Source organism: Microbispora sp. H13382 (genome assembly GCF_014161445.1).
Classification (GTDB): domain Bacteria; phylum Actinomycetota; class Actinomycetes; order Streptosporangiales; family Streptosporangiaceae; genus Microbispora.
In genome coordinates, this window is the sequence record NZ_JABBXA010000019.1 from 114,294 (window position 1) to 171,964 (window position 57,671).

Sequence of the window (57,671 nt, forward strand, 5' to 3'; positions counted from 1 at the left end):
GAAGACGGGCATGACTGCCACCGGCATCTACGTCACCAGCGAGGGCGAGCGCGAGCTGCGCGAGCGACACCAGGAGCTCCTGACCCGCTGGCCGGTCCCGAGCGAGCGCCTGCGGATCCCGACCAGGGAGGGTGAGACCTTCGTGATCGCCTCCGGCCCTCCGCAGGCCCCGCCGCTGCTCCTGCTGCACGGATCCAGCACGACCTGCGTGATGTGGCTGGGCGACGTCGCCACCTGGGCGCCGCATTTCCGCGTCTACGCCGTCGACCTGATCGGCGAGCCGGGCCTGAGCGCTCCCTCACGTCCCCCGCTGGACTCCGAGGCGTACGCGCTGTGGCTGGACGACGTGCTGGAGGGGCTGGGACTGTCGCGGGTGTCACTGGTGGGAGCCTCGCTTGGCGGCTGGCTCGCCGTGGACTACGCCATCCGGCGCCCCGGCCGGGTCGAGCGGCTCGCACTACTGTCCCCGGGCGGTATCGGCCGGCAGAAGGCGGGCTTCGCGGTCAAGGCGATGTTCCTGCTCCCGTTCGGAGAGCGGGGACGGCGCCGCCTGCTCACCATGGTCATGGGGGGCGCGACGCCGGATGCGCGTCTTGCGACGTATCTCGACTACGCAACCCAGATCTCCCGGCACTTCAGACCACGCAGGCAGAGACTGCCGGTGTTCGGCGACGACGCCCTCGGCGGCCTGACGATGCCGGTGCTGGTGATCCTCGGCGGCCGGGACGTCATGCTCGACTCGCGCGACACCGAGCGCCGAATGCGTCACCTGGTGCGGCACGCCACGGTCCGCTACCTCCCCGACGCCCCGCACGGCCTGCGCGGGCACGCGGAACCCATCCTGGCCTTCCTCCGCGACAGTCCGGTCAGGGGCACCCGCTCGGCTCCTCACCCAGAGGGCACGGGCCGGCGCCAGAGCGATGTCGGCCCAGGCCGGGCGGCTCCTTGACGGGCACGGCCACCAGGCTCGGAGGCCCGCGCGAGCCGTGGTCCGGGTCATATCCGGGAAACCGGGTGTGTACCAGGTCCCCGGATCATGCAGAATTAGGCACGAGCGCCCTTAGCTCAGCTGGATAGAGCATCGGACTTCTAATCCGACGGTCGGGGGTTCGAATCCCTCAGGGCGCGCTCCCCCATCCAGCCCAGATGCCCTCTGAGCTGGGATTTCACATGATCGGGCTCTCGCCGAGGATGCAGCCGGACGCCACCAGATGCAGCCCCAGGCGGCCACTCCCGGAATATATCCGGAATGATCTTGGCGACGTTTCCGCAGGTCGCCCAGCGGATTCCGCCAACTTCCGGAACGATTCCGAGCCTCTCAGAACACGCCGAAGGGCCTCGGCGTGGACCGAGACCCTTCGTCGATGCGTGCTCGTGTCGCCTCACCCGGCGAGAGCTTCCATGATCCGCTGGTTGGCGACGTCGCGTTGTCCGTCGATGCACTTGGCGTAGACCCTGAGCATCACGTCCACCCCATGGCCGGCCCGTTCGGCGGCTTGCGGCGCGTGGACTCCTGCGTTGAGCCACAGTGAGACGGCCGCGTGGCGCAGGTCGTACGGCCGAGCCGCCAGGGGCGAGGCAACCTGATCGGTGCGAGCGCAAAGTTGCTGTCGCCTTCCGAGATCTTGACGCATGCCCGATCTGAACTCGTACCGTCGACTCTTGCAGAGGACCCGTCTGAACTCTCAACGCCGAGCACCTCCACAAATGAGTGATCTTGCAAGCCCGCCGCAATAAGCCCCTCTAATTTGACAGTGAGGGTGATCAGCTTACGGAGTCCGGCCCGAACAGAGACTCCTGCCGAAACACCTCGTGAGCGTATCTCCTTGCCTTTGAGCCACGGTCCCGAGTGCGGCTTTGCCGAGCACGGGCAGACTCCTGGCTGCGTTCGGCTGCTAGAACAATACTCTGGCCGGAATGAATGCGCTTTTCCACAAGGAGACGAAGCTCCTCGGCCGTAGTTCCGACCGTTCCAGCTAGCCCATGCTTAACCAACTCTATGAACTGCGCACCAACCAGATAGCGTTCCACCTGCCGATAGCCGAGCAGGCGTGCATTCTGACCCTGCCTTGGGCCGCGAGTACACTCATCGTGCAATAGGAGGCGCACATAGGATAGCGGAAGGTACATACCGGGAGCGAGTCCTTCTACTCGGCTACTTCTATCGTCCCGCGGCCAATAGGCAAGTTTAAGAAAGCACGAGTCATAGCCCATCCTCCACTCGCTGGGCTTCACAGGCACTCTGCTCATTTGTGCCACTTCTTCTAATCGGTCGAGCTGCCTCAAGAGGCGATCGTCTACGTACATCCACCTTCTCTCCGGATCGAGTCGCTTATACTGCACAAGGACGAAGCTTTCAGTGGGCTCATGATAATAAATCATATCGGTGCCAAGGCGGGACTCGATTGGGGTGGCATTGACGTTTGCCACTTCTAAGCGCCGCCCTTCTTTATCCCGCAGGACATGAATGTCGCACCTGACACCGCTCGCGTGCTGCCATTCACTGAACATGCCGAAGGCTTGCCCAGCGACGCGCACGTCATGGTCAATCATGCTGTGCTCTACAGGTTGAGGAATAAGTCCGGCCAGGTATGGTGCATCTTTTGACTGGGGCCGCTGCCACGCAGCGAGTGCAGCAAGTGGAAACTCGGCGATCCTCAAGAGACTCCGCGTGGCATCCTGCTGCTCTTGCCAGGCACGGTCAGCAGGGTCATTACTATTGAAGAAAACAGGCCTAGCTTGAGCCATTAACCAGTCGAGGAGACCTGCGAGCCCAGGATGGCGCTCTCGAAGCGCAGCTTCGAAGGCCTCCCACACGCGCCCACTACACCGACCAACGACGCCTACCCTACAACTATTGTCGAACTCTTCACCTAGCTCATAGGGAAGGCGGCCAAGTAAACCATCACGTCCATTAATGAGGACGTCCTCCATGCACTCCCGAAGAGGGTCGATGGTGATGCTCATATCGACGGCGCCCACAGTGTTGTAGCGAGCCACAACACCTATCCAGACAAGGCGTCGCTGCTTGTCACGGTGATCCTCGCCTAGGACCAAGACAATCGGCAGAGTGCCACCTGCCCGGCCTCCCTGACCTTTGGGGAGGCCCTTCGTCAGTCGCTGCTCCACTCTCAACTTCGGCCTGAGAGAGGTGAGTTCTACGGAATCCAGAGTAATGATGTAAACCACACCTGCAGCGTAACGTCACATGGCGCCATCTATCAGGTAACTGGTGGATCCGGCAGTCCGAAATTGTTGTTCTTGCAGTCCGTAAATAGGATCGCGACTGCCCAGCCGGGGGGAGCTAAGCGATCCAAGATCAGAGAGAGCAGGCCTGGCAGGCATAGCGATCACGCAATAAGAGCAGTCTCTATTCGCTGGTTGGCCGCCTCGCGTTGGCCATCAATGCACTTGGCATAGACCCTGAGCATCACGTCCACGCCATGGCCGGCCCTCTCGGCGGCTTCTGGTGCATGGACCCCTGCGTTGAGCCACAACGAGACGGCGGCGTGGCGCAGGTCGTACGGCCGGGCTGCCAAGGGAGAGGCGACTTGCTCGGGCGTGAAGGCGTAGCTCCGCGCCTCCTTCCAGACCTTCGAGTAGGCCGAGCCGGAGATGAGACCCCCCGTCCTCGTACGGAAGAGTCGTCCGTCGTCGCCGACGCCGTGCCGCTCGATGTGCTCGCGGAGGATGGCGACCAGTTCTGGCGGGATCGGTACCTGCCGCGTGTCCTTCTCGCCCCGGTGCTTGAGCCCGCGATCGTCGTGGGTCTTGCCCGAGTCGGTGAAGCGCTTGTTGCTCTGCGGCTTGGTCTTCTCCAGAGTGAGCAGGCCCCAGCCGGATTCGGGAAGGTGACAGTCCTTCTCACGCAGCCCAGCCGCCTCAGCCGGTCGCAGGCCGCCGAAGTACATGCAGGCGAACATCGCGGCCAGCATCGGCCCCCGCGTCCGGCCGCAGTAGGTCACAGCCGTCAGCAGCTCGCGCGCCTGGGCGGGATTCACCACCGCGCGCCGATCGATCTCATCCGTCGACTTGGGACGGCGTAGCTTCACCCGGTCGAGTGGATTTGCCGAAAGCTCTTCCAGCTCTACGGCGTAGTCCAGGGCGTGATGGAACACGGCCCGCTTACGCCGGTAGGTCGAGGCCGCCGCCGCGGAGCCGTCGAGGAGGAGCGCGAGCGCCTCCAGGGCCGCCCGTGCGTGCTTGGCGTCCTCCAAGGCAGTGAGAGGCAACGAAGCTGCCTCCAGCCAGCGCAGCGCGCCCGCGATCTCAGGCGCAGGAGCCGGACGACGGTCGGCCGGCACGAACGCGAACTCTCGGAGAGCGCGCCGCAAGGTTTCGTCATCGGGTCGGCCCGGCCGGTCGCTGGTGAGCACAGGCGTGACGTTGGACAGCGCATCTGTCATGCCCTCCCGGCTCTTTGCCGCCGAGTGAGGCCAGCGGGTCTCGACGTAGGCGACGGCGAAGGCGAACCACGTGCGAGCGTTCTTCGCCTTGACCATGGATTCGGGGAGCCCGGTCTCAAGGTCGAAAGCTTCCCCGCGCTTGGCGGCCTGCCGCAGATCCGACAGGTAGCTCTCGGCCAGGCCCTTCGTGCGGAACGTCGAGGACTTCTCGCGGGTGTCCACTGTCCACCGCACAGGCGTTGCGGTTTGAGCCGTGCTCGCCGACGTGTCCGAACTGGCTGCGGTACGGGGTGCAGCCCAAGGGCGCCAAGCGGGGGATGGCTCCGGGCCGGTGCAAGGGAAAGGCGCACAAGCCCGACCACCTCGGCTACGCGGGGCGGCGGGTCCTGGTCTCAAGGAAGTCGGTGTGCGAGACGACCCGCTTCGGCTTCCCCGGCCCCTGGGAAGTGTTGTTCGCGCGGATCTCCCAGAACTTCACGTTGTAGGTCGGGTTCACGCCGCCTCCCGGAGGCTTTCCAACCAGGCGGCGAACTCACTGCGGTAGATGCGGATCTCCCCGTTGGGGAGCTTGAAGCCCTGAGGTACCTTGCCGATCTCCCGCCAGCGGTAGAAGGTCCGGACGGACACGCCGAGTTCGTCGAGGATCTCGGGGACCGTCATCAGCTTGTCGTCCTTTCTCATGCCGCCCTCCCTTGAGTTGCCGAAAGAACTTGTCCGTCTGCCTCGGCCTGGAGCCGGTCGAGGTGGTTACGCCAGCGCTGGCGTTCGTGGACCGACCGCAGGAGCCGTACGCCGATGGGGGCCAAGTCCGGATCACCGGGCTTGACGGGTCGCCAGATGTAGCGGTGGGGGTCGACCGGTTCGTCTTCGATGCCGAGGGCTTCCAGGACCCACGTGCGGCGGTCCTGCTTGTGCTCCGTGAGGGTCTTGTTTGACCACGCAACTCGCCACGATGATCGGCTCTCGACGGCACGCCCGACGCATTGAAGAACTGACCCGGGCCGCTACCCGCGCGACCCGTTGAGGCGCTCCCGCGCGTACAGCAGCCCGATCAACACCCCGGAGTTCCAGACATCCCCACGGGCGATCATGTCCGGGATCTCCCTCATCGGGATCCACTCCAGCCGATCGGCCTCCACCTCGCCGACCGGCTCGCCGACGAGTTCGGCACCCCGGCCGAGGAACACTAGGTGCTCAGAGTCGACCATACCGACCATCGGCTGAAACGTGATCAGGTGCTCGATCTCCTTGGGCCGGTAACCGGTCTCCTCCTCCACCTCACGAACGGCGGTGTCCTTCGGGTCCTCACCAACCTCCACCAGGCCCCCGGGCAGCTCCCAGCCCCACCGGTCGAAGAGGAAGCGGTGGCGCCACATCATCAGCACACGTTGTTCGTCATCTACCAGCACCGTCATGGCCGCCCGGCCCAAATGCACCGCGTGATGCTCGAAGCGCTCCCCATCAGGGATCTCGACGTCTACCAGGCCCAGCCGGATCCACTCATTGTCGTAGATCAGCCGCTCACCATGCACAACCCACCGCGACCGCTCTTCATTGGTAGCCACACAGCGACGCTACCGCTCAACATCGCCGACGTACATCAGAAAGTAGACGAGCTGCCTACCCCACCGTAATCTTCCTCGCAAGATAAACATCTCTAACGCAGAGGCCAGCCACCCGAGAAGTTTAGTCACGTTTGCGAGGTTCGAGACTCGCCGAGACCTAAAGGTGCCAAACCAACACTATGTCCGATTTTGACTGCATACACTACAGAATGGGAACATGAGCACGCTTCGAGCTTACTTGAGCGGCCTCGAAAAGATTCGCGCTACCGGCGAGGCTGTCGAGGAGACGTCCTATTACGGTCAATTGGAACGACTCCTCAATGCAATCGGCCGCAAGCTAAGCCCGAAGGTACTATGCGTTCTAACAACACGTAATCGCGGTGTCGGCGTTCCCGACGGTGGCCTATTCATCGGCAATAAAGCGGTCGAACAGGCCGGACCCGCAGTTATGGTCGCTCGAGTTCCCGAGCGCGGTGTCATAGAGGCTAAAGGGCCAGGGAAGAATGTTCGGCGGATCGCCCGAAGCCAACAGGTCCGTAAATACCTTGATCGGTACGGCAAAGTGCTCGTCACCACCTACCGAGAGTTTCTCCTTGTAAAACTTGGGCCTGAAGGCCAGGTGGACGAAGGCGAGGTGTTCACGCTCGCCCGAGATGAGCAAAGCTTCTGGTCACTTGTGCGCAATTACAAGGACACTGATTCAGAGCTCGAAACGCAGTTCGAGGAATACCTGAAGCGAGTCCTGCTTGGAGATGCACCTCTATCACAACCTGCCGATCTCGCGTGGTTCCTTGCGGCCTATGCGCGCGAGGGCCTAAAGCGCCTCAACTCTGCTAACTCATCTAAGTCATTAGAGGCTCTACGTACCGCCCTGGAAGAGGGCCTGGGCCTACGCTTCCAGGGAGAAAAGGGTGAGAGCTTCTTCCGCTCGGCGCTAATACAAACACTGTTTTATGGGGTGTTTGCGGCATGGGTGGTATGGAGTGAATCGGAGCCACCAGGCAGCACAAACCGGTTCTCCTGGAAGTCCGCACAGTGGACACTGAACGTTCCTATGGTCCGCGTCCTATACCAGCAATTGGCAACACCGTCCACGTTGCCAGTCGGTCTAGACGAAGTTCTCGATTGGACCGAGGATGCTCTTGCACGCGTTGATCGAAATCTTTTCTTCCGAAAATTTGAGTCGGGCAGCGCGGTGCAATACTTCTATGAGCCATTCCTAGAAGCTTATGACCCCGAGCTCCGGCGTGAGCTTGGTGTGTGGTACACGCCGCCAGAAGTAGTGCGCTACATGGTCACACGAGTTCACCAGTCATTGCAACGCGATCTGGGAATTCCCCTTGGTCTCGCGGATGAGAACGTTCACGTACTGGACCCCTGCACCGGAACTGGTTCCTTCCTAGTCGAGACTATCGAGACTATCGCACGAGTGCTAAAAGACATGCATGGCGATGCTCTGGTCGCTCAGGATGCGAAAGCGGCTGCGTTAAAGCGTGTTCATGGATTTGAACTGCTACCAGCACCTTTCGTCGTAGCACACCTCAACATCGGGCTAGCCTTGGACCGCCTCGGCGCGCCGCTGACTTCAACCGAACGAGCCGGTGTGTACCTGACCAATGCGCTGACAGGGTGGGTGGAACAAGACGATCGCCCACCTCTACCGTTCCCTGAATTCGAGGCGGAACGTGATGCGGCGGCAGACGTAAAAAGAGACCACCCGATCCTCGTGATCCTAGGTAACCCTCCATATAACGGCTTCGCGGGAGTCAGCGGACGCGAGGAAGGCGGACTAGTAGAGCCGTACAAGAAAGGCCTGACCGAGAATTGGGATATCACTAAGAACAAGTTGGACGACCTGTATGTTCGATTCTTTCGAGTCGCCGAACGCCGCATTGCCGAACAGACTGGCAAAGGGATAGTCTGCTACATATCTAACTCGTCCTGGCTGACTGATCCCTCAGCAGTAGTTATGCGGCAGCGGCTTACCACCCAGTTCGACCGCCTCTACGTCGATAACCTCAACGGCGATGGAACTGTCACGGGTAAGAAAACTCCAGAGGGATTGCCCGACCCCAGTATATTTTCTACCCAACTCAATCCTGCCGGGATCAAAGTTGGTACCGCCGTTAGCCTGTTTGTCCGCCAGGACCCACATGACGAGAAGAAATTTCAGGGATTCTACCGCGACTTCTGGGGCGCTAATAAGCGAGCTTCCCTGCAAGCATCACTGAGCGAAGTAGCCGACGCGCCGAGTTATAACCCGCTGACACCGGTAGAGGACAACTGGTATCGCCTACGCCCCTGGGAGCCACGACAAGGATACGAAACATGGCCGGCTGTTCCTGACCTCGCCGCCGAGGAGGCTCTTCTCGGCCTCAACGAGAACCGCGGAGAAGCACTGATTTCCTCGGACCGGGAACAGTTGCTGGATCGCATAAAGCACTACCTGGATCCGGAAGTCGACTTCAGAGATCTTGATGACCGCGTCAAAGATCTACTACAGAACTGGTCCGGGTTCCAACCGGAAAAAGTTCGCCTAAAGCTTTTTAAAGAGAGCCCCTATGATCCCCAGAGAGTAGTGCGCTTCTGTGTCAAGCCCTTCGATTACCGATGGGCCTATGTGGACACTACGACCGGCCTCTGGAATCGATCTAGGGAGGAGCTGGTCCAGGCTGCTGCTCTAGGGAGCGACTTTCTCCTGCTTCGCCGCCGCGCGCCGAGAGCGCTGGACGGGGCAGCGTTCCTGCTCTCCCGATGCCTTATAGATCAACACGTGATGCATAAGGACACATATGCGATCCCCTTCTGGCTGAAGGCTGACAGCAGAAAAGAGCCCGAACCCGAGCCGAGTGGTACAGCTCCTATGTTCGAGTTGGAAGACATAGGGAGTAAAAACACCTGGCGACCAAATCTATCTTCTCGCGCCCTAGGCTATCTAGCTGGCGTGGGCGTAACTGACGCTCAGACTTCACAGCAGAACGCTCAACTGATATGGCAGCATGTTCTGTCCATCGGCTTTTCACCGCTCTATCTGGACGAGAACGGCGATGCTATACGTAACGACTGGCCGCGTGTGCCTCTGCCATCCACAGCCGATGCCTTGATGGCATCAGCTAAACTCGGGCAACGCATCGCCGAGCTACTAGATCTCGACAGGGCGATCAGCTCTGGCGAAGACTTTTCAACCCGCCGATACACGATCGGGCAGATAACCCGCACTGACGGCAAACCCGCCTCACCTCAAGAGGGTGATTTGGACGTCACGGGCTGGGCCGTGATCCAATACCGCACGCAAAGAAGCGGAGCAATATCACGTCTCGTATTTGCAAGAATCGGCCGCATCGAGATACGCACGCGAGACGCTCTCGAACGCCAAGGGTTCACAGACGAAGAGATCGACCTCTTGGGTGCAGAGGTCGTAGACGTTCACCTGAACGACAACGTATATTGGCGCGGCATTCCGCAAGCCGTATGGGATTACAAGATTGGCGGCTTCCCGGTACTCCGTAAATGGCTGTCGTACAGGGATAAGACCACGCTTGGGCGGGGACTAAGTACAGCGGAAGCCCGACAGTTCACCGACATTTGTATACGTCTCACAAAGCTAGTACTGCTCGGTCCCGCTCTCGATGCAAACTACATGAACACTACAAGCCAAAATACAACTCTGGACGCTGGTTCGGACTAGAAAGCAGAGCCGTCCAAGGCACGCCAAACGGAGGCACGCACACGCCAGAGCGCACCTCCGCTAGGACAACCAGCTCGTCCGAGGACGGGATCACGAACGAAGGCGTTGACGAATTACGCTTATGAAAATCAAGGCGGCGGCGCGCCGCGCCGCCGCACAGCGGCCCGTCGCCCGCCCGCCGTCCGGGCGTGCGGCCTGGGGGCCGGTCCCGGACGGCGGCAGCTCGGGCCGCCCGCCGCACACCGCCGCGTCGTACCCAAGCAACCGCGCCGCATCCAGCGTCAGGCCGCCGCCCAGAATCCTTCCAGTATCGACGTGAGCGCGGGGTTGCTGTAGATCCACCTGCCCCCGCTGATCGATTGTGCGCGGCCCTCGGAACCCGTCAAGTCCGCGAATTAAGATCTTTTCATAGAGCGAAAACATCTTAATTCGCTCCCTTGACTGAACCCGAGGGACAGTCGCGCGAAGGATCAGCTAGCGGGGGCAGGGGGAAATGGGAAGGGGAGCAAGCTAGTGCAGGGGACGTCTGACTTCGTCACATGCCGGAAGTTCACGCTGACCGCCTGCTTTGATGCCCCGCGGAAGGGTCCAAGGCCGCCCCTGGCGCCTAGTCAGCGAGTGTGACACCCCAGAGTGCCGATGTAGTAGAGGCCATCGCTGTGGTCACGACCCTCGTCATCGAGAAAGCCAACGCTGTAGGCGTTATCGCTGACGTAGACGTGCACCTTGTTGGTGTCTGTCTCGAACAAAATATCGCCACAAGAGTTCTGGGTGATGGTGTTGTAGCCGTCGTAGTAGTGCAGGTACTCCGCCGGCGCTTCGCCAATCACCACCAGCCCTGGATCCATCTGCTCTAGCCACGCGCATGGCACTTTGCCCGACGTGCGACCGTGATGCGGGGCGAACAGGACATCTACCTTGGGGACGACTACCTTTGTCTCGATCTTCTCCATGAAGTCCGTTTCAAGATCGCCCATCCACAGCATCAGCGGGCCGTCCTCGACGGCGTACTGCAGGACGCAGGAGATGTTGTTGGGTGACATGCCAGAGGCGGCGTCAGCCAAGGCGCTCTTGAAGTCGGGGTCGGAAGTTACTGGCCACAGCACGTTGATTCCGGCCGAGCCGCGCTCCTCGCTGCTCTGATTCATCCAGCGGCGCGTGCAGCCCTTGTAGATATAGAAGGCCTTTTTGGGGTCGTCGCGCAGCGAGCAGTAGCGATCGAAGTCCGCCGTTGGGTCTTCCTTGGTCGCAGCATTCTTGACGCAGTAGAAGTTCCTGATCCCGAGGTGGTCGTCCAAGTCGACGAGGCCTCCGATGTGGTCCTGATCAGGATGCGTCGAGATAAAACGAACAATCCCCTTATTGCTTGACTGCGTAGAGATCTCGGCCAGGATGCTGCCGACCCGCTCTGGTGGCAGCATGCAGTCGATAATAGTGAAGTTGTCGCTGCCGTGGCGAATGTAGTACATATCGCCATTGCCGATAGCGAAAGATTTGACGCTGGGCATCTCCTATGTATCCTCCTACGCTGGTTTTAGATGGTGTTCCGGTCTGGCCGGCCCTGCCGCTTGCCGATTCGGGACAGCGAATCTATGGCCCCCTGCCGGGTGCGCAGCATTACCCGTCTAAACGCACCAGGGAAATTTGGTAGTCACTGGTCTGCAGTCTCATCCTTAGATGCGAGTATTTCTGGATCCTCAAGTGTATCGAACAGCCGCTCTGCATAAGCTTCGCCCGCTTGATAAACCCATGAAGCCTTCACGACTGAAGCCCATGCAAGCAAGAACACGGTATGGATAGCAGCGGCAATAAGGACCTGTGAGGCCGTAGCGCGGCCAGTGCGCCATATAACGAAATCTATCACCAAGCAGAGGATGGTTATCGTAATTCCGATGGGACGCAAGGCAAGTAGATTGCGGCGGAAGCCGTAGTTCATGTTTTCTTCGTGTACGCGCTTGTAAGATCCATCTTTGTCGCGCACGCGTGCGATCAGTACCCGTACAGCTGTCACGTACAAGTCGTCTGCACCCTTGGGGTCCCGCTCCTCCCGTGCCGGCGAGGGGAAGCTTATCCCGGTGAGGCCATGTAGCGCGCGTTTTCTTCTGAGCGCCAATGGCGGATTGGGATTATTGCGGTGTCTTAAGAGCCTGGTAGTAGGGAGTCCATCCCATTCTCTAATGAGTCGGCTTTCAAGGCTCTTTCCGGCGCTGCGTACATAGTTGGCGGTGAAAAAGAGGCCGCCAAAGGTCACGAGTACGGGCATGAGCCGTCCTGTCAGCGACTGATTCCATACGGTGATGAGAACAGTGGCCAGGGGAGAAGCAGTAATTAGAGCAGGATATATTCGCGCATGACGCGAGTAACTGTCGAATTGCTCGAAGATCTTAGTCATCTTCGTTTTCCGATAGCGGCGGTATGGGTTGTAGCGTTGTCCATCCCCAACGGTAGGGAGCACCTTCGCCTGTTTGTATGCTGCGGCCCTCCGTTGCGCATACCTCGCAGCCGCGTCGACTTAGGGCATTAACGATCTTAGGGGATGGATGCTTCTTTGATGCCTTGGCGGAGCTAATAAAGGCGGTTACGGTTCGGTATTGCGTATTCGGCATACCTAGTATCTGATTAAGGATTGTTGGGCCAAGGTTGCGTTTGCTTCCGTGGTGAGGTGCTTGAAGGAAGTTGAGAGGATAGCTCCTGAATGAGCCATATAGGGATTCATAGTAGTCTGCTGCCTGCTGAAGGGCTGGAATCCCCGCATCACCCGTAAAAAGAAGTCGATGGCCATCGACTTGAAGCAGCGTGATGGCGGAGCTGTTGTTGCGTGGAGATGTCTCACCCTCGTCAGTGAGTGTTTCTTCTGGAAATCCCGAAAGTACGTATTCCAGAAGATCCTTAGTGTAAGCGACTAGCGAACGAGTCGATAGCACCCGCCCAAGTCCCATCTTCTCCTCGAACAGATGTTGCTCCAGGAGTTCTTGATAATATTCGACGGTAGGTCCCAGGATGGTTAATTGCCCACCGAACCGAGTTTCGCCTCTAAATGGCTCGCTTAACTTAGTGCCGCGCTGTCGTGCCACTTTGATGAGGTTATCTAGCGCTTCGAGATTGCTGAAGTCGGATACGTCTCTGGAATGGAGTCTTGGTTGATGCACCATCAACTCGGTAACTTGCATCCGTTCCAGCACGGTCGGCAGACCGTTCAAATGGTCGGCGTCAGGGTGCGTTGATATTACGAGATCGACGTTGTTCGTTTGATAAAAGTGGTTGATGTGATTGACCAGGTTCTCTCCGATTGCCTGGTACCCTGCATCAATTACAATCACTGCCTGTTGCTGGGTTTGCTGAACTGTGAACCGTATAGCTATTGCGTCCCCGCTCTTTGAACTGCTCCCGTTCTCACTTTCAACAGGTAGGAAGTCGATCTCGTACACTTGACGCGCCCCAGCTTTGACGATCTTTGATGCGGTGTCCTTTACGTTACCTTAAGATCGCGTCTGTACTACCTTGACGAGACTTGTGACGAGATTGGACACACCTCCATCAAGTACGGTGAGCGGGATTCCCCGGGAGTGGTGTTGAGGGCAGTCTCATCCTGGATATTTTTGGGACGTGCTGATATGTGGCAATATGGAGGACCGAAAGACCGGGCACGGTGGAGGCCTGCGGCGGGGTTCGGCTCCGGGATGGGGATGATGGAGCATGCGTAGCCGTAACGCGGTGAAACCCGAGCGCGTCGACGTCCCATGCCGTTCCAGAAGGACCGCCGAGCGGTTTTGGTCCAGGTGGAACGGATCGCGACGGCCGAGGGTCGAACTGCTCATGCGGTTTTGAGCCATAGATCAAGATCCGGAATATCCCCGGAATGACCCTGCTCCCTTCGAAAGCGCACGTGAGATCACTCACAGGTCAGCGCATCGACGGGTCTCCAAGGAGCGATCCACTTCTAATCCGACGGTCGGGGGTTCGAATCCCTCAGGGCGCGCTCCTCTCCCCCGCCTCTTTGGCCTCTGACCTGGGCTTCCGCTTGATCGTGCCGTGATCGCGCGTGCAGCCCTACGCCGCCGAGAGCCGCCGCTTGTCGCCAGTCACGGGATATACGCGCGATGATGTTGGTCGCGTTTCCCCAGGTCGCATGGTGTTTTCGGGGGCCTCTGCGGGATGAGACCCGCCCCGAGAACGCCGAAGGGTCCCGGAGGAGCGATCCGAGACCCTGAGGCGCACCCGATGCGGCGAGGTTCGTGACCTGTGATCTTTGGTCGGGATGATCGTTCACGTGCAGGTCACCGGTTGGCGGGATCAAAGCGAAGACCTCCGTCAGTCGGTATGAGGTACCCCATCCAGCGCTCTTCGGGTGCCGTGCCACCGAGCTGGCCTGAATCAACGCTGCCTGAGGTCTCGAAGCCGATCAAGCCGAGTTGAAACTGGACCTCGTCGAAGACGCTCGTGCCGATGGCGGCCAGCCAGTCGTCCAGGCCGCGCCGCCAACTCAACGAGGCCTCTCCGCTGTCCTCATCGAAGGGGAACCCGCCAATCCGCTCGTCAACACGCTCTAAAGCGCCCAAGGGCAGGTAGAAGTCGAGCCAGTCTGGCCCGTCTTCCTCACGGATGGCCACGCATCCGCACACGACTCGGCGACCGGTCGGCAGCGTGACCGTGCCCCGTAGGTGAAGAAATTCCGCTAGTGATGAAACGGTACAGGGGACCTCATCTTGCTCCTTGGGCTCACGATCACGACGGCCGAAGCAACCGTCGATGGCGGCAGCTCGCCAGAGGGCCGATAGCGCCAGTTGGAGGCGCTCATCGCTGGTATCACCAATCTCGATCGCCAGTTCGTAGTAGCCGCCAGACCAGTTCTCACTGTCGGTAAATGCCGTTGGGTCGTGCATATCAGCTCCCCAGTGAAGCGGTTGCTGTGACGCAACGACTTTGCCGTAAAAGATCACCGACTGACACCCCATTTCCGGGGAGCCAGACGAGAAGCAGATCGTCAGCTGAGGGCATCTTCTATCCGCCGATTGGCGATCTCGCGTTGCCCGTCGATGCACTTCGCGTAGACGCGCAACATGACGTCAATGCCGTGACCGGCCCGCTCGGCGGCTTCCGGAGCGTGCACACCCACGTTCAACCAGAGGGACACAGCCGCGTGGCGCAGGTCGGACGGCCGGGCCGCGAGGGGTGAGGCGACCTGCTCGGGAGTGAAGGCGTAGCTCCGGGCGTGCTCCCAGATCTTCGCGTACGCCGAGCCCGAGATCACGCCGTCCGTCCTCGTCCGGAACAGCCGGCCATCCTCCGCCGTCCCGTAGGTTTCCAGCTGCGTGCGCAGGATCTTCACCAGTTCCGGCGGGATGGGGACGTCTCGCTTTGTCGTGTCGTCCCCAATGCTTGAGGCCCCGTTCGTCGGGCCCTTCCCGAGTCAGTGAACCGCTTGTTGCTCTGGGGACGAGTCTTCTCCAGCGCGTCAGCAGGCCCCATCCGGATTCGGGAAGGTGGCAGTCCTTCTCACGCAGCCCGGCCGCCTCGGAAGGTCGCAGGCCGCCGAAGTACACGCAGGCGAACATCGCCACGAGCATCGGCCCGCGCTTACGGCCGCGGTGGGTGAGCGCGACGAGGAGTTCCCGCGCCTGGACCGGGTTGACGACGACGCGCCGGTCTATCTCTCACCCCGCCCACCATCGACCCGGGACAAGCCGAGCAGACCAAGGCCGCCGGGTCGACGGCACACAGGGTGATCAGTCAGGCGGACTGTGCGCGCCGCGCAGGGCCGGTACTCCCATCACTGCAGTGGCTGAGTTAGGGGCCTGATCATGACCCGGGCGGTCCTGGCTGCGCGATCGCGCGATGTAAGACGACGGTCCTCTCCTTCAATCTTCACCGCCGCCTGTTGCGAGAACAAGACTGTTTCTGGCTGATCAGACTTGTGAGACTGCCGGGCATGAGTTTCCTCGGCCAGCACGCGCCTGCTGATCTCGCTCGTCGACTCGCGCATGTCCGCTGGATTGCCGGCGGTACCGGCGCTGGCAAGAGCACCCTCACTCAGTCCTTGGCGGAACGGCACGACCTGCTCGTGTATGACGGCGACCGCGCCGAACAGGGCTACATCAACCGGTGCACCCCGCAGCAACAGCCCTACCTGTTCGCGTTGCTGCGAACGCCCCTGGAGCAAAGATGGACGGGACGCACCGCGGATGAGATCTTCCAGGCCATGCCCAGCCTGCACGGCGAGACATTCGGATTCGTCATCGAAGACCTGCTTACCCTGCCCGCCGACCGTCCCGTACTCGTTGACGACTTCCGTACCCTGCCCCGAGACGTCGCGCCACTACTGACGCGCCGTGAGCAAGCCGCCTTTCTGCTGCCAACACCCGAATTCCGCCGCAATGCATTGGGTACCCGATTCGCCGACCCAGCCAGAGCACGAGCCAACTGGGGAAGCAGTGACCATGCTGACGCGTTGGCCAAGCGACTGGCCCGCGACGAACTCTGGGATGAAGAAGTACGACACCAAGCCCTCGAACTCGACTTGCCTGTCCTGCAGGTCGACGGCTCTCGAAACGTTGCCGAACTTGCCGACGAACTGGCCGCAATGTTTCACCTGCGGGATATGCGCCGGATGGCTCCTACCTAGATTCACGACCGAGAGCACAACCTTGCAGGTCAACGACTATGGAGGCAGGTAAAGATCTGCTCCACTTCTCATCCGACGGTCGGGGGTTCGAATCCCTCAGGGCGCGCTCCTCTTCCCCTGCGTTCAGCCACAATGAGACGGCCGCGTGGCGCAGGTCGTGGTCGGCGGCCGTGACCTCCGCGGTAGGAGGATCAGCTTCTGGTCCGATGACGAGCCTGTCGGCCGACTCTATGCTGCCAATGGTGATCAGGTGGTGGCGTGGCCGGGCGGGGTGGCTGCGCGGGATCGATGTGCGGGTGATCGACACGGGGCTTGCCGTGATGCTCACGGTGGTGGCGCTGGTGTCGATAACGGAATTTCCGATACCCGGGTGGCCGCCGCTGGACGGCTGGACCCTGCTGTTCTTCTGCGCGGGCAACCTCCCGCTGATGTGGCGCAGCCGCGCGCCGGTGCTCGTGCTGGCGGTCGTGTGCGGAGTCTGGGCGATCTACCTGACTTTGGGACATCCGCCGATGGCCTCGTGGGCGTCGCTGGTAGCGCTGTACACGGTGTCGGCACAGCGCCCGATCAAGGTGTCGGCGCTCAGCATGGTGGCCGCCGGGGCATTGGTGCTGGCCGGGGGGCTGCTGCTGCTGTCGGTAACGACGGCCGTGGCACAGACCATAGCGGTGCCGATCGTGTGGGCGTTCGGCGTGGACAGGCGACGGCTGGCGGTGCTCAGCGCGCGGTTACGCGCCGAGCAGGACATCCATGCCCAGCAGGCGGTGACCGAGGAACGGGTGCGCATCGCTCGCGAACTGCACGACATCGTCGCCCACCACATGTCCGTGGTGTCAGTGCAGGCGGGCCTGGCCCGATACGTGTTCGCCTCCGACCCCGCCGTGTCGCGGACGGCCCTGGATACCATCGCCACCAGCAGCTTCGAGGCCCAGGAGGAGATGCGCAGGCTCCTGGCGGTCCTGCGCACCAACGGCGAGGACTTCAGCTACGCCCCCGCTCCCGGGCTGGCCGGGCTGAACGAACTGGCCGACCGTGTGCGCGCCGCCGGCGTGCCGGTGGAGGTCACCGTACACGGTGGGCCCAGACCTGTGGGACCGGGCGTCGACCAGTGTGTTTACCGCGTCGTACAGGAGTCGCTGACCAACGTGCTCAAACACGCGGGTCCCGCCCGCGCCGTCGTCGTGCTGGACTACACGGCGACCGGCCTGATCGTACGGGTCAGCGACGACGGCGCCACCCGGCCACCTCCCGAGCGACTCCAGGGCGCCGGCACTCATGGGTTGCTGGGCATGCGTGAACGCGCCAGGCTGTATGGCGGAACGGTGATCGCGGGGCCACGTGCCCACGGCGGCTTCGAAGTCGTGCTCACCCTGCCGCTGCCCCTGCCATCGATCGGCGGGCAGAGCGGCGATGGTGAGCAGGTGGAAGGGACGGACCCGTCATGACCAGCGTGCTCGTTGCCGACGACCAGATCCTGATCCGCGCCGGCCTGGCCGCCCTGCTGCGTGCCGCACCCGGCATCGACGTGGTGGGTGAGGCGGCCGACGGCGACGAGGCGGCGACGCTGGCGGCGCACGCCCGCCCGGACATCGTCCTGATGGACATCCGCATGCCGCGCCTCGACGGGATCGAGGCCACCCGCCGCATTCTTGCCCAAGCCGGTCAAAGCCCGCCGAAGGTGGTGATGCTCACCACCTTCGATCTGGACGAATATGTCTTCGCCGCGTTGTCCGCAGGGGCGTGCGGATTCCTGCTGAAGAACAGCCCGCCCGAGCGGCTTCTGGCTGCCATCGACACGGTCGCCGCGGGCGACATGCTCTTCGCCCCGAGCGTCACCCGCCGCCTGATCGAGGCCTACACACAACGGAGCGCACCCGGCTGCCCGTCGTCCGCCGTGCCGGAGCTCGACCTGCTCACCAGCCGCGAGCTGCAGGTGCTGCGGCTGGTGGGCACCGGTTTGGCGAACGCCGACATCGCGGCGCAGCTGGTCGTCAGCGAGGCGACCGTCAAGACCCACCTCAACCGAGCCATGGCCAAGCTCAACGTGACCAGCCGAGCCCAGGCCGTGGTGCTGGCCTACGAGACGGGCCTGGTCACGATCCGCGTCAACCGGACGCTCGACGAGTAGGCGAAGGCGTAGAACTACCGCCTAGGTTTACAACCGGATCCGCGCTACCGCCACTGTTGCAGTCAAGAATCAATCCAGCGCCGAATGTTCCCCTGACCCTTCGCCGCCTACTTTCTGATCATTAGACAGATATGTGGGGAGCGAGGTCGCGATGCTGATGGCGCTGGGTATCAAGGGCCGATTAAGGTGCGCGTTGGCACAGGGCACGGCGGTGCTCGCCGTGCTGACCTGCCTGTACGCCGCCGGGCCGGAGGCGGCGGCCGCCAACCCCGACTCGCCCGCGCAGCCGTCCCTCGGCACCCCGGCGACCGAGGCCGACGCCTCGGCGCTGGCACGTTCGTCGGGACGACCCGTGGAGGTGCTGTCGCAGCGGGGTGAGCACCGCACGGTGAACGCCCTGCCCAACGGCTCGTTCGAGGTGACCGAGCATCTGCGGCCGGTGCGTACACGCCGGGACGGGCAATGGGTCGGCATCGACACCACGCTGCGGCGGAACGGCTCCGGCCTCGTCCCTGCCGCGACCACCGTCGACCTGCGGCTGTCAGGCGGCGGACAGGAGCCGCTGGTACGGATGTCGCGGGCGGGCCGGGAGCTGGCGCTGTCATGGCCGGGCCCGCTGCCCGAACCGGTGCTGGACGGCGACACCGCCGTCTACCAGGGCGTGCTCGGCAACGACGTCGACCTGCGCGTACGAGCGCTGCCGGACGGCTTCGCGCACACCCTGGTGATCAAGACCGCCGCGGCGGCCAGGGATCCGCGGCTGGCCCGGCTGGCCTTCGGCCTGGACTCCGCCCGGCTGTCGCTGGACCGGGACGCCACCGGCGTGCTGCGGGCCAAGGACGCCGGCACCGGCGAGGCCGTGTTCGAGGCGCCGTCCCCGGTCATGTGGGACTCCTCGCCCGCCGCGGGCGCGCTGACCACCGCGCGCGAGCGGGACCTCAGCAAGGGGCCCGCCGAGGGTTCCCGCACCGCCAAGGTGCAGGTCGGCCTCGGGGGGCGGCAACTGGCGCTGATCCCGGACCAAGGGCTGCTGACCTCACCGGCCACCACCTTCCCCGTCTACGTCGACCCGGTGTGGCAGACCAGTGCGGCCTACTACTGGGGGATGGTCTCCTCGGGCTATCCCAGCGAGAACTACCCGAAGTTCAACGGCAACGCCACCGAGGGCATGGGCCGCTGTGAGGTCGCCAAGGACGGCCGGTGTGTGAAGAACCAGACCAAGCGGCTCTTCTACCGGATGAAGCTGCCCTCCATCAAGGGCAAGTACATCGAGTCGGCCGAGTTCGTGGCCTACGAGACCGCGGCCTATGACTGCGACAACGCCACCTCGGTGCAGTTGTGGCGGGCCGGCACGCTGACCTCGGGGGCGACCTGGAACAACACCAGCGACGCCTGGCTTGAGCATCTGGCCTCGCGCGACGTGGCCTACTGCTCGCGGGCGCCGGTCGAGTTCGGCGGGTCCAAGCTCCGCGCCAGCGTGCAGGGCGCGGTGAACAAGGGGTACTCGACCATCACCTTCGGGTTGAAGGCCTACAGCGAGAGTTCGATGACGTGGTGGAAGCGCTTCGCCGATGACGCCTACCTGCGCATCCAGTACAACCGGCCGCCGAACCAGCCGAGCACCGGCTCGATGTTCGCCAGCCCCGGAACCAAGTGCGTGGCCTCCAGTGAGGCCCAGTGGGTCAACGACCTGTCCATCCTGTACGCCTACCTCTCCGACCCCGATTCCGAGGACGCCAAGAAGGTCCAGGGCCAGTTCACGCTGCACTGGGCCGACAAGGCCGACGGCTCGGACTGGGGCGCCAAGTGGACCTCGGCCCTGACACCGGCGCTGACCACGGGCAGCAGGCACCAGATCAAGCTTCCCGCGTCCATCCCGCAGAAGAAGCGCATCGGCTGGGGGGTACGGGCCTGGGACGGCGTCCAGTGGGGCCCGTGGAGCTACGACGGCGCGCAGACCGGCTGCTACTTCTACTACGACCCGTCGGTGCCCGCCGCGCCATCGGTGTCGTCGGCCGAGTACCCAGGTGACCAGAGCTGGCACGGCGGCGTCGGCGACGCCGGCATCTTCACCATCAGCGACCCGGCCAAGGCCGCGGCCCGCTACGAGCTGAAGCTCAACGGCACCGCGCTGAGCACGGTGACCACGGCCAGCGGCGCGGCGCGTCAGGTCGCGGTGGCGCCCAGCCGCTCGGGCCCCAACCTACTGACCGTCCAGGCGTTCACCCAGGCCAACCAGAACAGCGCCCCGACCACCTACGAGTTCTGGGCCAGGGCGGGCGCGGACGCCGCGGCCCGGTTCACGCTGGACGAGGCCGCGGGCGCGACGACCGTGACGAGCACCGGCCCGGGCACGGCGGCCTACGTGCGTGGCGGGGCCACGCTGGGCGGTGCGGGCCAGGCGGGCACCGCGCTCACCCTCGACGGCGCGAGCGGCTACGCCGAGACGAACCTGCCGGTGCTGCGCACGCAGGAAAGCTTCACCGTCTCCGCATGGGTCAAACCGGCGGCTTTCGGGATGGTCAACGCGCTGGCCCAGGACGGAACCCACCAAAGTGGATTCCAGCTCGGCATCAACCCGTCCGGGCAACCGGAGTTCAAGATGCCCAGCACCGACACCGCCAGGGACGGTGGCGGCGTCTGGTATTCCGCGATGGCGAGCGGCGGCCTTCCGCTGAACACGTGGACGCACCTCACCGGCGTCTACGACCAGCCCGCCGGCGAGCTGCGCCTCTACGTGGGCGGGCAGCTCGCGGGCACGGCCGGCGGGGTGAGGGCGTGGCAGGCCGCGGGCGCGCTGCAGATCGGCCGCAGCAAGTACAACGACGCCCAGGTCAATCAGTGGCCCGGCGGCATCGACGAGATCAAGCTGTACCAGCGGGCGGTGTCGGACCAGGAGGCCCAGCAGCTCGCGGCAGGCGCGAGCCCGTCCGGTCCGGCCGCGTACTGGCCGCTGGACGAGGAGGCCGGGACCGGCCGCGTCTACAGTCCCGCCGCCGCCGTCCAGGCCGCGCTGAAGGGCGGCGCGACGCTCGGGCAGGACGGGCAGGACGGCACGGCGCTGCGGCTGGACGGCTCCACCGGCCACGCCGCCACCACCGGCCCGGTCGTGGACACCACCAAGAGCTTCTCGGTGTCGGCATGGGTGCGCCTGGAGACCGGCGCGCTGGACAAGAACTACACGGCGCTCTCCCAGGACGGCCTGCGCAAGAGCGGCTTCTACCTCAAGTACGACGGCGGCCTCAAGAAGTGGGTGTTCGCCAAAGCCAAGACCGACACCGACGAGAGCGGCTGGTACCAGGCGGTCTCCAAAGCGACACCGGCCGTGAACTCCTGGACGCACCTGGTCGGCGTCTACGACGCCGTCACCCGAAAGTTGCGCATCTACGTCAACGGCGACCAGGGCACCGACAGCGGCCAGCTCGACGCGGTGTGGCACGCCGGCGGCGGGCTGCAGATCGGCCGCAGCAAGTGGCTGGGCACCTACGTGGACCAATTGCCCGGCGTGCTCGACGACGTCCGCATCTACGACCGGGCGCTGGGCCCGATCGAGGCCGAGGAACTCGTCACCCAGCACCCCGTGGTCAAGGGACGCTGGAAGCTCAACACCGGCGGCGCGGGCGAGCCCGCGGGAGCCCAGAACCTCACGCTCCAGGGCGGCGCCGTCATCGACCGCGCCGCGGGCTTCCGCTACATCTCCAGCGCGGGACTGCTGCTGAACGGCACCACGGCCTACGCCGAGACGGCCACCCCGCCGCTGCAGACCGGCGAGAGCTTCACGGTGGCGGGGTGGATACGCAACATGGGCCGCCCGCAGACCGCCAGGACCGTGTTCTCGCAGGCAGGAGCGAACGCCAACGCCTTCGCCCTGCGCTACGTCCCGAACCCGGCCGACCCCGACGCCGGTGGCTGGCAGTTCCAGATGCGTAACGCCGACTCCACCGCGGCCTCCGAGCTGCGCCAGGCCGAGCACTCGGGGTTCTCCGAGTCGGACTGGGACCACCTCGCCATCGTCTACGACGCGCTCCGCGATCGGATGAGCCTGTATGTCAACGGCCAGCTTGAGGAGACCTCACTCGGTGTCTCCCAGGAGGACCAGGTGTTCGGGTTCACCGCGACCGGCGGCGGGCTGCAGGTCGGCCGCAACAGGTTCGGCGGCGAGTTCTGGCCGGACGCCATCGACGACGTGTGGGCCTACCAGGGCGCGCTCACCAAGGAACAGGTCGAGGTGCTGGCCACCGGCGGCGAACTCGACACCGCCTCCGGCCTCTGACCGTAGGTAATCCCCTGCTTGTGGAGGTCGTGATGAAGGTGAACCTCGAGCCCGCGCTCCCGTGCGCTGTCACGCGGGGGTGTGCCGGATGAAGACGAGCATGGCCCAACGGCGCGGTGAAGCCAGGAGCGGCCGTCCGCAACGGACCCTGCGGCCCGGCCGCTTGTCCCGGGCGGTCGCCGCGGGGATGGCCGCCGCGCTGACGGTGACGCTGACGGTGACGCTGTCACCACCCGTGACCGCCGCGGCCGCGGGACCCGGCCGCCCAAAGGTGGATCAGCCCGAACGGACGGTCGCAGGCCGTGATCTCCCGGCCAGGCCGCGTCGATCCGAGCCCGTCGGCGCGCCGCCGCCGCCCGCGCTGATCGACTGGCCGGCGGCCGACGTCGCGGAAGCCGATGTGCCCGGGCGGGGTGCCGCCCGGGCCGGGACCCTGCCGATCTCGCTGCTGCCCGCCGCCGGCGCCGGGACCCAAGCGGGACGGGTACGCGTGCGGCTGCTGGACCGTACGGCCGGGCACCCCGCGGGAGCCGACGGGATCGCCTTCACCGTGGCCTCCAGCGACGCGCAGACCACCGGCCGGGTCGGCGTCCGCCTGGACTACGGGAGGTTCGCACAGGCCTACGGCGGCTCATACGGCTCCCGGCTGCGCCTGTGGCGGCTGCCGTCGTGCGCGCTGACCAGCCCGGGACTGCCGCAGTGCGCCAAGGCGGCGCCGCTGCACGCACGCAACGACGCGGCGGCGGGCACGCTGACCACAGAGGTGGACGCCGAGCCCGGCGGCACGCTGCTGGTGGCCGCCGCAGGCGAGTCGGGCTCCCAGGGCGACTACAGCGCGACGTCGTTGTCGGCCTCGGCCACCTGGGAGATGGGCGGCAACTCCGGCGAGTTCACCTGGTCCTACCCGATGCGGGTGCCGCCTGTACCCGGCGAGTTACAGCCCGAACTGGCCATCACATACTCCTCCGGCAGCGTGGACGGGCGGACGGGCAACACCAACGCGCAGCCGTCCTGGGTCGGCGAGGGATTCGACCTGTGGCCCGGCTACATCGAGCGCCGCTACAAGTCGTGCGAGGACGACGGTGCCGCGAAGGACGAGTTCGGCAACTACCCGGGCGACCAGTGCTGGGGCTACGACAACGCGACGGTCACGTGGAACGGCAGGGGCGGAGAGCTGATCAAGGCCGCTGACGGCACCTGGCGGACCAAGTTCGACGACGGCACGGTGTTCGAGAAGCTCACCGGCGCGACCAACGGGGACGACGACGGAGAGTACTGGAAGGCCACCACGGTCGACGGCATCCAGTATTACTTCGGGCTCAACCGCGTGCCCGGCTGGGCGTCCGGCGATCCGGAGAGCGACTCGGCGTGGACGGCACCGGTGTTCGGTGACGACTCCGGCGAACCATGTCACAAATCCAGCGGGTTCTCCTCCTCCTGGTGCCAGCAGGCCCATCGGTGGAACCTGGACTACGTCGTGGGCCCCGACGGCAACGCCATGACCTACACCTACGGCAAGGAGATCAACCACTACGGCCGCGACCTGAAGTCCGGCGACGAGACCCCGTACACGCGCGGTGGCTACCTCAAGTCGATCTCCTACGGGCTGCGCAAGGACGACTTGTTCGCCACCGCTCCCGCTCGGGTGCTGTTCACCACGTCCGAGCGGTGCCTGCCCGACGCGTCGTTCGCCTGCGACCCCGACAAGATCGGCGACAAGCCGCAGTACTGGTGGGACGTGCCCTGGGACCTGCACTGTGACGCCGGGCAGGAGTGTAAGGGCACCCACGGCGCGGTCACTCCCACCTTCTGGTCGCGTAAACGCCTGACCAAGGTGACCACCCAGGTCATCAAGGCCGACGGCACCGGATACCGTGACGTGGACTCCTGGTCGCTCGGCCACACCTGGGGTCTGGCCGACGTGGAGCGCGACCTGCTGCTGTCCCAGATCCAGCACACGGGGCACGTCGGCGGCACGCCGGTGACGCTGCCGAAGGTCTCCTTCACCCATGTGCAGCTGCCCAACCGGCTCGACCGGACCGGCGACGACATCCTCGCCTACATCCGCTACCGCCTCGGCGCGATCTACGACGAGTCCGGCGGGCAACTCGACATCGCCTACTCGGGCGCCGACTGCTCGCTGTCCGACCTGCCCACCCCCGAGACCAACACCAGGCGGTGCTTCCCCGTCATCTGGAAGCCGCCAGGCCACGAGGACGAGATCACCGACTGGTTCCACAAGTACGTGGTGACCTCGGTGACCAGCATCGATCGCACCGGTCTGGCGCCCGACATGAGAACCAGCTACGACTACCTCGGCGGCGCGGCCTGGCACTTCGACGACGATGACGGCCTGACCAGGGAGAAGCACAAAACCTGGTCGCAATGGCGCGGCTACGGTCAGGTCCGAACGCTGACCGGCACGGCGGCCCAGTCCGACACGTTCTACCTGCGCGGCATGGACGGCGACCGCAAGAGCAGGAGCGGCGGCAGCAAGTCGGTGACGGTGTCGGACGGCGAGGGCGGCACGTACACCGACCACGACGCGCTGTCGGGGTTCGAGCTGAAGACCGTCGAGTACACGGGGCGGGGAGGGACGGTTCACGCCAAGACCGTCCGGACCCCCTGGCGGGTCACGACCGCGACCCGCACCCGATCGTGGGGCACCACCACGGCCGAGATGACCGCCCCCGCCACTGAGCGCACGTGGACGGTCAAGGACGGAGGCGGCTGGACCGAGACCAGGACCGAGACCGAGCACGAGGGATCCGGGCCCGGCATCGGGCGGGCGATCCGCGTCAACGACCTCGGCGACGTCACCACCTCCGCCGACGACCGGTGCACCCGTGCCACCTATGCCGACAACGTCGCCGCGCACCTGGTGTCCCTGCCCGCGCGGGTGGAGACCGTCGCGGTCGCCTGCACGGCAACCGTCGACCGCGCCAAGGACGTCATCTCCGACATCAGAACGTATTACGACAACGGCGCTCTCGGGGCCGCGCCGAGCCGGGGCGATCCCACCAAGGTCGAGGAGATCGCCTCCCATGACGGGACGAAGGCCACGTACGCCACCGAGAAGCAGGTGACGTACGACGTCTACGGCCGTCCCCTCAAGGCGACCAACGCGCTCGGGCAGACCAGCACCACCGCCTACACCGACGCGCGCGGCCTGACCACGAAGGTGACGACCACCAGCCCGCCCGCCAAGCCGGGCGACGCCTCGACGGCGCTGGTCACCGTCCAGGAGCTCGAACCCGCCTGGGGGCAGCAGACCGCGGAGATCGACGCCAACGGGCTGCGTACCGAACTCGTCTACGACGGCCTCGGCCGGCTGCGCCAGGTGTGGCTGCCGAACCGCTCCAAAGGCAGCAACCCCTACCCCAACTACGAGTTCGACTACCGGGTCGCCGACGACAAGATCGTCGCGGTCACCACCAAGACGCTCACCGCCACCGGTGGCCAGCGGATCGCCGGGATCGAACTGCTCGACGGCTGGCTCCGCACCCGGCAGACCCAGGCGCCGGGGCCCACCGGCCGCCTGATCACCGACACCATCTACGACGACCGCGGCCTCGTCGTCAGGACCCACGACGCCTACCCCGCGTCGGGAGCCCCCGAGCCGGTGCTGTTCGGCGTGCTCACCCCCGGCAACATCGAGTCCCAGACGCGGACCGAGTACGACGGACTGGGCCGCAAGACCCTCGAACGGCTGATGGCCGGCAACGGCTCCCAGCCGGAACAGGAGAAATGGCGCACCACGTACAGCTACGGCGGCGGCAACCGTACCTCCGTCACGCCGCCGCAGGGCGGCACCCCCACCGCGGAGATCACCGATGCGCGCGGTCAGGTGATCGAGCGCCGCCAGTACAAGGCCGCCGGACAGTACGACGCCATCCGCTACACCTACACCCCGACCGGCGAACCGGCCTCGGTGACCGACCCTTCGGGCAACACCTGGACCAACACCTACGACCTGCGCGGTCGCAAGATCAAGACAGTTGATCCCGACAAGGGCCCGACCTCCTACACCTACGACGACCTCGACAGGGAGACCTCGGTCACGGACGCCCGCGGCAAGAAGACCGTCACCACCTACGACGGGCTCGGCCGCAAGACCGACACCCGCGAAGGTTCGGCCACCGGCACCAGGCTCACCTCGTTCACCTATGACTCCGTCCCCCTGGGCAAGGGCAAGCCGGCGACCGCCACCCGCCACCACGCGGGCGCGGACTACACCAGCGAGATCCGCCACTACGACCGGCTCGGGCGCGCCGACGTGAACGCCGTCACGATCCCCTCGGCCCAGGGCGCCTTGGCGGGGACCTACGTCTTCTCCACCTCCTACAACCTGGACGGCACCGTCCAAGGGCAGGGACTGCCCGCGGCCGGCGGCCTGGCGGCGGAGAACCTCGTCTCCACCTACGACGACTTCCTGCGGCCCGTCCGCCTGACCGGCAACCTCGGCACCTACGTGGGCGCCACCGACTACACGCCCACCGGCAAGCTCATGATGCTCGAGTTCGGCGCGACCACGGGCAAACGCGCCTGGCAGACCTTCACCTACGAGTGGGCGACCCAGCGGCCCGCGACCACCCGTACGCTGCGGGAGAACGTCAGCGGCAGCGATCGGGACGCCACCTACCGCTATGACGACGCCGGGAACATCCGCTCCATCGCCGACGCCTCGCGGGACGGAGCCGACACCCAGTGCTTCTCCTATGACCCGTTGCGCCGGCTCACCGAGGCATGGACCCAGACCACGGCCACCTGCGACGCGGCTCCTCCCGCCACGGTCGCCGGTGGCCCCGCCCCCTACTGGCAGACCTTCGGCTACGACACCGCGGGCAACCGCGTCTCCGAGACGCGTCACGGCGTCGCCGGACAGCCCGACACCGTCCGCACCTACACCTACAGCCCCGCGGGCCAGGGCAACCGCCTGACCAAGATCGTCCAAAGCGGTGGGGGCGGTAGCCGCACCGACACCTACGCCTACGACGACACCGGCAACACCATCACGCGCACCGTCGGCGGTACGACCCGGACCTTCGACTGGGACGTCCAGGGCCAGCTCTCGAACATCGCCGAGAGCGGCGCGGCGGTCGAGTTCGTCTATGACGCCGACGGCAACCGCCTGATCAGAAAGGACGCGACCGCGGCCACCCTCTACCTACCGGGCACCGAGGTCCGCCTGAGCGCCGGGACGACGACCGCCACGCGCTACTACACCCACGCGGGCCGGACCGTTGCTCTCCGCACCACGACCGGCGTCACCTACCTGACGGAGGACCACCAGGGCACCGCCCAGATCGCGATCGACGCCCAGACCCAGCAGAGCCGGGCTCGCAGGCTGGCCCCCTTCGGCGCCGAGCGGAGCACCCCGCCCGTCTGGCCGGGGGAGAAGGGCTTCGTCGGCGGCACGAAGGACCCCGCCGGTCTCATGCAACTCGGAGCGCGCGAATACGACCCGGACACCGGCAGGTTCATCTCCGTGGACCCGGTGCTGGACCTGACCGACGCGCAGCAGATGAACGGCTACACCTACGCCAACAGCAGCCCGGTCACCAACTCCGACCCCGACGGCAAGCTGTGCCGGCGGGTCAACGGGGACATGGAGTGCTCGAACGGCGATGGAGTCGTCCGCGTTCCCACCAAGCGCGGCTACAAGGTCATCGGGCCGTCCAAGCCACCGTGCTATCTCGTTCCCCGGGCCTGCGGCTGGTCACCGAGCGTCCCCCACTACAGGACGGCCCCACCCCCCCGTACGAGCATGACGCCCCCCATCCCGGCGCTGCAGCCCTACGTCACTCCGCCCCCTCCCAGCTTCTGGGGCGACCTCCGGGACGTGAACCAACCCTTGTTCGCCGCCTCGTTGGGCAGCGCCACGCTCGGCGAACTGATCAAGCTGCTCGGGCTGGGCAGCGTCAAGCTGGAGGACAAGCTCCTGGCCGGGCTCGGGCTGACCAAGCAGCAGGTGGAGACCCTGAGAAGGACGTTCGCGCTGGTCCCCAGGGCGGAGCCCAAGCACAATCTGAGGTGGAAGGCGGCCAAGCGCGCGGGTGGCCTCAGCAGGTTCGGGGAGAAGGCCGCGACCTTCGGGAAGTGGGCGGGCCGCGCGAGCGTCGCGGTCTCGGTGGTCGACGGTGGCTACGCGCAGTTCAAAGCCGACAGAAACCGCGACGATCTGTCCGGGAAGGACAAGACGGCCCGGGTGCTGACCCGAGGCTTTGTAGCGGGAGCGGGAGCCCATTTGGGATCCATGGCGGGGTACAAGGCCGGAGCGGGGTGCTTTGCGCTCGCAGTGATCTGCGCCCCTATCGGCTCGATCGCCGGTGGCGCCGCGGGCGGAGCGGTCGGCAGCGCCGCGGGCGGCTCGGCGGCGCGTTATTTGTTCGGCGGCTGACGCCGAAGCCCCGGTGCCGTCGGGCACGGCACCGGGGCCTCGCGGCGTTCGGCGCAGCGGAAGTCGGCTACCGGCTGAACGGAGGCGCGCTGAGCGGCCGGGTCGTGGCCCACGGTGCGGCGGGGTGTTCCGCACCGCGGGCCGCGGGTGCGGGCTACCTGTTCCAGGTCCACTTCTGGTTGGTGCCGCCGTGGCAGGAGTACAGCTGGATCCTGGTGCCGTTGCCGGTGCCGGCTCCGGTGGCGTCCAGGCAGAGCCCGGACTGGACGCCCTGGATGCTGCCGTCGGAGTTCACCCGCCACTTCTGGTTGTCGCCGCCCCAGCAGGAGTAGATCTGCACCCTGGCGCCGTTGCCGCTGCCGGCCGCGTCCAGGCACTTGTTGCCGTACACGCGGATCTCACCGGCAGAGGTGGAGCTCCAGCTCTGGTTGGTCTGGCCGTTGCAGTCCCACAGCTGCACCTGGGTGCCGTCGGCGGTGCTCGCGCCGGTCACGTCCAGGCACCGCCCGGAGGCCACCCCCCTGATCGGCCCGCTGCCGCCGCCGGAGGTCGGGGTCGCGGTCGGGCTCGGAGACGGGTTGCCGCCGGATGACGGGCTCGGCGACGGAGACTGGGTGCCGCCGTCGAGCGTGAGGTTCTTCTGCTGGACCTGCCACTGGGTGTTGCAGAGGCCGCAGTTGGGGCCGACGAAATTGGTGCCGGCCGTCGTGTCGCCCTTCAGCCGCCACTTGAGGTACAGCACCGCCACGCGGCCGAACTCGCCGCCGTTGGTCTGGTCGTAGGTGCCGCCGTGTCCGACGTTCAGATTGCCCATGAACGCGGGCAGCCCCGCCGGCAACTTGCCCCAGTCGTCGATGGCGTTGGGATAGGCGATGTCACTCGGCCCGCCGATGAAGTAGGCGATCGGCTTGGTCAGCCGGCGGAGCTGGTAGTCGTCGGAGTCGTTCAGCAAGCCGCTGCTGAAGATGGTGGTCGTGGTGATACGCGAGTCGTTGGAGACGGCGTAGGCCTCCAGCCCGCCACAGGAGAAGCCCCCTACAGCGATCTTGCCCGTGTCGAGCTTGCCGAAGTACTTGCTGCCCTGGCGGCTGTTCTCCGCGACCGCCCAGTCGATGGACTGGGTGAGCATCTGGGACGTCGTCGAGCCCGAGCCGTTCGGGCTGCCGTTGGCGATGGCCAGGAACCCGTGCGAGGCGATCTCGCGGAGGAAGTTCTGCTGCGACAACCCGTTGGCGGAGCACCCTCCGTTACCCCAGACGAAAATGGGGAGTTTCTCGGACGGGAGGTTTCCGGGCCGATAGATGGTGTGGTTGGGCAGGCCGGTCGAGGTCTCGTAATCAGCCGGGTAGGGGCCCGAACCGCCGACCGCCGCGGCGGCCGGTGTCGTGGTTAGCGCCACTATTCCGGCGCAGAGTGGGGCGACCGCGGCCGCCAGTACTGCGCTGATGATCGAGCGTTTTCTCATCTCGCCCTCCGAAGGTGTCACGACGGCGCTCTGTGTCAGGTGTGGCATACGCGGCGCACGCCGACGAAACCCGGAAACGGCACATGACTGCCACCGTGGCCAGGCTGGTCGACGCCGACCGAATCTGGAGATCGATATGGCGGACTATCGACTGCGAGTTGCGCCCGCGCCAGGCGAAACGAGCCGATGAGAGAAGCGTGCAGTTAATATCACTGCGGTCATCAAAAGTGTCAACCGACCGCGTTCGGCACGTTGAGCGGTGCCCGCGCGGACCGGACGCGCCCCTGACGCACTCGAGTCCGGGCGTGGCGGGCAGCCTTCGGGACGGTGCCACCGCTCCCCTGCCCGGCGCCGAGAAAACGGACCGGCACAGGCGACTCCGGCGCAGGTCACAGCGCCTGGCCGGCTTGACGCTCCGGTGGGATCCCGGCGGGCGGCCGCCAGCCGGAAGCGGACGCGCCGCGGCGGTCGCGAAAGCGCCCCGGCGGCCGGGCAGCCGTTCGAGTGCGTGAAAGTTTCTTCAGCCGTCCCCGCCACCCGGGGCCGGAACGGAGTTCTCCGATGCCTGGAAGTGGGTGATCCAGGACGCGGCGTCCGGCCAGTACGGTGTCGCGACCTGGATGAGCCGCGCCTCGGCGAGCGAGCCGAGAGCGGAGTGGATCTCCAGCATGAGATTCCTGGCGGCCTCGCGGGGCCACGGTGCCGGCAGGAGGTGCTCGGGAAGGTTCGGGTCGATGTCGGGGAACTTCCGCCAGGAATCCATGACAGAGGTCCGCGCCACCAGCGCCCGCGTCGCGTCGATCTGCCCATTGCGGACGGCCACCCGCAGGTCCGCGTACCGCGCGATGAAGGCCTCGTAGGCCGAGGCGAGGCCGGCCAGGTCGTAGGCGGCGGCCGGACCGTGCGGGCCGGCCTCCTCGTCGAACCGGGTGTGCATCACCGACCATCGACCACCGTCGACGTCGTCCAGGATGTCGTGCAGCGCCTGGGTCGCCGGACCGGAGTCGGATCCGGGCCGGATCCACACGCTGTCGTACAGCCGCGCGAAACCCAGCGCTCCCAGAGCCTTGCGAACCGCGTGCCGTGGGGCCTGGCCGGACTGTGCCTGACCGGATTGGGGGATCGAGAAGGAGACGGTCACCCAGTCGCCGGTCCACCGCGGCGGGCGTGCGCCGAAGCTCAGGAAATGATCCATCCGGGACCGATGCCTGGCGATCGCCTGAGGCGTGAGGTGGTACACGGGTGGCCGTCCAGATCCCCGTACGGCGATCAGGCCACGCTTGGTCAGCCGGGACAACGCGGCCCGCGCGCTGGACTCGCTGATGCCGAACTCCTTGAGCATCGCGACCACCGCCATCGACGGAAGGCCGGCGTCCGAGGAGTCGAGGTACTCACCGAGCAAGGTCGTCAGCAGGTGCTGTGGGTTGGGGCCGGCCTGCGCCCGTGGGATTCCGGCGTCGTCCGGAGGCACATGGACACTCACGTCATCAGCTTGCCCCACGACAACGCCCTCACCGAACGACTCCGGTCGCGCACCGCCGCCCTGGAGTGCCTCCCGGGCCCGGATCACCCCGGCGAACCCGAAGCCCGCCCGGCGCGCGCATCAGGCGGCCGTGGGCCCGTCCGCGTCATACGGCTGCGCTCTGTCACACGGCTGCGCTCTGTCATACGGCTGCGCTCTGTCATACGGCTGCGCTCTGTCATACGGCTGCGCCGGGGCCGGGCAGCAGGTCGACGTCGCCGGCGTGCATCGGCTCGCCGCAGTGGGCGCAGCGCAGGTCGACACCGCTGATCTCACCGCACGCGTGGTGGCGGTAGAGCACCGGCGGACCGGCCTCACCCGCGAGCCACCTGTCGCCCCAGCCGGCCATGACCATGAGCAGGTCGACGAGTTCGGTGCCCTTCTGCGTCAGGTGGTACTCGTGCCGCGGCCGCTGGTCGTAGGGACGGCGTTCCAGCACACCCTGGCCGACGAGGTGGTTCAGCCGCTCGGTCAGCACCTTACGTGAGATCCCGAGGTCGGCCTGGATCTGTTCGAACCGGGTGAGCCCGACCCACACGTCACGCAGGATCAGCGGCGACCAGGGCTCCCCGATGACGTCGAGCGTGCGCGCGATGGAGCACGCCATCTCGCCGAAGTTCGTGCGCTGCATGAATCCAGTCTACCAATTGGGGTTCCCTTAGGGAACTTCGGAGTGCTACATTTATCGAGTCTCTTAAGGGAACTCAAATGGAGGAGGGTGCATCGAGATGAGCAAGGTCATCGGCGCCCATGCCGTGTCGGTCGACGGATACATCACCGGTCGCGACCCCCGTGCCGGGCGCGGGCTCGGCGACGGGGCGATGCTCTTCGACTGGTACTTCGACGGCGACACGCCCAGCCGGGTGTTCGACGGGTTCCGGCTGAGCGAGCCCAGTGCCCGGGTCTTCGACGCTCTCGCCGCACGGGTGGGCGCCGTCGTGGCGGGACGCAACACCTATGAGGACTCCGACGGCTTCGGCGGCGGCGGCCCCCACCCGGCGGCCCGGCTGTTCGTCCTGAGCCACCGGCCGATGCCGAAGATGAGCGAGCGGCAGACCCTCGTCGGCACCGGCATCCAGGACGCGATCGCGGCGGCCCGTGCGGCGGCCGGCGGCAAGGACGTCGGCCTCATGGGCGGCGGCGTCGTGACCGAGGCGCTGAAGGCGGGTCTGGTCGACGAGGTGATCCTCCATCAGGTGCCGATCCTGCTCGGCCACGGCCGGCCCTTCTTCCAGCCGCTCCCCGGGCATGTGCGCCTCCGCCTCGTCGAGGCCGTCCCGGCGCCCGGTGTCACCCACCTTCGTTACGAGGTCGAACGATGACCTCGTCGCCCGCGGACGATCACCACCAGAAGCCCGCCCACAACCCACGCCAGGAGATGACCATGACGCTCGACCCCGCTGTGCGCCGCGTGCTCGACGGCACCCCGCTCGCCCACCTCGCCAGCGTCCTGCCCGATGGCGCCCCCCACACCGTCCCGGTCTGGATCGGGACGCACGGCGACCACATCGTGTTCCTCACCGGTCCGGACTCGCGCAAAGCCCGCAACCTGCGCCGCGACCCGCGGGTCGCGCTCTCCCTGACCCCGCCCGGCGACCCGTTCCAGCCGGTCGTCGTCCGCGGCCGCGTCGTCGAGTGGCTCGAAGGCGACGCCGCCTGGACGATCGTCGACCAGCTGGCCGTCAAGTACATCGGCCGGCCGTACTCGCGAGACGAGGAGCGCGTCGTCGCGGTCATCGAGCCCGAGCGGCAGACGGTGGGCCTCACGTGAACGGCGACCGCCTGGCCGGCGTGCGGCGAGTCGGTCCCCTCGGCTCGGGCATCTCACGAGCCAGGACATGACGCGGGGGTCCCGGTGTGAGCCGAGACCCCTGCTTTCGGCGCCCCTTACCTTCTCCTCATCCGTACGGCCGGGCCGCGAGGGGCCGTTTTCCAGGGGAGGCCGTTCGCTCTTCCAGGATCAGTAGAACACCTGGTTTGGGGAGCTCGTGCATGACCAGAGTTGAAGCGGTGTCCCCGCTGCGGTCTGTCCGTCCCGGACGTCCAGACAGTAATTCGAGTCGTCCATACGGATCGCCTGCCCCGTCTTGATCCCGTCAGGTGTGTTCACGAGACCCAGGCCCATCAGCACCCAGCGCTGCCTGTAACCATCGGAGCTGCAGGTGTATTGCCGCACGGCGACGTAGTTGCCTAACTCGGGTACGCCGAGACATTTGCCGGTGTAATAGTTCTTCATCTGGAACGCGTACGAGCCGTCGGCGAAAGTTATCTTGTGCAGGCACCAGTACTGGCTTTCTCCGTTGTACCAGTCCCAGATGTGGGCCTGGACGCCGTCGTCCTTCCACGGCCCCTGAATATCGATGGGCATTCGGTGTTGTTGCGCCCTGCCGGCCGTCGCCGCCGCCCACCAGTGCGCCTTGTCCTGGTGATTCCAGTAGGAACCGTACCTGGAGGAGCAGATGCTGGTGGCGGCCTGCGCCGGTTGGGCGGCGGCCATCGGCAGGGAGAGACCTGCGATCGTGACGACGAGCGTCGTCAGTACGCGGAGGAACTTGCTCACGCCTGAATCCTTCCGTCGAGGTGTTTCGCTCAGGTGTGGTGCGACGACGATCGGGACGGAACAAGCACGCGGAGTAGCTCCCTGAATCGTGGGTTGTTTCGCCGTCTGCCTGTTCTGTGTCGATGGTGAGCCGTGGCGGTTGTATGGCGGTAGCGCGGCGGTTGCGCGCCGGTTGTCTCCTTCCTTGACGATTTGACTCATCGCAGTCAGATTCGGGGATGTCATCCGATGGAGGGCGGGCTGTTGATCGAGTTCGGCGTTCTTGGACCGCTGGAGGTGCGCCGCGACGGAGTGGCCGTGGCGGTGGAGCCGGCGAAGTGGCGTCGTCTGCTGGCATTGCTGCTGTGCAAGGCGGGGGAACCGGTGGAGGTGCCGGCCTTGATCGAGGCGCTGTGGGACGGCCGCCCGCCCGCCAGCGCGCGTAAGAACCTCCAGAGCTATGTGCATCGGCTGCGGCATTCGATCGCCGGGCGGGAGCACATCGTGCGCAGCGCGGCCGGGTACGCGATCGTCGTCGGAGTGGACCAGATGGACGCGCTGCGTTTCGCGGATCTGGTGGACTGCGGACAAGGCGCCTATGACCGCGGGGACCTCGAATCGGCCAGCGCCGCACTGCGGCAGGCGTTGAAACTCTGGCGGGGCACGCCGTACGCGGATGTCAGCGATGTCGCACTCGTGACGCAGGAGGTCCGGCGGCTGGAGGAGGCGCAACTGCGCGCCCAGGAACTCAGCGTCTCCGTGGATTTGGACCTGGGCCGGCACAGTGCGCTGGTCGGAGAGCTGGGCCGGCTCGCCACGGCTCACCCGTATCGGGAGCGGCTGCGTTGCTACTGGATGCTGGCGTTATACCGCTCTGGTCGCCAAGCCGAGGCCCTGGAGGTCTTCCGAGACACGCGTGCCCTTCTGATCGGGGAACTCGGCATCGAGCCGGGGCCGGAGCTGCGTGCCCTCAACGAGCGGATCCTGCGCTCCGACCCCGCCCTCGGCCCGCCGCCGGCCGGAGGGCCGGTGGAGGTGCGCCCAGGCTTACCCGTGCCGCGGCAGCTGCCGAGCGATGTACCCGCTTTCACCGGCCGGGCGAGTGTCCTCCAAGCGCTGGACCGGCTGCTGCCCGCCGGCGGGACGGCTCCGGCGGGCGCGGTCGCGATCCCCCTCCTGTCGGGCACCGCGGGTGTGGGCAAGACGACGCTGGCGGTGCACTGGGCCCATCGGGTCGCCGCCGGGTTCCCGGATGGGCAGTTGTACGTCAATCTGCGCGGGTTCGACCCGAACGGGCCGGTGATGACGCCAGGCGAGGCGGTTCGGGGTTTCCTGCACGCCCTTGGCGTGTCGGCGGACGACATCCCGCCCGCCCTCGACGCGCAGGTGGCGTTGTACCGCAGCCTGCTGGCCGATCGACGGGTGCTGGTGGTGCTGGACAACGCACGCGACGCCGAGCAGGTGCGGCCGCTGTTGCCCGGCTCGTCCGGCTGCACGGCAGTGGTGACCAGTCGCGAGCAACTGGCCGGTCTGGTCGCGATGGAAGGTGCCTGTCCGCTCACCGTGGACCTGCTCACGGCCGCCGAATCCCGTCAACTGCTCGCCGGCCGCCTCGGGGCCGACCGGGTGAAGGCCGAAGCTCAAGCGGTGGAGGAGATCGTCGCCGCGTGCGCGGGGCTGCCCCTGGCACTGGCGATCGTGGCGGCGCGGGCCGCCACCCGGCCCGCGTTCCCGCTCGCGGCCGTGGCCGACGCGTTGAGCGACAGCGGTGATCTGTGGGCCGTGTTCTCCTGGAGCTACCGGACCCTCGGCGTCCGGGTGGCAGAGCTGTTCCGGCTGCTGAGCCTGCATCCCGGTCCCGATGTCACGGTGCCCGCCGCGGCCAGCCTGGCCGGCGTGCCGGCGGCTCAGACCCGGCGGCTGCTGGCCGAGCTGACCCGCGCCCACCTGCTCACCGAACAGGCCCCGGGCCGCTACGGCATGCATGACCTGCTGCGCGCGTACGCCGCCGAGCTGACACGGCGGTGGGACGGCGGCACCGATCGGCACGCGGCGCTGCACCGGATGTTCGACCACTACCTGCACACCGCTCACAGCGCGGCGCTGCTGCTGGACCCGTCTCGCGATCCGCTTTCGCTCGCCCCGGCACAGCCGGGGGTGACCGCCCGGCCCCTCATCGATCACCATGAGGCGCTGGCCTGGTTCGCCGCCGAGCACACGGTTCTCATCGGTGCCGTCCATCACGCGGCCGAGGCCGGGTTCGACACCCACGCCTGGCAATTGGTGTGGACACTGGCCGACTTCCTGACCCAGCGCGGGCGCCACGACCCGAACGCCTCAGGGCTCGGCGACGACACCCTGACCCACTACCGGCACGCCCTGTCGCAGTGGGAGAAGCTGACCGAATCCTCCGGCAGAGGCCGGACTCATCTCAGCCTCGCCCTGGCGTTCGCCCGGCAAGCCGGCTACCCCGACACGCTCCGCCACGCCGAGCAGGCGCTTCACCTGTTCCGCGCAGCCGGCCATCAGATCGGACAGGCCTTCGCCCTGGTGGGGATCTGGTGGGCCCACAGTCAGCTCGGCGATCACGGTCGAGCACTGCCCGCCTGTCAGGAGGTTCTGGCCCTGTACCAGCAGAGCGGCGACCGCTACGGCCAGGCGGCCGCCTGGGACAGCCTGGGTCAGACCCTGCACCACCTCGGCCGGCACGCCCAAGCCGTCGCGAGCTATCAGGAGGCTCTCGCACTCTTCCAGCAGCTCAGCGAACCGTACGGAGAGGCCTACACCCTCACCCGCCTCGGTGAGACGCAGCACGCCGCGGGCGATCGCGACGCCGCCTACCGAGCCTGGCTGCGCGCCCTTTCCATCCTCACAGAGCTCGGGCATCCCGACGCCGACACCCTGCGGACCAAACTGCGCGTTCTCGACCTCGCCTCGAGGACTCATGAGGCCGCGGGACACGGGTGTCACCGGCGTTCGGACGACGACGCCCAAGCCGGGTTTCCGCGCCGCGTCTCCAGCCCGGACGAGGCGCCGCTCCGGAGGGTGCCTACCGCGTACCGGGAAGCCGGACCGTGACGAGGAGACCGCCGTTGGGGCGGGGAACGAGGCCGAGGGTCCCGTCGTGGGCGCGGACGATGCTGTGCACGATGGCCAGGCCGAGGCCGACGCCTGCGTGTTCGTCGGTGCGTACGCGTTCTGTTCCGCGCCGGAAGGGTTCGGTGAGGGTCGGCACCAGTTCCGGTGGGAGCCGAGGGCCCGTGTTCGCGACCCGCAGCACGCTCGTGTCGTCGTACGCCTCGGTGTGGACCGTAACGGTGCCACCGGCGGGGAGGTTGTGGACGATGGCGTTCTGGACGAGGTTCGTCACCATCCGCAGCAGGAGCTCGGCGGAGCCGCTGGTCCGGGCCGCCCCGCCGGTGACGTCCAGCGTGATCCGGCGCTGTTCGGCGAGGGGCAGCAGTGTCTCTGTGGCCTCTTCGGCGACGAGGGAGAGGTCGACGCTCTCGCGGGTGAAGTTCCCGCGGTCGCCGCGGCTGAGCAGCAGGAGGGCCTCGGTGAGCTCGATCGCCCGCTGGTTGACGGTGTGCAGGCGTTCGATGAGCTCGTCCCGGTCCCGCGTGGGGTCCTTGCGGGCGACGTCGAGGAGCGTCCGCGAGATCGCCAGCGGGGTGCGCAGTTCGTGGGAGGCGTTCGCGGCGAACCTCCGTTGCTCGGCGACGTGGGATTCGATTTGTTCGAGCATGGTGTCGAACGCGTCGGCGAGTTCACGGAACTCGTCCTGGCGGCCCTTCATGCGGATCCGATGGGACAGGAGTCCGTTCGCGGTCTTCCGGGTGGCATCGGTGATCTGTGTGAGCGGTGCGAGCATCCGGCCGGCGAGGATCCATCCACCTATCAGGCCGAACGCCAGCAGAATGGCCAGCGCCTGGGCCGCGCGGGGGACGAAGGCGCGCTGGAGGTCGGTGCGGTTGGGGATGAACGGCGGGGCCGGCGCCCAGGGCCCGCCGCCCCTCAGCCCGGTAATCCACACACCGTCGGGTACGTAGCGCAGCAGGAACACCCAGACCACGGCCAGCAGGAGAGCGCCGGCGAGCATGAGGAACCCGGCGTAGCTGATGGTGAGTTTCCACCGGGCGCTGAGCCCTGGACGCCTGTTCATGGGTGCCCGGTGTCCGTGCCGGTGTCGATCCGGTAGCCGACGCCGGGCACCGTGGCGATGAGCCATGGTTCGCCGAGTCGTTTGCGCAGCGCGGAGACGGTGATGCGGACGGCGTTGGTGAAAGGGTCGGCGTTCTGGTCCCAGGCCCGCTCCAGGAGCTCTTCGGCGCTGACGACACCGCCTCCGGCGGCGGCGAGGACTTCGAGCACGGCGAACTGCTTGCGGGTGAGCGCGACGTAGCGTCCGTCGCGGAAGACCTCCCGGCGGAAGGGGTCCAGCCGGAGGCCCGCTATCTCGACGACCGGGGGCCGGGCGTGCGCGCGTCTGCGGTCGAGCGCCCGCAATCGCATCACGAGCTCTCGGAGGTCGAACGGTTTGGTGAGGTAGTCGTCGGCGCCGAGCTCGAACCCGGAAGCCTTGTCGTCGATGCGGTCGGCAGCGGTGAGCATGAGGATCGGCATACCGCTGCCTGAGGCGACGATGCGCCGGGCGACCTCGTCACCGGAGGGGCCGGGGATGTCGCGGTCGAGGACCACGAGGTCGTAGGAGTTGACGCTGAGCAGTTCCAGGGCGGCGTCGCCGTCGCCGGCGATGTCGGCGGCGATCGCCTCCAGCCGCAGACCGTCACGGACGGCTTCGGCCAGGTAGGGCTCGTCCTCCACGATCAGCACGCGCATGTCTGAAGCCTACGCAGCTCGACATATCGCCGAGGTATGCGAAGACGTGCGCCCGCCGGACACGCGACTCAGCCTGCCGACGCCGACGCCGGCGCGGGGCGCGGCCGGTCCGACGGCGCTTCCGCCGCCGTGGTGCGCCACCAGCGGCGCGACGCCAGCGCGGCCAGCACGGCGCCGGCGGCGTTGACCAGTACGTCGTCCACCGAGGACACCCGGTCAAGCTGCAGGACGTACTGGGCGATTTCGACCGCCATCGAGCAGCCTGCCCCGAGCGCCAGGATCCGCGGCACGGACGCCAGCGCCGCGAACCGCATCGGGGCGAAGAACCCCAGCGCCGCGAAGATCAGCAGGTTGCCGCCGATGCCGATCGGCCCCATCGTGAGCAGGTCCCGGAGCGGGATCAGACTTACCCGGCCGGGGACGATGCCGGCCCCCGGGCCCGGCATCATGGTGAGCCATACGAACGGCACCGTCCCGTAGACCATGCCCACCTCGGCCAGCGACGTCCGCCACTCCGATGTGGCGCCGGCGGCACGCCGGCTGCGCGCCAGAGCCCACACCGCCAGAGCGGCCAGCGGCAGCGCGACCAGCATCATCAGCAGCACGCCGTTCTCCGTGTCGTAGCAGCCGTGCCACCGCCCGGCGAAGCACTTCGGAGCGGACATCAGGAGCGGCCGCCGCACGACGAACGCCACGCCCGCCAGGCCGAGGATCGCCAGGCCGACGAGCACGATCCTGCGCGTGCGGCGGGGCGGTGGAGACAGGGATGCACTCCGGTTCATCAGCCGCCCGACCCCCCATCGGGCGAGGCCCCGGTGATGGCCTGCGTCTCCCGCCCGATCATGTCCTGCAGCGACACGCCCTCGGAGTCGCTGTTGCCGAGGATGACGCCGACCCAGCCGGTGTCCGGGTAGATGCTCCAGTTGGCGCCGACACCGGGGTTGCCGCCGGCGCGCTGGAACATCCACTGACCGTTGACGATGTCGATCGAGATCCCGTACGCCCCGAACGACGTCGGTCCGTGGGGAATCTTGGCCGCGGTGAGCACGTCGGACCAGGGACGGTCCAGCACCGTGCCGTCGCCCAGCGCCTGCGCGAACCGGACCAGATCCGGCGCGGTGGCGAAGCCGCCGTCCCCGGGGGCGTCGATGAAGCAGCGCCCCGGATTCTTGCCCAGTACGTACGGGGCCGGGCTGCCCTTGTCCAGGTTGCGGACGGCGTCCACCTGGCTGCCGTCGGCCAGCGTCATGTACGGGTGCGCGATGCGCCCGTCGGTGAGCCACTGCGGCCTGGTGTAGAACCCCGCGCCGGTCATGCCGCAGCGCTTGAAGATGTTCTCCTGGACGTAGTCCCAGTACGTCGAGCCGGTCACGGCCTCCACGATCAGCGCGGGAATGGTGACCTCGGCCTCCTGGTGGGTGGTGGAGGGAGTGCCCGGGACACCCACCAGCCTCGCCTGCCGGGCGCGCCGCACGTAGTGGTCGTGCACCTCCGCCCGGCTCTGGAAGACACGCCGCACGTCCTCGTCCGGGCTGTCCAGCCCGGAGGTGCCGGACAGCAGGTGGTGGACGGTCACCCGCTCGGCGACCTCCGGGTCGAAGCCCGTCAGGTATTTGCCCACCGTGTCGGACAGCCGCAACCTGCCTCGCTGGGCCAGTTGCAGAATGGCCACCGCGTGGAACGGCTTGCCTGCCGAACTGAGGCTGAACGCGGTGCCCTCGTGGTTGGGGATCCCCTTCTCCCTGTCCGCCATGCCGTAGCTGCGGGACAGCACCGTGCGGCCCCGGTGCGACAGCAACACCACACCGGAGAACTTGCCCTCGGCGGCCAGCCGCGCGATGTACCGGTCGTAGGCCCCGCCGGGCAGGGTGTCCCGCGGGACCCGGTCGCGCCGGGACGAGTCGGTGGGAGACGAGGCGGCGTGGCCGGCCCCGGCGCTCACCAGCGGCCCGCCGGCCGCCACCACGCCGGCGGCCGCCAGCCCGCCCCATCTGACCAGCCGCCGCCGGTCGATGCCCCGTGCCGAATCCGAGTCCATGATCACGGTCCTTCCTGGATCGACGAATCCGGCGCTGATAGTGATTCGCGGTGGTTCATGCCTCCACTGAAGACGCGAGGCTGTTGCGGCGGCGTATGCGGTTTTCGATACGTCCGCGATACACCGGGACGGCCGGCACCGCCCCGATGAGCGCCACGGCACACTTGCGGGCATGACAACCACCCCCCAGGCGGCCACACGGACAACCGCCGCCCGGCGTCACCGTTTCGCCGCCTTCCTGGTCGACAATGTGATCCTTCTCGCAGCCAACACTGCGACCGGGCTGGTGCTGGGGATCGCCGGTCAGCCCGAGGCCGACGAGGCGGATTACCTCACCACGCTGCTCAACCCCTACGCGGAGGCCGACTGGCCCCTGCAGATCGCGATCATCGCCGCGGGCGCTGCCTACTTCTGGGTGCAGCACGCCCTGTGGGGCCAGACGCTCGGTAAGCGGCTGTACCGCCTGAAGGTGGTGCCCGCCGGGACCGGAGCGACGCTCACCCATCGCCAGGTGGGGATCCGGACGCTCGTCCACCCCCTCCTGAGTTCGGCGGCCCCGTATCTCGGGCCGGTGCTCTATCTCGTCGACGCCCTGTGGATCTTCGGCGACCCCGGGCGGCGCTGCCTGCACGACGTCATCGCCGGGACCGTCGTGGTGGACGTGCCCGCCCCCGGCACGAAGGCGTCGAGGAGGTCCGGTTTCCTGATCGGGCTCGTCGTCCTCGTTTCCGTCTTCGCCGCCTTCGTGCTGGTCACCACGCTGCTGGCGGCGTAGTCGCCGTTCACCGCTCATCGGCCGGGACGCCGTACCCGGACGCCCGGAACAGGAAGGAGGCCCAGGAGCGGTAGGGCCGCCACGCCTCGGCCACTTTCCGGTACGCAGCGGGCGGAGCGTCCTCCGGCAGGCCGTACGCCTCGCGCAGGATCGCGAACAGGCGGGGTTCGTCGCCCGGGAACGCGTCCGGCGCGCCCGCGCCGCGGATCAGGATCAGGCCGGCCGAGAACGGCCCCACGCCGGGCAGGGCCCGCAGCTCGGCCAGCGCCTCCTGGGGGTCGAGCGCGCGCAGATGCTCGGCGGTGAGCACGCCGTCGAGCGCCGCGCGGGCCAGCCCGCGCAGCCACTCCTCCTTCTGCGCGGGCAGGCCGAGGCCGCCCGCCTCCAGCAACGTCATGGGCGGGGGGAAGGCGGCGTACGGCTCCCGGTCCACGGTCACCTGCGCGCCGTACCGCTCCGCGATGCGCTGTTTGAGCCGGGCGGCGACGAGCATCGACGAGCGCTGCACGATGACCGCCCAGCAGGCCGCCTCCCAGGGGCTCCAGAAGCACAACGGCCGCAGTCCGGGGCTCTTCCGTTGCAGGTCGCCGAGCACCGGGTCGGCGTCACCCGCCTCGGCGAAGCCGGAGCCGTCCACGTCGAGGGACAGGATGCGCGCCACCTCGCCCCGGATCCCCGGCCCGGCGGCCCGCGTCGTGGCGACGGCGACCCCGTCCGGCGCGGCGGTCACGGTCACGCCGATCGGCAGCCAGTCGGACTCGGCGCAGTAGGCGAAGCACAGCGCCCGCCCGTCGGAGGGGAGCCCGCTGGTGGCCGGCCAGTCCTCGACGAAGCGCAACGTGGCGCCGAAGTCGAACGGGCCCTGTGCCGTGAGCGTGAAACCGTGCCTGGTCATGGGCCTCATCGTACGAGCCCGGACAGACAAAGGATCTTGCCGCACGGTTCGGCCGCCGCCCGGCCCCGCCCTGCCGGGGCGCCACGAGACCCCGCCACCCTGCCCGAAAGATTTCGGGTAGCTAGTTGCAAGTTTCACTGTTGCCATACCACTCTTGTTGCCTATTCTTCCGTTGCACCGGATTTCCGGAGCAACACAAACCGGACTAACCAGCACTTATATCCCCATCGCAAAGCAGGGCATCGTGGCGAAAATTTCGGTGACGTGTGGTGAGTGCAGGCGGGATCACCCTGCCCGACCTGCCTGCCCCGTCGTGCGAGAGGAAGGTGCGGCGTGACGGCGGAGGAGTACACGCGCCGGCTGGCGCAGTTGATCTCAGAGGTGTCGGACGGCGAGATCACCGTCGAGGAGGTGCTCGCCGCCGGTCACTCGCTGTCGGCGCTCGGCCTCACCTCGTTCGCGCGGATCCGGCTCATCGACGCGATCGAGCACGCTTTCGGCGTCGAGATGGACCTGAGCGACGAGCTCGCCTCCTTCGAGGACGTCGGCACCCTGTCCGCCCTGGTGGCCCGGGCCCCGGCAGTCGGAGGGACGGCAGTCGGAGGGACGGCACGCGCATGGTGACGGTGGCGTTCAGCGGCGCGCGGGACGGCGAGGCGCCGCTGACCTGGGGACAGCGACTGATATGGCGGGCGGTCCACCTGATGGGCGACAGCCAGACGTTCCTGAGCTGCCCGTGGGTGCTCCCGGTGTACGGCAGACGTGACGTCGGCAGCGTTCTGGACGCGCTGCGCGTACTGCTCGAACGCCACGAGAGCCTGCGTACGACCTTCGCCCTCACTCCGGAGGGGCCGGTGCAGCGGGTCGCACGCGGTGGCGAGCTGACCGTGGACGTCGTGGAGGCGGGACAGGACCGGGCGCTGCGGGTCGCCGAGCGGGTCGCGGGTGAGCTGGGCCGGACGGCCTTCGTCCACGATCGGGACCTGCCGCTGCGCTGCGCCCTCGTCGTCAAGAACGACCGCCCGATGGCGCTGGCGATCGCCTTCTCCCATCTGGCGGTGGACTTCCAGGCGCTGAACACGCTCTCGGAGGAGTGGAAGGTCCTGCTGCGCGGCGAGAAACCGCCGCCCGCCGAGTGGCAGCCGATGGACCAGGCGGCCGCGGAGCTCGAGGAGCCGTACCCCGCCCGCTCGGCCAAGTCCATCCGATACTGGCACTCCGTGCTGGCGGACGGGCCGCTCGACGTGTTCGACCATCCGCCGCGCGAGGCGGACGACCCGCGGTTCATCGAGGTCGGCATGGAGTCGACGGCGCTCGCCGTGGCGGCGCAACGGCTGGCGGAGCGCTGGACGATCAGCACGACCAGTGTGCTGCTCGCCGCCTGCGCCACCGTGCTGGCCACGGTGAGCGGCCGCCCGCGCGCGGTCATGCAGCTCGTGCACAGCAACCGCCGCGACCCGCGCACCCACGCGATGGTCGGCACCGTGGAACAGGACGGCCTGTTCGTGCTCGACCTGCCCGCCACGGACTTCGCCGCCGCCTGCCGGGCCGCGCAGCGGGGGGCGCTCAGGGCGTACCGCAACGCGCACTACGACCCGTTCGAGATGCAGGCCATGCGGGAGGAGATCGGCCGCCGCCGCGGCCGGGAGCCGGACCTCGACGCCTTCTTCAACGACAGGCGGACCGTCGGCACCTGGCCGGGCCTGCCTCCCGTCGGCCCTGACGAGGACGTGGCCCGCCTCACCAGTCAGACCCGGACGTACGTCACGAACGCCTGGCCCGGCGTCCGGTTCAAGGCGTTCTTCACGGTCGTCTCGGCCCCCGACACCGGGCAGCTCAGCCTCATCGTTGACACCGCCTACCTGCCCCGGGAGGTCGCCGAGGCCATGCTGCGCGGAGTCGAGGCCCTGCTGGTCCGCGCCCTCACCGAGGACGTCCCGATGACCGCCGTCCCCAAGGTGTGCGGGATCGGCCCGTACGCCGGGAGCCCGACCTAAAGATCCCACCGCAGTTCCTCCCCGAGCAATCCGCCGCCGGCGACCTCGTCGATCGCGGCGGCGATCGGTGGATCGTCCAGTGCGAACCGTTCGGCGAGATGCCGGGCCAGCAGGAGCAGGGCGGCACGCCGGGCGGCCTCCGGGGCACGTCGCAGCCGGGCGTCGAGGTCCGGGTCCGCATGTCCGAACCGGAGCCGTTCGAACGGCGCGCCGAGCGGAGGATCGACGAGGATCGCCTGCCGCGTGCCGTCGCCCCACTCACCGTCCAGGCAGGCGCCGGTGGACAACCAGCCCGGGAACCTCCGCCAGGATCTCGCCACCGGCCGCGAAGGTCAGCCGTTCGCCACGCACGAACCTCGTCGGCCGTCATCGGCGTCCTTTGATTCGAGGGTGGGCGTCAGGACTGCTGGACCGCCAGGCGCAGACCGAAGCCGATGACGATGAGGCCGGTGAGCCGGTCCAGGGCGCGCTTGACCACGGGCCTGCGCAGCCAGCCCCGCATCATGCCGGTGAACCCGATGAGCACGGCGCTCCACACGAGCGCCTCGCACACGTGGACGCCCGCCAGGAGCACGCCCATCACCGCGTGCGGCACGCCCTCGGGCATGAACTGGGGCAGGACCGCGACGTAGAAGGCGCCCACCTTCGGGTTGAGCAGGTTGGTCAGCAGGCCCCGCCGGAACGCCTGTCCCCACCCGGCGTCCGCCGGGCCGGGCGGCGCCACGTCGTCCGCCCGGCTGTCGCGGCTGTGCCAGAGCATCCTGGCGCCCATCCAGATCAGGTACGCGACGCCCGCCCACCGCAGCACCTCGTACGCCACCTGCGAGGCGGTGAGGAGCGCGGACAGGCCGGCGGCCGTGAGCAGGCCCCACAGCAGGGTGCCGGCCTGGATGCCGAGCACCACGGCCCAGGCCGGCCTCCGGCCGGCGAGCAGCGACGTACGCAGGATCAGGGCGGTGTCCAGACCGGGCGTGAGCGTGAGGAATGCCACGATGACCGCGAACGAGGCGAGCGCACCATTAATGTCCACGATCGGTCACCGTAGCCCACGCCCACATCTGCGCATGGCGGGATTCCGGGCGCAGGGGATGTTCGGATTTTCACGGCAGACCACAGAAAGGAACCGCGGTTTAGCATCGAAAGCATGGACGAACCAATGCCGGTCAGGCTTGCGGACGGCCGCGATCTGAAATGCGACACGTGTGAGAACGAGCTGTTCGAGCAGCACCGGTGGAAGCTGCAGACCACGGGCATGACGTTCATGAATCTCGACTGGGCCAACCGCGACGCCACCTGCTTCGTGTGCAGCAGTTGCCGTCGCATCCACTGGTTCCACTGGTGATCTCGCCGCCGGATCGGGCGGCATCGGCGACGCGTCACGCCGTGCGGGACACGATTACGACGGCGCCAGGACCAGGACCGCGTGGTCGGGCGCCACGCTCGCCAGCCGGAGACGGATGTCGCCGATCCTGCCGGGCCGTCCCATGGCCAGCGTCAGCCCGCCTTCGGTGCGGCAGCGGCCGTTGACGCAGTCCTGACTGACGTCGGTGTTCATGCCCTCGACGCGGAAGGTCCCCCCGCCCGCTTCGAAACGCAGCCGCACCTCGCCCCGGTCGACAGAGACGACCGTGATCACGTCGAGGCCGGTCTTCCGGTCGAGCCGCAGCCGGTCCCCCGGGCGGACCTCCACCTCGCAGTCCGCGCGTCGGCACGCCTGCGGGTCGTCCGCGGCCCTGACGACCGAAGGGGCGGGCGAGGGCGAGGCCGCTGCGGGGACCGTGGCCGTCGCCGGGCCACCCGGGGCAGCGGGCCGCGACCGCACCTCAGGCTGCGGCGTCCCGCACGCCGTGAGCAGCACGGCCATCGGTACGGCGACGAGGCCGGCCCGGCCGATCAGGCGGGACGCGTACGGCCTTGGACACATGACTCTCCCCCGCGACGGCTGTGCCGTTCCATGGCACCGGCGACCGGCCGTCTCCGCCGCGGCGGGCAGGCCCGGGCCCGATGCTCAACGTGGTCGAGCCTTCCCCGAGCCCGGCGGCCCCAATCCGAAGATCGGGAGTCACAGGCTGAGGGCGCCGGTGATCTGGCGGGCGGTCCTGCGCACGGCCGCGCCCAGGCGCGGCAGCGCCGCCGTCCCCACCGCTCCCGCCGGGGCCGCGACCGCGACAGCCATGCACACCCCGCCGTCCGGGCCGAAGACCGGCGCGGCCGCGCAGCACACGCCCTCGGCGAACTCCTCCCGCGCGTAACCCACGCCCTCCCCTCGGACGGCGGCGAGTTCACGTTCCAGCGCGGCCGGGCCGGTCACCGTGCGGCCCGTCACCGTGCGGCCGGTCACCCGCCGCAGGGCCGGGGCGGCGAGGAACGCCGTACGCAGGCCCGCGTCGTGGGCGAGGAGCACCTTGCCCGCGGCCGTGCAGTACAGCGGCGCCCGGTCCAGGCCGTCGGAGGGTGATTTGACCCGGTTGTGCCCGTACAGCCGCTCGACGTACGCGACCTCGAACCCGTCCGGCACGGCCAGGTTGACCGTCTGCCGGGTCGCCTCGTACAGCTGGAGCAGGTGCGGCAGGACCGCCTTGCGGGAGCCGGGCAGGCGGCGCCCCTGGACCGCCCAGCCGCGCGGCGCCACGAGGTCGGCGACGCGGCCGCCGACCGTGTAGTCGCCGCCCGTGCGCGTGACCAGGCCCCGCCGCTGCAGGGTCCCGAGCAGGCGGTGGGTGGTGGTTTTGGAGAACCCGGTGGACCGGTGCACCTGGGTGAGGTTCATCGGCCGCATGCCGGCGGCCAGGCACAGGAGAATCTCGATCCCGCGTTCCAGGCTGCCCAGGGCGGAGGCCGCCTCCGCCCGGCGATCCGACGCTACGAACAAGCCCACCCCACCACGCTCGTGATCCGGATCATGACCGGCCAGCGGTCACCCTAGTCGCGCCTCGCCACGCATGCGGGGAGAACGCGGTTACTCCGCGGGAGCCGCCGGCCCGGCCCGGCGGCCGGCTTCGTCGCACCGGCTCACCGGCCGGGTCCTCACCCTCGGCGGCGGTCTGGGGCTCCCCCGAAGCGCCGGCCGGAGAGCTTCATCGGGCCCCCGGCCGGCGCCGGGCCTCAGTTCACCTCGACGCTCTCCAGTACGCCGAGGGCGTCGGGGACCAGGACGGCCGCCGAATAGTAGGTGGTCACCAGGTAGGAGATGATCGCCTTGTCGTCGATGTCCATGAAGCGCACCGACAGGCCGGGCTCGTACTCGTCCACCAGCCCGGTGCGGCGCAGGCCGACCACGCCCTGCTTCTCGGCGCCGGTGCGCATCACCACGATCGAGCTGAGCCCGCCCTCGGTGATGGGGATCTTGTCGCAGGGCAGGATCGGCACCCCCCGCCACGCCATGACCGTCGCCCCGTTCACCTCGGTGACGTCCGGATACACCCCGCGCCGGGTGCACTGCCGTCCGAAGGCGGCGATGGCCCGGGGATGGGCGAGGAAGTAGTGCGAGCTGCGCCGCCGGGCGAGCAGCTCGTCGAGGTCGTCGGGGGTGGGCGGGCCGGAGCGGGTGTGCACGCGCTGCTTGAGATCGGCGTTGTGCAGCAACCCGAAGTCGCGGTTGTTGACCAGCTCGTGCTCCTGACGCTCCCGCAACGCCTCGATCGTCAGCCGCAACTGCTGCTCGGTCTGGTTCATCGGCTCGTTGTACAGATCCGCCACCCGCGAATGCACCCGCAGAATCGTCTGCGCCACACTCAACTCGTACTCACGCGGCCCCAGCTCGTAATCCACGAACGTCCCCGGCAGCGTCGCCTCACCCTCATGCCCCGCCGCCAGCGCGATCTCCGCCTCGCCGTACCGGTTCACCGGCCGCGCCACGGGGGGACGGCCGAGATGCTCGCGCAGGCCGCCGGACAACGCGGTCAGGTTGTCCAGCGCCGACCGCTCGAGGACGAGAACGATGCAGGAGGTGAGGGCCTTGGCGGGCGCGGCGCCCGGGCCGGTGAGGTCTCCCAGGTGGTCTCCGTCGGCCAGGACCTGGAGCAGGGCCTCGCCGCCGTACGCGCCGGCGCCGACGCGTGCGATCTTGCCGTGGGCGACGAGCACCACCTGTCCCGGCGGCACCGGCTCGCCCGGGCGCAGGTCGTGCTGGACGAACCGGTCCGCCAGCGCTCCAAGGGTGTCCAGGTCGCCGTAGTCGTGCAGGGACGGCAGTTCACACAGCTCGGGCGGGACGACCCGCACCCGCGCCCCGGTGGAGACGAAGCTCACCCGCCCGTCCCCCACCGTGCAGGTGAGCCGGCGGTTGACCCGGTAGACGCCGCCCTGGACCTCCGTCCACGGCAGCACCCGGAGCAGGTGCCGCGGAGTGATCTCCCGCATCTGCGGCGGCGTCTTGGCGGTGGTCGCCAGGTTCCGCGCGGCGGCCGTGCTCAGGGTCAGACGTGGCGCGGTCATGGCGCCCCCACCGGGAGCGGATCAGCCGGCGCCGCGAGATCGGACGACGCGAGAGTGGGCGCCGTCACGGACGACGCCGTGAGCGCCGGCGACCGGTGAGCGGGCGGCGCCAGGGAGAGGATGCGTGCGGTGGCCGTGCCGAGGCCCGTCGGACCCTGGGACCACCGGGCCGCCGGACCCCTGCGCAGTTCCTCCTCGAAGTAGCGCCGGGACCGCTCGTGCCAGCGCAGGATCGCCGCCATCCAGTTGCGCAGGTCGGACACGTATCCCTCGACCGACCTCCGCACGTCCTCCCGCGCCTCGATGCGGTCGAGCAGGGCGGGCAGGTCGACGGTGGTGATGTGCTCGAACTGCCTCATCCTGCTGGTCATGAGCGCGTCCACCACGGTCACCGCCTCGTCGGGCGCGCAGCCGAGGAAGGTGCCCAGCACCACGACGGCGTTGTGCAGCTCCCCCTCGAACTGGATCTCCTTCTGGTAGGAGAACAGGTCGTTCAGCAGGCACGCGTAGTCCTGCGCGGCATCGGTCATGCCCAGGAACTCGCGGGTGCGGTGGATCTCCATGGGGATGACCCGGCCCGGCGCCAGCCTGGCCAGGCTCATCGTCATCTGCGAGCCGAACGTCCTGCGCCGCATCTCGATGTAGTCGATCGGCTCGGGCACGCGGTGCTGGGCCTGGTTGGCCAGCTCCCACACCCAGCTGTCGATCATCTCCTCGACGGCGGCGCGGAAGGCCCGGCGGGAGCCCTCGGGCAGCGGCCCGGCGGTGCGCGGCCACAGGTCGGCCAGCCCGCGTTCCAGCCCGGTCATCGGGGTCAGGCGCGGAACGAGGTCCAGCGGCATGAACTCCTTGAGCCGCCGGTTGCCGAGCTTCGCGCCGACCAGGTCGCGGGCCGGCCCGTAGACCCGCGGATAGTAGTCGTCGCCGTACGTCCCCCAGGCCAGCCAGTTGGTGGCCAGGATCAGTTCGCCGGCCGTGGCGTCCGGGTTGATGCCGGACGCGCACAGGGCGAGGTCGAAACCGACGAGTTGCGGTTCGGTCCACACGGCGGTCGCCGGAATCCCGGGGACCCCGTCGAAGAAACCCATGGCGGCACACCATTCGACGTCCGCCGTTCGCGCCGCGTCCAGGTGCGGGTTGTCGCGCACCTCGAACGGCATGTACGGCTTCGGCCGCCGTACCGAGACCTGCTGGTACGGCGTGTGCGTGTGGTTGCGCAGGCCGCCCGCGCCCGTGAGGTGGGCGCGGGAGACGTTGACGCCGAGCGGCCCGGGGAGGCTCCCGGACTTGGTGTAGCGACTGGAGGCGGTGTGCCACGCGTGTCCTCCCGCCTGCCAGTCCTGCAGTCCTTTCACGTAGCTCAGGACCGGCGCCTGCTCGGGCGGCAGGACCCCTTCGTCGGCGAAGAGGGCCGCAAGCTCGGTCAGCGCGGTGTGCTCGAACTGGTGCAGCCGGGAGGTGAGCAGATCGTTGGTGATCTCCACGGCCCGCGCGGTGTCGCAGCCGAAGAAGCGCTCGCAGACCAGCACGCAGTTGGACAGCTCGCCCTCCTTCAGCACCTCCCGCTCGTAGGAGAACAGGTCGTTGCGCAGGTGCACGGCGTCGGCGAACGACTCCGTCAGCACCCGGACCGGCCGGGAGCCCGCCAGCCGGGCCGGCAGTTCCGCGCCGGCCGCGTGCTCCACCAGCGCGGCCGACCACGGGGCGCCGCCGACCTTCCTGCGTTCCTCGATGTACTCGATCGGGTTGGAGACGGCCTCCCGCTCGATGTGGAACAGCTCCCACATCGACTCCTGCAGGAGGTCACGGGTGACCCGGACGAACCGGCGCCGCCACGCCTCCGACATGGCGGGCACCGTCCTGGGCCACAGGTCGGCCAGTCCCCGCTCCACCGGGTTCGTCGGCTCGGGCGGGTCGTCCGACATGAACGCGTCGAGCCGGTCCAGGTAGTCCTGGGCGCCGTCCAGGTCCCTGCTGCGCTTGAACGTCTCCAGGAAGTGGTCGTCGAAGTAGAAGACCCACACGTACCAGTCCGTGACCAGGTCCAGTTCGGGGGCGGAGCAGTCGGGATGGGTGTAGGCGCACATCAGGCCGTAGTCCATCGCCTCGAGCGACTCCTCGGTCCAGATGTCCGGGTCGTCGAGCATGCCCATGTCCGCCGCCCACCTCCGGGTGTGCGCCCGGGCGGTCTCCACGTGCGGGTTCAGCCGGGGCGGATAGGGGAGGTAGAAGTCCGGCAGCCGGTAGGAGGACATCAGAGGACCTCGACACTCTCCAGGATGGCGAGGGCGTCGGGGACCAGGACGGCCGCCGAATAGTAGGTGGTCACCAGGTAGGAGATGATCGCCTTGTCGTCGATGCCCATGAAGCGCACCGACAGGCCGGGCTCGTACTCGTCCACCAGCCCGGTGCGGCGCAGGCCGACCACGCCCTGGTCCTTCTCCCCCAGGCGCATGACCATGATCGAGCTGATGCCCTTGTCGTTGACCGGGATCTTGTTGCACGGCAGCATCGGCACGCCGCGCCAGGCCGGCGCCTTCTGGCCGCTGAACTCCACCGTCTGCGGGTAGATGCCCCTGCTGTTGCACTGGCGGGCGAAGGCCGCGATCGCCTTGGGGTGGGCGAACATGACGCTCGGGTTCTTCCACACCATGGTGAGCAGCTCGTCGAGGTCGTCGGGGGTGGGCGGGCCGGAGCGGGTGTGCACGCGCTGCTTGAGATCGGCGTTGTGCAGCAACCCGAAGTCGCGGTTGTTGACCAGCTCGTGCTCCTGACGCTCCCGCAACGCCTCGATCGTCAGCCGCAACTGCTGCTCGGTCTGGTTCATCGGCTCGTTGTACAGATCCGCCACCCGCGAATGCACCCGCAGAATCGTCTGCGCCACACTCAGCTCGTACTCACGCGGCCCCAGCTCGTAATCCACGAACGTCCCCGGCAACGTCGCCTCACCCTCATGCCCCGCCGCCAGCGCGATCTCCGCCTCGCCGTACCGGTTCACCGGCCGGTCCGGGTCCCCGTGGTAGGCCTGCACGTGCTCACGCAGGCTGTCCGACAGGGTGAGCAGCCGTTCGAACTCGTCCCTGCCGAGGGTGAGCACGGTGCACGGCGTCACGGCCTTGACCGTCCACTCCCATCGCGCGTCCGCGTTCACCAGCATCTGCTCGCCGACGTACTCGCCGTCGGCCAGCACGCCGAGCAGCGTCTCGTTGCCGTACGCCCCCTGGCCGTGCTTGTCCACCTTGCCGTGAGCCAGGAGCACGACCTCGTCCATCGGGGTGCCGGCCTCGGCGATGACCTGGCCGGCCTCGTACTCCCTCTGGGTGAACAGGTCCGCCATCGCGGCGAGCACGTCGGGGTCGCCGAAGCCGCGCAGGGCGGGAAGCTCGCACAACTCGGCGGAGATGACCCGCACGTCCGCCCCGGTCGAGACGAACGTCACCCGCCCGTCGGCCATCTGGTAGGTCAGCCGCCGGTTGACGCGGTAGGCGCCGCCCACCGCCTCGATCCACGGCAGCACGCGCAGCAGATGACGGGAGGTGATCTCCTGCATCTGCGGCGGGGTCTTGGTCGTCGTGGCCAGGTTGCGCGCGGCCCTGGTGCTCAGGCTGAGCCGGTTGTCGTTCGGCATGGTGGTTTCGGTCACAGCACTTCACCCCATCTGTTGTCGGCACGGCGGCCGGTGTTTCGGTGACTGGTCACGCTCGTCGCCGAGCGGCGGAGGGGGAGAAAAGGTCAGAGTCGTTCCGGCCGGGGACGGCCCCGGCCCGCGTACGGCCCCGCGCGGGCGCACCAGACGCACCGGGCGCGGCGGGTGGCCGTACGACCGGGCGTGGAGCAGGCCGGAGTGGTCGCGGCGGCGGAAGTCGTGGGAGAGGCGGGCGTACCGGTCGCACGCCTCACCGGACGCGGCGGGTGAGCCGCTCGGTGAGCACCGCGAGCGCCCGTGCCGCCTCCGGGGCGATCGCCTCGTCGCGCAGCGCCTCGATCGCCTGCCCGGCCCGCAGGGCGATGAGCTCCTCGACCTCGTCGAGGGCGCCGGTGTCCACGATGACCCGCCGGAGCTCGGCCGCCCGCCGCTCGTCCAGACCCGGGTCGCCGTGCCAGGTCCGCAGCAGGTCCCGTTCGGGTCCCCGTGCCCGTGCGTACGCGTGCGCCATGAGCACGGTCCGCTTGCCCTCACGCAGGTCGTCGAGGACCGGCTTGCCGGTGACGGCGGGATCGCCGAAGACGCCGAGGACGTCGTCGCGCAGCTGGAACGCCTCCCCCAGCGGCAGCCCGAACCGGGAGTAGGCCTCCAGCAGAGCGGGCGGCGCCCCGGCGAGCGCCCCGCCGATCTGCAGCGGGCGCTCCACCGTGTAGCGGGCGGTCTTGTAGCGGATCACCATCAGGGCCTGTTCGACGTCCGCGTCCGCGCGCGTGTGCGCCAGGATGTCGAGGTACTGCCCGGTGACGACCTCTGTGCGCATCCGGTTGAACAACTCGCGCGCCGCCCGCCCGCGCACGTCGCCGGTGGTGGCGTCCGCGAGCAGCTCGTCCGCCCACGCCTGCGCGAGCACGCCGAGCAGGATCGCGGCGGACCGGCCGAAGGTCTCCGCTCCCGGCCACCGCGGAGCCCGGGCGAGCCCCCTGTGGATGGTCGGGCGTCCACGGCGCAGCTCGCTGCCGTCCATGACGTCGTCGTGGATCAGCAGACCGGCGTGGTAGAGCTCCAGCGCCGCACCGGTGACGACGGCCCGGTCCTCGTGCGGCTCCTCGCCGCCGGCGCCCCGCCAGCCCCAGTAGCACAGCAGCGGCCGGACGCGCTTACCTCCCTCGACGACGAACTCGCGCAGCAGCCGGTAGCCCTCGGCGACGTCCGGGTCGCCGACCGGGGGACGCCTCGCGTCGAGGAAATCGGCCAGCAGTTCGTCGACCCGCCTCCGTACCCGGCCGGTCATGCCGGTGATGGACGTGTCCACGATTCCCGCCGTCATGGTCGGTCTCCTCCGCTCGACGAGCCGGTACCCCTTGCGGAAAGTTACTTAATGAACACGCAAAGTAGAACCTCCCGTTCCGATAGCCGGAACTTCTCGCCACTCAGTCCGCTCTGCCGAATGTGTGATCACGGAGATCCTCAAGCGCATGGCCGCGGGCCTGACCGACGAGGCGATCGCGCTGCGGCTCTGCAAGCACTCTCATGAAGGACGAGCCTGGTGAGGCTCCCGCCGTCGGCAACCCGATTCCGTCGTCGACTGGGCCGGGTTGCAGTTCCGAGCAGAACCGGCGACGACGGACCCCGCTCAGCGACAGGTTCTCGTGGCGACGTCGTCGAAATGCCGGCAGTCGAACCGGGCGACGCTCTCGGCGTCCCAGCCGTGCAGGACGAAACTCGCAGCCCCTGTCTTGATCGGAACACCCTGAGCCGTCAGCAGCCCGCGGAAGGTGAGGTGCACGCCGTCGTACTCACGGGCGACAGCCCTCCAGTCGACGAGAGACCGGCCATCCTCACATGTGGCATATCTACTCACTAACGACCCGACGTCCGCGGGGCGGTCGATCGTGAAGATCCTCACGTTCTCCGGCTCGAAGGCAAGGGAGTATTCGGTGAGCTGGGCGGGGTCGGCAGGAACGTAGGAACTCTCGATGGCGGCTTGCCACGAGCTGCGCCCCCGGTCGACCAGCGACGATGTCCAGAGCCTGTACGGTGAGATCGCGAACTTCGGCACCGGTGCGGAATTCCGCAGGCAGGATCACGGCGACCGATCCGCCCTTCTGCCGCCGCTGCGAGCAGGCGGTGTGTTCCCGCAATCCACATCTCCAGCGCCGATCCTCGGCAACACCTCGGGGGCTGGTCCCGTCTTCCCGGAAGGATCGGATTCAATTCAGGCGGGTGGCACCGGAGTGGCAAGGTGAAGAATGAGTGGTTCCCGTGCCATCACACTCGCCGGCCAGGGCGGAGAACTTCCCGGACCGCCGTCGATGACGAACCAGTCGGCGTGGAAAAGAGGCAGAACAGCTCCGTTGATATCGACACGAGGAGCGGATTCGATGCTGCTCCCCCTTTTCCCGTGACGCCAGTCGTCCCAGGGGCTTCCCGGCACGTCGTCTCGGGACCCGCAGCCCGCCGTCGTCGCCGAGATCACGAGAAGAAGCGTGAGGCGAGGAGCGAAGGACGCCATCCGTCAGCCACCTTTTCATGGGCGTCGGGCGGCGGAGATTCTCCGCCGCCCGCGAATCGTCGGGCCGTTCTCCGAAATCCGCCACCAGGGCGGGGGTCAGCAGGTGATGTCTCGCTCGGTGCTGTCCATGCTGCCTCCGAACTTCGCCCCGCTCGCCGAGTCGTAGTAGCCGCTGCCATGCCCCATGTAGGTGCCGTCTGTACAGGTGTTGGCGCTGTTGGTACTCACGTAGGATTTGTTGTAAACCGTCTTGTCTCCGCGGGGCGCATACTGCGTCCAGGCCCAGAAATCATCCTTGAGCAGGTCAACGGTGACGCGTACCCGAGGTTGGGCGCTAGGAAGCCGGCAGGGCGGCCAGGCTCGTCCGTCAGCTGAGGATGCGGCCGTGGCGGTCGCGGGCTTTCAGTCGCACGGTGGGCATCTCGGGGGCGGGCAGCCGACGCTCCCCGCCAGGGACGACGCCGAAGCGGTCGCCCCGCGCCCAGTCGTCGCGCGCCCGCGCGATCTCCTCGTGCGAACGGCCGACGAAGTTCCACCACATCACCAGGGGCTCCTCGAACGGCGTGCCACCCAGCACGAACAGCCGGGCCGGGCCGGCCGCCTCGATCGGGACCTCCGTACGGCCCCGGCCGAGGTAGAGCAGCGAGCCCGGTGCCAGCGCGACCCCGGCCACGTCGGCCGTGCCCGACATGGCCAGCACCGCCGTCTCGAAGGCCGGGTCCACCGGCAGCCTGTGCTCTCCCGGTCCCGCGAACAGCACCTCGGCCCCGAGCAGCGGGGTGTGCACGAGGGCGGGCGAGCGCAGCGGCCCGGCCTCCCCCACCACGACGGTCACCGTGACGTTCCCCTCGCGTAGCACGGGCAGCGCGGCGTGGTGCTCGAACCGCGCCTCCCCGTGCCGGGCGTCCTCCGGCAGCGCGACCCACAACTGCAGCCCGTGCATGCCCGGCGGGTGCTCCTGCGGCGACTGCTCCGAGTGGGCGATGCCGTGGGCGGCGGTCATCAGGTTGAGCTGCCCGGGCACGATCGGCTGGACGTTGCCGAGGCTGTCGCGGTGCAGGATCTCCCCCTCGGCGAGCCACGTGACCGTCTGCAGGCCGGTGTGGGGATGCGGCGGCACCTGCATGCCCGGCCGGCCGCTCACGTCGTCGGGTCCGAAGTGGTCGACGAAGCACCACGCGCCGACCATGCGGCGCGGGCGCTGCGGGAGCAGCCGCCGCACGGTCGTGTACCGGCCGAGCGGCACGTCGTGGCCGGGCATGAGCACGCTCTCCGGCTCCGCTTCGGTCGCGCCCGTGCCGCCGTGCAACACGGTGCAGCCGTACAACGCCGACTCCCCGGGGCTCACTTCGATCCCTCCCCGCCGTCGAGGGAGAACCGGGCCCGCCGGTCGGCGGGCACCAGATCGAGGTACTCCGGGTGCCGCGCGATGTACCGCTGCACGAACGGGCAGAACGGCAGGACCGACAGCCCCGCGTCGCGGGCGGCGTCGAGCGCCGCGCGGACCAGCGTCGAGCCGAGGCCCCGGCCCTCGAAGGCCGGGTCGATCTCGGTGTGGGTGAGGGAGATCGCCGGTCCCTTGAGCCGGTAGTCGGCGAAGCCGGCGAGGGCGCCGTCCACGGTGATCTCGAAGCGGCTCGCCTCCGGGTTGTCGGCGACCTGCGGTTCCGTCTGTGCCATGGGATTTCCTTCCGGGATCGTCAGGCGGCGATCGTCGCGTGCATCTCCCACACGAGGATCTCGGCGGGCTCGGTGGCGGTGACCTTCTGCCCACCGGTGGCGGTGAAGCGTACGGCGTCACCGGTCTCCAGGGTGCCCGCGCCCTCCAGGGTGACGCTTCCCCGGGGGACGAACAGGTGCAGGAACGGCGCCTCGGGCAGTTCCACGGTCTGGCCCGGCTGGAGACGTGCGGCGTACAGCGCGG

46 protein-coding genes, 1 tRNA gene and 1 pseudogene (1 of these 48 only partly in view) are annotated in these 57,671 nt (G+C 67.7%); 16 read left to right on the forward strand and 32 right to left on the reverse strand.

Going from position 1 to position 57,671, the window contains the following annotated elements:
* Positions 1-10 precede the first annotated feature (10 nt).
* Together HHX41_RS30460 and HHX41_RS30465 are read left to right on the forward strand one after the other, a co-directional pair.
* Positions 11-949, forward strand: coding sequence for an alpha/beta fold hydrolase (locus HHX41_RS30460; protein ID WP_182908700.1), 939 nt, complete (start codon positions 11-13; stop codon positions 947-949).
* A gap of 105 nt (positions 950-1,054) precedes the next feature.
* A tRNA-Arg gene (locus HHX41_RS30465) sits at positions 1,055-1,128 on the forward strand.
* Between the two features lie 636 nt (positions 1,129-1,764).
* On the opposite strand, the gene HHX41_RS30475 is transcribed toward HHX41_RS30465, so the two are convergent.
* Together HHX41_RS30475 and HHX41_RS30480 are read right to left on the reverse strand one after the other, a co-directional pair.
* On the reverse strand, positions 1,765-2,967 hold the full coding sequence (locus tag HHX41_RS30475; protein WP_220504558.1) for a hypothetical protein: 1,203 nt from the start codon (positions 2,965-2,967) through the stop codon (positions 1,765-1,767).
* A gap of 383 nt (positions 2,968-3,350) precedes the next feature.
* The gene (locus HHX41_RS30480; RefSeq protein WP_310742265.1) at positions 3,351-4,628 is read right to left on the reverse strand and encodes a tyrosine-type recombinase/integrase; all 1,278 of its coding nucleotides are present in this window, start codon (positions 4,626-4,628) and stop codon (positions 3,351-3,353) included.
* An 11-nt stretch (positions 4,629-4,639) separates the two neighbouring features.
* Here HHX41_RS30480 and HHX41_RS41135 point away from each other — a divergent pair.
* A pseudogene (locus HHX41_RS41135) lies at positions 4,640-4,807 on the forward strand (replication initiator); the annotation flags it as partial.
* Here HHX41_RS41135 and HHX41_RS41140 read toward each other — a convergent pair.
* The 3 genes from HHX41_RS41140 to HHX41_RS30490 form a co-directional block, all read right to left on the reverse strand.
* Entirely contained in the window at positions 4,774-4,902 is a 129-nt protein-coding gene (locus HHX41_RS41140) for a hypothetical protein (RefSeq protein WP_259401421.1), read from the reverse strand. The pseudogene HHX41_RS41135 and the gene HHX41_RS41140 overlap by 34 nt on opposite strands.
* Positions 4,899-5,087 (reverse strand): AlpA family transcriptional regulator, encoded by a 189-nt coding sequence (locus HHX41_RS30485; protein ID WP_182908703.1) that lies wholly within the window; start codon positions 5,085-5,087, stop codon positions 4,899-4,901. Before HHX41_RS30485 ends, HHX41_RS41140 begins: the two co-directional genes overlap by 4 nt.
* Before the next feature lie 323 nt (positions 5,088-5,410).
* Positions 5,411-5,971, reverse strand: coding sequence for an NUDIX hydrolase (locus HHX41_RS30490; RefSeq protein ID WP_182908704.1), 561 nt, complete (start codon positions 5,969-5,971; stop codon positions 5,411-5,413).
* A 217-nt stretch (positions 5,972-6,188) separates the two neighbouring features.
* Between HHX41_RS30490 and HHX41_RS30495 the strand changes: the two genes are divergently transcribed.
* On the forward strand, positions 6,189-9,659 hold the full coding sequence (locus HHX41_RS30495; RefSeq protein WP_182908705.1) for a type ISP restriction/modification enzyme: 3,471 nt from the start codon (positions 6,189-6,191) through the stop codon (positions 9,657-9,659).
* 611 nt (positions 9,660-10,270) lie between these two features.
* On the opposite strand, the gene HHX41_RS30500 is transcribed toward HHX41_RS30495, so the two are convergent.
* From HHX41_RS30500 to HHX41_RS41145, 5 genes are all read right to left on the reverse strand, one after another.
* Entirely contained in the window at positions 10,271-11,167 is an 897-nt protein-coding gene (locus HHX41_RS30500) for an MBL fold metallo-hydrolase (RefSeq protein WP_182908706.1), read from the reverse strand.
* A 143-nt stretch (positions 11,168-11,310) separates the two neighbouring features.
* Positions 11,311-12,051, reverse strand: coding sequence for a hypothetical protein (locus HHX41_RS30505; protein ID WP_182908707.1), 741 nt, complete (start codon positions 12,049-12,051; stop codon positions 11,311-11,313).
* Positions 12,044-13,087: an MBL fold metallo-hydrolase gene (locus tag HHX41_RS30510; protein ID WP_182908708.1), complete on the reverse strand. Its 1,044-nt coding sequence runs from the start codon at positions 13,085-13,087 to the stop codon at positions 12,044-12,046. The genes HHX41_RS30505 and HHX41_RS30510 overlap by 8 nt, the downstream gene beginning before the upstream one ends.
* Positions 13,088-13,936: 849 nt before the next feature.
* Positions 13,937-14,599, reverse strand: coding sequence for a hypothetical protein (locus HHX41_RS30515; RefSeq protein ID WP_220504560.1), 663 nt, complete (start codon positions 14,597-14,599; stop codon positions 13,937-13,939).
* A 44-nt stretch (positions 14,600-14,643) separates the two neighbouring features.
* Positions 14,644-14,988 (reverse strand): hypothetical protein, encoded by a 345-nt coding sequence (locus HHX41_RS41145; RefSeq protein ID WP_259401422.1) that lies wholly within the window; start codon positions 14,986-14,988, stop codon positions 14,644-14,646.
* A 600-nt stretch (positions 14,989-15,588) separates the two neighbouring features.
* On the opposite strand from HHX41_RS41145, the gene HHX41_RS30525 reads away from it, so the two are divergent.
* From HHX41_RS30525 to HHX41_RS30545, 5 genes are all read left to right on the forward strand, one after another.
* On the forward strand, positions 15,589-16,281 hold the full coding sequence (locus HHX41_RS30525; protein ID WP_182908709.1) for a hypothetical protein: 693 nt from the start codon (positions 15,589-15,591) through the stop codon (positions 16,279-16,281).
* 242 nt (positions 16,282-16,523) lie between these two features.
* On the forward strand, positions 16,524-17,726 hold the full coding sequence (locus HHX41_RS30530) for a sensor histidine kinase (protein ID WP_220504561.1): 1,203 nt from the start codon (positions 16,524-16,526) through the stop codon (positions 17,724-17,726).
* Entirely contained in the window at positions 17,723-18,409 is a 687-nt protein-coding gene (locus HHX41_RS30535; RefSeq protein WP_182908711.1) for a response regulator transcription factor, read from the forward strand. Before HHX41_RS30530 ends, HHX41_RS30535 begins: the two co-directional genes overlap by 4 nt.
* A gap of 193 nt (positions 18,410-18,602) precedes the next feature.
* Positions 18,603-22,682 (forward strand): LamG-like jellyroll fold domain-containing protein, encoded by a 4,080-nt coding sequence (locus HHX41_RS30540; protein WP_182908712.1) that lies wholly within the window; start codon positions 18,603-18,605, stop codon positions 22,680-22,682.
* Between the two features lie 88 nt (positions 22,683-22,770).
* A complete protein-coding gene (locus HHX41_RS30545; protein WP_182908713.1) occupies positions 22,771-29,082 on the forward strand; it encodes an RHS repeat domain-containing protein in 6,312 nt (2,103 codons plus the stop codon).
* A gap of 154 nt (positions 29,083-29,236) precedes the next feature.
* Here HHX41_RS30545 and HHX41_RS41150 read toward each other — a convergent pair whose 3' ends face one another.
* The 3 genes from HHX41_RS41150 to HHX41_RS30565 all read right to left on the reverse strand — a co-directional run bounded on the left by HHX41_RS41150 (position 29,237) and on the right by HHX41_RS30565 (position 32,700).
* Complete coding sequence (locus HHX41_RS41150; protein WP_259401423.1) at positions 29,237-30,547, reverse strand: ricin-type beta-trefoil lectin domain protein; 1,311 nt, start codon at positions 30,545-30,547, stop codon at positions 29,237-29,239.
* 520 nt (positions 30,548-31,067) lie between these two features.
* Positions 31,068-32,030, reverse strand: coding sequence for a PaaX family transcriptional regulator C-terminal domain-containing protein (locus HHX41_RS30560; RefSeq protein WP_182908714.1), 963 nt, complete (start codon positions 32,028-32,030; stop codon positions 31,068-31,070).
* Between the two features lie 217 nt (positions 32,031-32,247).
* Positions 32,248-32,700 (reverse strand): helix-turn-helix domain-containing protein, encoded by a 453-nt coding sequence (locus HHX41_RS30565; protein ID WP_169988773.1) that lies wholly within the window; start codon positions 32,698-32,700, stop codon positions 32,248-32,250.
* Positions 32,701-32,797: 97 nt separating this feature from the next.
* Here HHX41_RS30565 and HHX41_RS30570 point away from each other — a divergent pair, with 97 nt between their 5' ends.
* Both HHX41_RS30570 and HHX41_RS30575 read left to right on the forward strand, forming a co-directional pair.
* Entirely contained in the window at positions 32,798-33,391 is a 594-nt protein-coding gene (locus HHX41_RS30570) for a dihydrofolate reductase family protein (protein ID WP_182908715.1), read from the forward strand.
* A complete protein-coding gene (locus tag HHX41_RS30575; protein WP_220504562.1) occupies positions 33,388-33,840 on the forward strand; it encodes a PPOX class F420-dependent oxidoreductase in 453 nt (150 codons plus the stop codon). The genes HHX41_RS30570 and HHX41_RS30575 overlap by 4 nt, the downstream gene beginning before the upstream one ends.
* Before the next feature lie 189 nt (positions 33,841-34,029).
* Here the strand turns inward: HHX41_RS30575 and HHX41_RS30580 are convergent, their stop codons facing one another.
* A complete protein-coding gene (locus HHX41_RS30580) occupies positions 34,030-34,629 on the reverse strand; it encodes an RICIN domain-containing protein (RefSeq protein ID WP_182908716.1) in 600 nt (199 codons plus the stop codon).
* A gap of 228 nt (positions 34,630-34,857) precedes the next feature.
* Between HHX41_RS30580 and HHX41_RS30585 the strand changes: the two genes are divergently transcribed.
* A complete protein-coding gene (locus HHX41_RS30585) occupies positions 34,858-37,686 on the forward strand; it encodes a BTAD domain-containing putative transcriptional regulator (protein ID WP_182908717.1) in 2,829 nt (942 codons plus the stop codon).
* Here the strand turns inward: HHX41_RS30585 and HHX41_RS30590 are convergent.
* From HHX41_RS30590 to HHX41_RS30605, 4 genes are all read right to left on the reverse strand, one after another.
* Entirely contained in the window at positions 37,658-38,770 is a 1,113-nt protein-coding gene (locus HHX41_RS30590) for a HAMP domain-containing sensor histidine kinase (protein ID WP_182908718.1), read from the reverse strand. The two genes, HHX41_RS30585 and HHX41_RS30590, sit on opposite strands and share 29 nt — an antisense overlap.
* Positions 38,767-39,447, reverse strand: a complete 681-nt coding sequence (locus HHX41_RS30595) for a response regulator transcription factor (protein WP_182908719.1) — start codon at positions 39,445-39,447, stop codon at positions 38,767-38,769. The genes HHX41_RS30590 and HHX41_RS30595 overlap by 4 nt, the downstream gene beginning before the upstream one ends.
* Before the next feature lie 68 nt (positions 39,448-39,515).
* Positions 39,516-40,229 carry a VanZ family protein gene (locus HHX41_RS30600; protein ID WP_182908720.1) on the reverse strand — a complete coding sequence of 238 codons (714 nt, stop codon included), beginning with the start codon at positions 40,227-40,229 and terminating at the stop codon, positions 39,516-39,518.
* Positions 40,229-41,485 (reverse strand): serine hydrolase, encoded by a 1,257-nt coding sequence (locus tag HHX41_RS30605; RefSeq protein ID WP_169988766.1) that lies wholly within the window; start codon positions 41,483-41,485, stop codon positions 40,229-40,231. The genes HHX41_RS30600 and HHX41_RS30605 overlap by 1 nt, the downstream gene beginning before the upstream one ends.
* A 172-nt stretch (positions 41,486-41,657) precedes the next feature.
* Here HHX41_RS30605 and HHX41_RS30610 point away from each other — a divergent pair, with 172 nt between their 5' ends.
* Positions 41,658-42,260, forward strand: a complete 603-nt coding sequence (locus HHX41_RS30610; protein WP_182908721.1) for an RDD family protein — start codon at positions 41,658-41,660, stop codon at positions 42,258-42,260.
* Positions 42,261-42,267: 7 nt separating this feature from the next.
* Here the strand turns inward: HHX41_RS30610 and HHX41_RS30615 are convergent, their stop codons facing one another.
* On the reverse strand, positions 42,268-43,155 hold the full coding sequence (locus HHX41_RS30615) for a DNA-3-methyladenine glycosylase (protein WP_182908722.1): 888 nt from the start codon (positions 43,153-43,155) through the stop codon (positions 42,268-42,270).
* 333 nt (positions 43,156-43,488) lie between these two features.
* On the opposite strand from HHX41_RS30615, the gene HHX41_RS30620 reads away from it, so the two are divergent.
* Both HHX41_RS30620 and HHX41_RS30625 read left to right on the forward strand, forming a co-directional pair.
* Positions 43,489-43,779, forward strand: a complete 291-nt coding sequence (locus HHX41_RS30620) for an acyl carrier protein (RefSeq protein ID WP_182908723.1) — start codon at positions 43,489-43,491, stop codon at positions 43,777-43,779.
* Complete coding sequence (locus HHX41_RS30625; RefSeq protein ID WP_182908724.1) at positions 43,773-45,152, forward strand: condensation domain-containing protein; 1,380 nt, start codon at positions 43,773-43,775, stop codon at positions 45,150-45,152. The genes HHX41_RS30620 and HHX41_RS30625 overlap by 7 nt, the downstream gene beginning before the upstream one ends.
* Here the strand turns inward: HHX41_RS30625 and HHX41_RS30630 are convergent.
* Together HHX41_RS30630 and HHX41_RS30635 are read right to left on the reverse strand one after the other, a co-directional pair.
* Positions 45,149-45,472, reverse strand: a complete 324-nt coding sequence (locus HHX41_RS30630; protein WP_182908725.1) for a hypothetical protein — start codon at positions 45,470-45,472, stop codon at positions 45,149-45,151. The two genes, HHX41_RS30625 and HHX41_RS30630, sit on opposite strands and share 4 nt — an antisense overlap.
* Positions 45,473-45,549: 77 nt before the next feature.
* Positions 45,550-46,182 carry a LysE family translocator gene (locus HHX41_RS30635; RefSeq protein ID WP_182908726.1) on the reverse strand — a complete coding sequence of 211 codons (633 nt, stop codon included), beginning with the start codon at positions 46,180-46,182 and terminating at the stop codon, positions 45,550-45,552.
* Between the two features lie 114 nt (positions 46,183-46,296).
* Here HHX41_RS30635 and HHX41_RS30640 point away from each other — a divergent pair, with 114 nt between their 5' ends.
* Positions 46,297-46,494 carry a hypothetical protein gene (locus HHX41_RS30640; RefSeq protein ID WP_169988753.1) on the forward strand — a complete coding sequence of 66 codons (198 nt, stop codon included), beginning with the start codon at positions 46,297-46,299 and terminating at the stop codon, positions 46,492-46,494.
* 54 nt (positions 46,495-46,548) lie between these two features.
* On the opposite strand, the gene HHX41_RS30645 is transcribed toward HHX41_RS30640, so the two are convergent.
* The 11 genes from HHX41_RS30645 to HHX41_RS30690 form a co-directional block, all read right to left on the reverse strand.
* Complete coding sequence (locus tag HHX41_RS30645; RefSeq protein WP_182908727.1) at positions 46,549-47,076, reverse strand: hypothetical protein; 528 nt, start codon at positions 47,074-47,076, stop codon at positions 46,549-46,551.
* Positions 47,077-47,214: 138 nt separating this feature from the next.
* Positions 47,215-48,030, reverse strand: a complete 816-nt coding sequence (locus tag HHX41_RS30650; RefSeq protein WP_182908728.1) for an IclR family transcriptional regulator — start codon at positions 48,028-48,030, stop codon at positions 47,215-47,217.
* Positions 48,031-48,257: 227 nt separating this feature from the next.
* Entirely contained in the window at positions 48,258-49,589 is a 1,332-nt protein-coding gene (locus HHX41_RS30655) for a family 2B encapsulin nanocompartment shell protein (protein ID WP_182908729.1), read from the reverse strand.
* A complete protein-coding gene (locus HHX41_RS30660; protein WP_220504563.1) occupies positions 49,586-51,844 on the reverse strand; it encodes a terpene synthase family protein in 2,259 nt (752 codons plus the stop codon). The genes HHX41_RS30655 and HHX41_RS30660 overlap by 4 nt, the downstream gene beginning before the upstream one ends.
* Complete coding sequence (locus HHX41_RS30665) at positions 51,844-53,217, reverse strand: family 2B encapsulin nanocompartment shell protein (RefSeq protein ID WP_182908755.1); 1,374 nt, start codon at positions 53,215-53,217, stop codon at positions 51,844-51,846. Before HHX41_RS30665 ends, HHX41_RS30660 begins: the two co-directional genes overlap by 1 nt.
* Before the next feature lie 268 nt (positions 53,218-53,485).
* A complete protein-coding gene (locus HHX41_RS30670; protein WP_259401424.1) occupies positions 53,486-54,562 on the reverse strand; it encodes a polyprenyl synthetase family protein in 1,077 nt (358 codons plus the stop codon).
* Between the two features lie 306 nt (positions 54,563-54,868).
* Complete coding sequence (locus HHX41_RS30675) at positions 54,869-55,294, reverse strand: hypothetical protein (protein ID WP_182908730.1); 426 nt, start codon at positions 55,292-55,294, stop codon at positions 54,869-54,871.
* Between the two features lie 549 nt (positions 55,295-55,843).
* Entirely contained in the window at positions 55,844-55,975 is a 132-nt protein-coding gene (locus HHX41_RS41155; RefSeq protein WP_259401425.1) for a hypothetical protein, read from the reverse strand.
* Positions 55,976-56,114: 139 nt separating this feature from the next.
* A complete protein-coding gene (locus tag HHX41_RS30680) occupies positions 56,115-57,095 on the reverse strand; it encodes a pirin family protein (RefSeq protein WP_220504564.1) in 981 nt (326 codons plus the stop codon).
* Positions 57,092-57,427 carry a GNAT family N-acetyltransferase gene (locus HHX41_RS30685; RefSeq protein ID WP_169988743.1) on the reverse strand — a complete coding sequence of 112 codons (336 nt, stop codon included), beginning with the start codon at positions 57,425-57,427 and terminating at the stop codon, positions 57,092-57,094. Before HHX41_RS30685 ends, HHX41_RS30680 begins: the two co-directional genes overlap by 4 nt.
* Before the next feature lie 20 nt (positions 57,428-57,447).
* Positions 57,448-57,671, reverse strand: partial view of a pirin-like bicupin family protein gene (locus HHX41_RS30690; protein WP_182908731.1) — the final stretch only. It continues 547 nt past the right edge of the window; only the last 224 of its 771 coding nucleotides appear in the window; its start codon lies beyond the right edge, outside the window; it ends in the stop codon at positions 57,448-57,450.

What these genes read in the sequence shown, in the direction of transcription:
- HHX41_RS30460 (WP_182908700.1), top strand. Translation starts at nt 11, where the DNA reads ATGACTGCCACCGGCATCTACGTCACCAGCGAGGGCGAGCGCGAGCTG.
- HHX41_RS30475 (WP_220504558.1), bottom strand. Translation starts at nt 2,967, where the DNA reads ATGAGCATCACCATCGACCCTCTTCGGGAGTGCATGGAGGACGTCCTC.
- HHX41_RS30485 (WP_182908703.1), bottom strand. Translation starts at nt 5,087, where the DNA reads ATGAGAAAGGACGACAAGCTGATGACGGTCCCCGAGATCCTCGACGAA.
- HHX41_RS30495 (WP_182908705.1), top strand. Translation starts at nt 6,189, where the DNA reads ATGAGCACGCTTCGAGCTTACTTGAGCGGCCTCGAAAAGATTCGCGCT.
- HHX41_RS30500 (WP_182908706.1), bottom strand. Translation starts at nt 11,167, where the DNA reads ATGCCCAGCGTCAAATCTTTCGCTATCGGCAATGGCGATATGTACTAC.
- HHX41_RS30505 (WP_182908707.1), bottom strand. Translation starts at nt 12,051, where the DNA reads ATGACTAAGATCTTCGAGCAATTCGACAGTTACTCGCGTCATGCGCGA.
- HHX41_RS30525 (WP_182908709.1), top strand. Translation starts at nt 15,589, where the DNA reads ATGAGTTTCCTCGGCCAGCACGCGCCTGCTGATCTCGCTCGTCGACTC.
- HHX41_RS30535 (WP_182908711.1), top strand. Translation starts at nt 17,723, where the DNA reads ATGACCAGCGTGCTCGTTGCCGACGACCAGATCCTGATCCGCGCCGGC.
- HHX41_RS30545 (WP_182908713.1), top strand. Translation starts at nt 22,771, where the DNA reads ATGAAGACGAGCATGGCCCAACGGCGCGGTGAAGCCAGGAGCGGCCGT.
- HHX41_RS41150 (WP_259401423.1), bottom strand. Translation starts at nt 30,547, where the DNA reads ATGAGAAAACGCTCGATCATCAGCGCAGTACTGGCGGCCGCGGTCGCC.
- HHX41_RS30565 (WP_169988773.1), bottom strand. Translation starts at nt 32,700, where the DNA reads ATGCAGCGCACGAACTTCGGCGAGATGGCGTGCTCCATCGCGCGCACG.
- HHX41_RS30570 (WP_182908715.1), top strand. Translation starts at nt 32,798, where the DNA reads ATGAGCAAGGTCATCGGCGCCCATGCCGTGTCGGTCGACGGATACATC.
- HHX41_RS30575 (WP_220504562.1), top strand. Translation starts at nt 33,388, where the DNA reads ATGACCTCGTCGCCCGCGGACGATCACCACCAGAAGCCCGCCCACAAC.
- HHX41_RS30585 (WP_182908717.1), top strand. Translation starts at nt 34,858, where the DNA reads ATGGAGGGCGGGCTGTTGATCGAGTTCGGCGTTCTTGGACCGCTGGAG.
- HHX41_RS30590 (WP_182908718.1), bottom strand. Translation starts at nt 38,770, where the DNA reads ATGAACAGGCGTCCAGGGCTCAGCGCCCGGTGGAAACTCACCATCAGC.
- HHX41_RS30595 (WP_182908719.1), bottom strand. Translation starts at nt 39,447, where the DNA reads ATGCGCGTGCTGATCGTGGAGGACGAGCCCTACCTGGCCGAAGCCGTC.
- HHX41_RS30600 (WP_182908720.1), bottom strand. Translation starts at nt 40,229, where the DNA reads ATGAACCGGAGTGCATCCCTGTCTCCACCGCCCCGCCGCACGCGCAGG.
- HHX41_RS30605 (WP_169988766.1), bottom strand. Translation starts at nt 41,485, where the DNA reads ATGGACTCGGATTCGGCACGGGGCATCGACCGGCGGCGGCTGGTCAGA.
- HHX41_RS30610 (WP_182908721.1), top strand. Translation starts at nt 41,658, where the DNA reads ATGACAACCACCCCCCAGGCGGCCACACGGACAACCGCCGCCCGGCGT.
- HHX41_RS30615 (WP_182908722.1), bottom strand. Translation starts at nt 43,155, where the DNA reads ATGACCAGGCACGGTTTCACGCTCACGGCACAGGGCCCGTTCGACTTC.
- HHX41_RS30625 (WP_182908724.1), top strand. Translation starts at nt 43,773, where the DNA reads ATGGTGACGGTGGCGTTCAGCGGCGCGCGGGACGGCGAGGCGCCGCTG.
- HHX41_RS30640 (WP_169988753.1), top strand. Translation starts at nt 46,297, where the DNA reads ATGGACGAACCAATGCCGGTCAGGCTTGCGGACGGCCGCGATCTGAAA.
- HHX41_RS30645 (WP_182908727.1), bottom strand. Translation starts at nt 47,076, where the DNA reads ATGTGTCCAAGGCCGTACGCGTCCCGCCTGATCGGCCGGGCCGGCCTC.
- HHX41_RS30655 (WP_182908729.1), bottom strand. Translation starts at nt 49,589, where the DNA reads ATGACCGCGCCACGTCTGACCCTGAGCACGGCCGCCGCGCGGAACCTG.
- HHX41_RS30660 (WP_220504563.1), bottom strand. Translation starts at nt 51,844, where the DNA reads ATGTCCTCCTACCGGCTGCCGGACTTCTACCTCCCCTATCCGCCCCGG.
- HHX41_RS30665 (WP_182908755.1), bottom strand. Translation starts at nt 53,217, where the DNA reads ATGCCGAACGACAACCGGCTCAGCCTGAGCACCAGGGCCGCGCGCAAC.
- HHX41_RS30670 (WP_259401424.1), bottom strand. Translation starts at nt 54,562, where the DNA reads ATGACGGCGGGAATCGTGGACACGTCCATCACCGGCATGACCGGCCGG.
- HHX41_RS30685 (WP_169988743.1), bottom strand. Translation starts at nt 57,427, where the DNA reads ATGGCACAGACGGAACCGCAGGTCGCCGACAACCCGGAGGCGAGCCGC.